This window comes from Rhodococcus sp. BE178 (assembly GCF_050433545.1).
Classification (GTDB): Bacteria; Actinomycetota; Actinomycetes; order Mycobacteriales; family Mycobacteriaceae; genus Prescottella.
The window spans coordinates 1-55505 of sequence record NZ_JBNPXA010000011.1 but is presented as its reverse complement, the minus strand read 5'-3'; the positions used below and the strand labels follow the sequence as shown (position 1 = coordinate 55505).

The following is a 55505-nucleotide window of genomic DNA, read 5'->3' as shown; positions in this document are numbered from 1 at the left end:
GCGAGATGAACTACGTCGTCCAGGTCGTCAGCCCGGAGGACGAGGACCGCGAGCTGCTCGAGTCGTTCGACCTCACCTACGGCGAGGATGCCGGTAACGAGGACGACCTCGAGTCGCGTCCGCCGGTGGTCACCGTCATGGGTCACGTCGACCACGGCAAGACCCGCCTGCTCGACACGATCCGCAAGGCCAACGTCCGCGAGGGCGAGGCCGGTGGCATCACCCAGCACATCGGCGCCTACCAGGTGCTGACCGAGCTGGACGGCAATGAGCGTCTGGTGACGTTCATCGATACCCCGGGTCACGAGGCGTTCACCGCCATGCGTGCCCGCGGTGCCAAGGCCACCGACCTCGCGATTCTCGTGGTCGCGGCCGACGACGGCGTCATGCCGCAGACGGTGGAGGCGATCAACCACGCCCAGGCGGCCGACGTGCCGATCGTGGTCGCGGTGAACAAGATCGACAAGGAGGGGGCGAACCCGGACAAGATCCGCCAGCAGCTCACCGAGTACGGCCTCGTCACCGAGGAGTACGGCGGCGACACCATGTTCGTCGACATCTCGGCCAAGCAGGGCACCAACATCGATGCCCTCCTGGAAGCGGTGCTGCTGACCGCGGATGCCTCCCTGGATCTGCGCGCCAACCCGGACATGGATGCCCAGGGTGTCGCGATCGAGGCGCACCTCGACCGTGGCCGTGGTCCCGTGGCGACCGTGCTCATCCAGCGCGGCACCCTGCGGGTCGGCGACTCGATCGTCGCGGGCGACGCCTACGGCCGCGTCCGTCGCATGATCGACGAGCACGGAGACGACGTCGAGGAGGCACTGCCTTCGCGTCCCGTCCAGGTCGTCGGCTTCACGTCGGTCCCCGGCGCAGGCGACAACCTGCTCGTGGTCGACGAGGACCGGATCGCCCGCCAGATCGCGGACCGGCGTAATGCACGCAAGCGCAACGCGCTCGCTGCCCGCAGCCGCAAGCGCATCAGCCTGGAAGATCTGGATGCCGCGCTCAAGGAGCACAACGAGCTCAACCTCATCCTCAAGGGCGACAACTCCGGCACCGTCGAGGCGCTGGAAGAGGCCCTCATGGGGATCGAGATCGACGACGAGGTGCAGCTGCGCGTGATCGACCGCGGTGTCGGTGGCATCACCGAGACCAACGTCAACCTGGCGTCCGCGTCCAACGCGATCATCATCGGCTTCAACGTCCGTGCCGAAGGCAAGGCGACGGAGCTGGCGAACCGCGAGGGCGTCGACATCCGGTACTACTCGGTGATCTACCAGGCCATCGACGAGGTTGAGAAGGCCCTCAAGGGCATGCTCAAGCCGGTCTACGAGGAGGTGTCGCTGGGCAAGGCCGAGATCCGTGCCATGTTCCGCTCCTCGAAGATCGGCAACATCGCGGGCTGCCTCGTCACCTCGGGCATCGTGCGCCGCAACGCGAAGGCACGCCTGATCCGTGACAACGCGGTGATCGCCGAGACCATGACGATCTCGTCGCTCAAGCGGGAGAAGGACGACGCGACCGAGGTCCGCGAGGGCTACGAGTGCGGTCTGACCGTCACGTACTCCGACATCAAGGTCGGCGACGTGATCGAGGCCTACGAGCTTCGCGAGAAGCCGCGGGACTAGTCGCACCGCACGTGTCCCTCCCCGGTGGCCTGGTGCCACCGGGGAGGGACACTCCGGCTGTGCCGGTAGTCGACATCTCACACCGGAGGGAGGACTGGTGTATCTCGGTGCGCTCGAGATGGACATCCTGTTCGGCGATGTGCGGTCATTGAAGGAGAAGCGGTCGCTGGTCCGACCGGTTCTGACCGAATTGCGCCGATATGGGGTGTCAGCTGCCGAGACCGGCGAGCAGGACCGCTACAGGCGGGCCCTGCTCGGTGTCGCGGTGGCCAGTTCGGGGGTCGATCATGTCCACGAGGTGCTGGATCAGTGCGAGCGGCACGTCGCTGGACGACCGGAACTGCAGTTACTGGCAGTTCGACGAAGAATTTTCGGCCCCGAGGATTAACGGGCTGACGGCGGAGATATCCCAGAGAGGAGACTGATTGCCATGGCAGATCCTGCACGCGCACGCAGGCTCGCTAAGCGAATCAGCACGATCGTCGCGACGGCGATCGACCACGAGATCAAGGACCCGCGTCTGGCCTTCGTGACCATCACCGACGCGAAGGTCACGGCCGACCTGCACGACGCCACCGTGTACTACACGGTGATGGGGGCGGACCTCGAGTCCGAACCCGACGTCGCGGGTGCCGCCGCCGGTCTCGAGAAGGCCAAGGGTGTGCTCCGCTCCAAGGTGGGCGCCGGGACCGGGGTGCGGTTCACGCCGACCCTGACGTTCGTCGCGGACACCGTGCCGGACACCGCTCGGCACATGGAAGAGCTGCTCGCTCGTGCGCGCGCCGCGGACGATGCCGTGGCACGTGCCCGGGAGAACGCGCAGCCGGCGGGCGACACCGACCCCTACAAGGAGTCGCGCGCGGCCGACGGCGACGAGTCTGCCGCCGGGGACGTGTCCTCGTCCGAGGACAACTGACCCGCGGCGCCCATGACCCACTGCCCGGAAACCTCGCCCCCGGCCCTCGGCCCGCAGAACCTGCATGCGCAGGATGCGGTCGAGGTGCTGGCGGGTGCGACGTCGGTGACGATCCTCTGTCACCTCCAACCCGATGCCGACACGATCGGTAGCGGTCTTGCTCTCGGAATGGTCTTCGAGCGCAAGGGAATTCCGGTCCAGGTGTCGTTCGCGGCGCCCGCTGACCTGCCGGTGTCGATGTCGGGTCTGCCCGGCACGCACCTGCTGGTTCCGGCGGACGCCGTCGACGAGGACGTCGATCTACTCGTCACCGTCGACTGCGGCAGCACGGGACGGCTCGGCAAGCTGGCGTCCCGTCTGGGCGGGGCGCGGCGGTCGCTGGTGATCGACCATCACCGGTCCAACACCCGTTTCGGGATGTTCAACCTGGTCGACGAGTCCGCCGAGGCGACCACGGCCGTGCTGGCGGAAATATTCGACCTGTGGGGTGTGGAGATCGACGCCGACCTCGCGCACTGCCTGTACGCCGGACTCGTGACCGACAGCGGATGCTTCCGCTGGGTGCAGCCGGGCACACACACCCTCGCCGAGCGACTGCTCGGCACCGGCATCGACGGCGCCGCCATTGCGCGCCGACTGCTCGACACCCACCCGTTCGGCTGGCTGCCGATGCTCGGCTCTGTGCTGTCGTCGGCGGCCCTGGTGCCGGACGCCGCGGACGGCCGCGGACTGGTGCACGCGGTGATCCGCTGCGCCGACTCCGCCGGACTCGGGTCCGAGGAAGTCGAGAGCGTCATCGACATCGTGCGCACCACCTCTGAGGCGGAGGTCGCGGCGGTGTTCAAGGAGTCCGCGCCGGACGTGTGGTCGGTGTCGCTGCGCTCGAAGGAGTCGGTGGACGTCTCGGCGGTCGCGGAACGGCTCGGGGGCGGCGGGCACCGGTTCGCGGCCGGCTACACCGCGACGGGCACCAGCGAATCGGTCGTCGCCGCGTTGCAGGAAACCCTCGGCTGACTTGACCGGCACGACAGACCGCACCACCGAGATCGCCGAGGGCGCCGACGTCGGGGCCCGCCGGATCCTCGGGCTCGCGCTGCCCGCGCTCGGCGTTCTCGCCGCGGAGCCGCTCTACCTCCTGCTCGACATCGCCGTCGTCGGGCATCTCGGTGCCCTCGCGCTCGCGGGCCTCGCCGTCGGCGGGCTCGTCCTCGCCCAGGTCAGCACCCAGCTCACGTTCCTCTCGTACGGGACCACCGCGCGGGCGTCGCGCATGCACGGCGCCGGCCGGGAACGGGACGCGGTCGGGGAGGGTGTGCAGGCCACGTGGCTGGCCCTCGGCATCGGCGCGGCGCTCGTCGCCGTCGTCCAACTGCTGGCCGGGCCCATCACGTCGCTGATCGCGGGGTCCGGCGACATTGCCTCCGAGGCGGAGCAATGGCTGCGTGTCGCGGTGTTCGGGGCGCCCCTGATTCTGGTCGCGATGGCCGGCAACGGCTGGATGCGCGGTGTGCAGAACACCATGCGGCCCTTGCGGTTCGTACTGGTGGGGCAGGCGATCTCGGCGGTGCTGTGTGTGCTGCTGGTGCACGGCGTGGCCGGGGCGCCCCGGCTCGAGTTGGTCGGGTCGGCGATCGCGAACGTCGCGGGTCAAGCGACGTCGGCGGTGCTGTTCGGGGTGGCGTTGCTGCGCTCTGGTGTGCCGCTGCGGCCGCGCGCCGGGATCATGCGGGCGCAGATGGTCCTCGGCCGCGATCTGATCCTGCGCAGCCTGGCCTTCCAGGCGTGCTTCCTGTCGGCGGCGGCTGTCGCGTCGCGGTTCGGTGCCGCGTCCGTCGCCGCCCACCAGGTGGTGCTGCAGCTGTGGAACCTGGTGTCGCTGACGCTCGATTCGCTCGCGATCGCCGCGCAGACCCTGGTGGGGGCCGCACTGGGCCGCAGCGACGTGCGCGGAGCGAAGCGGCTCGCGTGGCGTCTGACGCGTTGGTCGGCGGTGTTCGCGATCGTGCTGGCCCTGGTGTTCGCGGCCGGGCACACGGTGATCCCGGCGCTGTTCACCGAGGATCCCGCCGTGCTCGACCAGGCGGCGGTGGCGTGGTGGTTCTTCGTCGGCATCACGCCGGTCGCGGGCGTGGTGTTCGCGCTCGACGGCGTGTTGCTGGGTGCGGGCGATGCCGCGTTCCTGCGGACCGCGACGCTGGCCTGCGCACTTGTCGGATTCCTCCCGCTCATCTGGGCGTCGCTGGCCTGGGACTGGGGACTGGCCGGAATCTGGACGGGGCTTACTGTGTTCCTCATGCTGCGGATGTTCGCTGTGTTGTGGCGCACAGCGTCGGGCCGCTGGGCCGTCGGGGGTTCCGATCTCCAGTTCCGGGAGACGAAAGGGTAGTGGTGTGGCAGGGAAGTTGATGGCGGTGAGCGACACACACGTCGGACACCGGGGGAATCGTCCGATCACCGAGGAGATCTTCCCGGACTCGCCCGACGACTGGCTGATCGTCGCGGGCGACGTCTCGGAGAAGACCGACGACATCCGCTGGGCGCTGACGTTGCTGAAGAGTCGTTTCGCGAAGGTGATCTGGGTGCCCGGCAACCACGAGTTGTGGACCACCGCCAAGGATCCGGTGCAGATGCACGGGAAAGCCCGCTACGACTACCTCGTCGACATGTGCCGCGAGATCGGTGTGCTGACGCCGGAGGATCCGTACCCGGTGTGGGAGGGCGAGGGCGGTCCCGCCACGATCGTGCCGATGTTCCTGCTGTACGACTACTCGTTCCTGCCGGCCGGGGCGATCGACAAGGCCGACGGCCTGCGCATCGCGCGGGACAAGAACGTCGTGGCCACCGACGAGTTCTTGCTGTCGTCGGAGCCCTACGCGACCCGGGACGCCTGGTGCCGGGCCCGGATCGAGGAGACTCGACAGCGACTCGACGCCCTGGACCCGTCGGTCCCGACCGTCCTGATCAACCACTTCCCGCTGGTCCGCGAGCCCACCGCGGTCCTGTACTACCCGGAGTTCGCGCTGTGGTGCGGCACCGAGGCGACCAAGGACTGGCATACCCGCTACAACGCCGTGTGCTGTGTGTACGGCCACCTCCACATTCCCCGCACGACGTACTACGACGGGGTGCGGTTCGAGGAGGTGTCCGTCGGTTACCCGCGCGAGTGGCAGCGCCGCGGCCTGCCCGACAAGCTGCTGCGCCAGATCCTGCCGGTGCCGGACTACGCGCCCGGCACCCTGAACAAGTTCGGCGGACACTTTCGGATCACCGCGGAGCAGGAAGCGGAGTACGAGCGGATGAGAGCGCAGCGTTGAGAGGAACTGGGTTGATCGAGCGCATTCTGCCCACCGGTGTCGCCTCGGCGGAGCTGTTCGAGGACCCGCCCGGCCTGCAGCCGCATCCGCAGGAGGAGTCGCTGATCGCGAAGGCGGTCGAGAAGCGCCGCCGCGAGTTCATCGGCGCCCGCCACTGCGCCCGGCTCGCTATGGCGGACCTGGGGATGGAACCGGCCCCGATCCTGCGGGGCGACAACGGTTCTCCCGTGTGGCCGCGGGGCGTCGTGGGGAGCCTGACGCACTGCGACGGCTACCGCGCCGCGGTCCTCGGCTACGCGATGCAGGTCCGCAGCGTCGGCATCGACGCCGAGCCGAACGGGCCACTGCCCGACGGCGTTCTCGACGCCGTGAGCCTGCCCGAGGAACGCGAGTGGCTCACCGGCGTCGACCCGGCCGTCGTGCACTGGGATCGGCTGCTGTTCTGCGCCAAGGAGGCCACCTACAAGGCGTGGTTCCCACTGACGCGGCGCTGGCTCGGTTTCGAGGACGCACACATCACGTTCACCGGCGGGACCGAAAGCGCCGACGGTGGGGCGATGGGCTCTTTCCATTCGAGGCTTCTGGTGCCGGGCGGAACGACCGACGGATCAGCGCCGCTGGTCAGCTTCGACGGCCGCTGGCTGGTGTCGGACGGGCTGATCGTCACGGCCATCTCGGTGAGCTGAGTAGGAGCCGAGTCGGTGATCCGACCGGCGGCTGGCAGAATCGGACCACGTGTCCAAGTCTCAAAAACCGTCCTCCGGCCTCGTCGGCGCCGGCCTGCTGATCGTCGACAAGGATGCGGGGATGACCAGCCACGACGTGGTCGCCCGGTGCCGGAAGCTGCTCAACACCCGCAAGGTGGGCCACGCCGGAACCCTCGACCCGATGGCGACCGGTGTGCTGATCCTCGGTGTGGAACGGGCGACCAAGCTGCTAGGACTGCTGGCATTGACCACCAAGTCGTACAGCGCGACGATCCGGCTGGGCCAGGCCACCACGACCGACGACGCGGAGGGGGAGGTCCTCTCGACCTCGGACGCGTCGGCCGTCACCGACGAGCAGATCGCGGCCGAGGTTGCCAAGCTCACCGGCGACATCCAGCAGGTGCCGGCGAGTGTGAGCGCCATCAAGGTCGACGGTCAGCGCGCTCACGCCCGGATCCGTGCGGGTGAGGAGGTCACGCTCGCGGCCCGTCCCGTGACGGTCTCGCGCTTCGAGGTGCTGGCGCGGCGCGACGTGCCGTCCGAGGACGGGGGATTCGTCGACCTCGACGTGGACGTCGACTGCTCGTCCGGCACTTACATCCGCGCACTCGCCCGGGATCTGGGTGCGACGCTCGGAGTCGGTGGCCATCTGACGGCGCTGCGACGCACCAGCGTCGGGCCGTTCACACTCGAGCATGCCCGCACCCTGGACCAGCTCGCGGACGATCCGGGCGTCAGCCTCGACATCGACCAGGCCGCACAGACAGCGTTCCCGCACCGGCAGATCACCGCCGAGGAGGCCGAATCGATCAGCCAGGGCCGGTGGCTCGAGCCGATCGGGTTGAAGGGCGTGTACGCGGCGATCGACCCGAACGGGCACACCATCGCCCTGCTGCAGGAGCGCGGCAAGCGGGCCAGTTCGGTGATGGTGGTGCGGCCGGCGACCCTCCAGTAGCGCAGGTGTTCAGCTGCCCGGAATGAACCCCGGGTAGACGAAATGCACCGGCCCGCCACCGGGCTCGTTCGACCCCATCGATCCGGGGTAGTCCATCGGCAGGTGGACCAGCTTGTGCGGATTTCCCTCGCGGTCGGCCTGCCAGCACTCGGACAGGACGCCGTGGAAGCCGGTGCACACGATGCGGGTGCTGGTGCCGAAGGGTGACGTCAGCCGGTTGCGGCTGACGAACGGATTCCAGTAGTCCGGGTCGGTGGGCGTCAGGAAGCCGTAGTACTCGGCGGGACCGGTGGCGCTGGGGTAGGGCGGGACCGGCGGCCATTCGTCCGCGGAGGCGATTCCGGCACCGGCGACGGCGACGGCACCGATGGCGGACACGGTCGCGGCCGATCGTGCGATCCGACGGACGACTGAGTTCATCACGGACCTCGTTCCGGTCGTGTGCCGCCCGACGTGGTGCGGTGAGCCGAGCCTAGACCAGCCAGATGGCCTGTGCGGCAGGGTTGCCGAGGTCGACGGTGTCCGGCCGCGCGTCGAGCCGGATCGACACGGTGCCGGCGAAGTCTCGACGTTCGACGACGGCGATCTCGGTGTCGAGTGCGATCCCGACCGAGTCGAAGTAGCGCAGCATCGCCGGATCGGCGTCGGAGATGCGGGCGACGCGCCCGGAATCGCCGTCCTGGAAGTCGCTGAGCTGGCGGGCCGGCGGCGTGGGCACCGAGCCGTCGGCGGCCGGAATGGGATCGCCGTGCGGATCGCGCTCGGGGAATCCGAGCTTGGCGTCCATCCGGTCGATCATGCGGTCCGAGACGGCGTGCTCGAGAACCTCCGCCTCGTCGTGCACCTCGTCCCAGCCGTACCCGAGTTCGTTGACGAGGAACGTCTCGATGAGCCGGTGCCGGCGCACCATCGACACGGCCGCGGACCGGCCGGCGTCGGTCAGCGCGATCGAACCGTACCGGGCATGGTCGACCAGACCCTGGTCGGACAGCTTGCGGATGGCCTCCGAGACGGTGGATGCCGAGACGCCGATCCGCTCGGCCAGCAGCTTGGTCGACACCCGCTCGCGCGACCATTCCTGGACCGTCCAGATCACCTTGAGGTAGTCCTGCGCCACCGACGACAAGGTCTCCGGGCGGGTCACCTCGCTCGGAGGGGTTACGTCTGACTTCTGCGTGGCCACGGTTACGAGCTTAGGCAACAGTCACCCGGGACACACATCAACATCCCGTCGGACACACCGCTGCCGTGCGCACAGCGGACACCGGAGTCGCCGACCGGTTCGTTGATCGCGCAACATGATCAGCGGATTCGCACCGCAGAGTCGGTCCGAACGTGACCGGCGTCCGCAGTGGCCGTAGGCTGCCACCTGTGCAGAGATGGCGAGGTCTGGACGATGTGCCGGCGGACTGGGGGCGTTGTGTCCTGACGATCGGCGTTTTCGACGGCGTGCACCGTGGGCACGCGCAACTGATTTCCCGCGCGGTCGGCGCGGCTCGTGAGCGTGGAATTCCCAGTGTCCTCATGACATTCGATCCGCATCCGGCGGAGGTCGTGCGCCCGGGTAGTCACCCGGCGCAGCTGACGACGCTGCCGCGGCGGGCCGAGTTGGCCGAGGAGTTGGGAATCGACGTCTTCTGCGTCATGCCCTTCACGACGGAGTTCATGAAGCTCTCTCCCGAGCGGTACGTCCACGAGATCCTGGTCGAGCGTCTGCATGTCGCAGAGGTCGTCGTCGGCGAGAACTTCACGTTCGGTCGCAAGGCGGCCGGCAATGTCGACCTGCTCCGTGAGACGGGCGCGCGGTTCGGATTCGCCGTCGACGGTGTGAACCTGCTCGCCGAGCACGCCGTCACCTTCTCCTCGACCTACATCCGCTCGTGCGTCGACGCGGGAGACGTCGCGGCGGCCACGGAGGCGCTCGGACGCCCGCACCGCGTCGAAGGCGTCGTCGTGCACGGCGACGGTCGTGGGCGTGGGCTCGGCTTCCCGACCGCGAACATCGCACCGCCGATGTACTCGGCGATTCCCGCGGACGGCGTGTACGCGGCGTGGTTCACCGTCCTGGGCGCCGGCCCGGTCGAGGGCACGGTGGAGCCGGGACAGCGCTACCAGGCGGCTGTCTCGGTGGGTACCAACCCGACCTTCTCCGGCCGTACCCGCACCGTCGAGGCATTCGTGCTCGACCGGGAGGCCGACCTGTACGGCCAGCACGTCGCGGTCGACTTCGTCGAGCGCGTTCGAGGCATGGAGAAGTTCGACTCGGTGGACGCGCTGATCGAGGAGATGGGCCGCGACGCCGAGAAGGCCCGCAAGATCCTCACCGAGGCTGCCGAGCACTGACCGAGGCGCCGTACCTGGTAGGATTTCCCGCTGGTGTGTGCTGCGGTTCGCGGCGGCCGCACCCGTCGGGGGTCCGGTGCGAGCCGGAATCTCCGATTTCCATTCACGCGGACGTCAGTTACAGGAGTGCACCAAGTGGCATTGACCACCGAGCAGAAGAAGCAGATCCTCGGCGAGTACGGACTGCACGAGACCGACACCGGTTCGCCGGAGGCGCAGGTGGCCATGCTCACCAAGCGCATCGTCGATCTCACCGAGCACCTGAAGATGCACAAGCACGACCACCACTCCCGCCGCGGCCTGCTGCTGCTGGTCGGACGCCGTCGTCGTCTGCTCAAGTACGTCCAGAAGGTCGACATCGCCCGCTACCGTTCGCTCATCGAGCGTCTCGGCCTGCGCCGATAAGACGGTCACACGGCGAGTTGGCTCGCCGACCTCACCGATAGCCAGCGAGGCTTGCATAGTCGATGCTTAGACTGAGCCTCGTTGGCTATCGGTGTTTGCACCACCCCCGCCGCCCGCGCCTGCAGCCGTGGCGTCGGTCTTCGGTAGTGGCCCTCCGGATGCAATCCGGCAGGCTTCGATCGATGGCCGCCTCCGCACTGTGAGGGGTGCGCAGCCGCGACCAGGAGGGTCGCGGCGCCCATGCGGATACGGCAAAAGACGAGAGGGAAGAGAAGAAAAGAAATGACAGAGAATTCCGCGAATTCCGCAAATTCCGCAATCGAGGTCGAAGAGGGCGTGTTCGAGTCCTCCGCCGTCATCGACAACGGGAGCTACGGCACCCGCACCATTCGTTTCGAGACCGGTCGCCTTGCTCAGCAGGCCGCCGGCGCCGTCGTCGCCTACCTCGACGACGAGACCATGCTGCTGTCGGCCACCTCGGCCAGCAAGCAGCCCAAGGAGCACTTCGACTTCTTCCCCCTGACGGTGGACGTCGAGGAGCGCATGTACGCCGCGGGCCGCATCCCCGGCTCGTTCTTCCGTCGTGAGGGCCGTCCCTCCACCGACGCGATCCTGACCTGCCGTCTGATCGACCGGCCGCTGCGCCCGTCGTTCGTCGACGGCCTGCGCAACGAGATCCAGGTCGTCGTGACGGTCCTGAGCCTCGATCCCAAGGATCTGTACGACGTCGTCGCGATCAACGCCGCTTCCGCGTCCACTCAGATCGCCGGTCTGCCGTTCTCCGGTCCCGTCGGTGGCGTGCGTGTCGCGCTCATCACGTCCGAGGACAACAAGAAGGGCCAGTGGGTCGCGTTCCCGACGGTCGAGCAGCTCGAGACCGCGGTGTTCGACATGGTCGTCGCGGGCCGCGTCGTCTCCGGCTCCGGTGACGACGCCGACGTCGCGATCATGATGGTCGAGGCCGAGGCCACCGAGAACGTCATCGAGCTCATCGACGGCGGCGCGCAGGCGCCCACCGAGGCGATCGTGGCCGAGGGCCTCGAGGCCGCCAAGCCGTTCATCGCTCGCCTGTGCCAGGCCCAGCAGCAGCTGGCCGAGAAGGCTGCCAAGCCGACCGGTGAGTTCCCGCTGTTCCCGGCGTACCAGGACGACGTCTTCGCCGCCGTCGAGGCCGCCGCGACCGAGAAGCTCACGGCCGCGCTGTCCATCGCCGGCAAGCAGGAGCGCGACGACAAGACCGACGAGGTCAAGGTCGACGTGCTCGAGCAGGTCGCTCCGCAGTTCGAGGGCCGCGAGAAGGAGATCGGCGCTGCGTTCCGCTCGCTGACCAAGAAGCTTGTGCGCCAGCGCATCCTGCGCGACCAGTTCCGCATCGACGGCCGTGGCATCACCGACATCCGGTCGCTGTCCGCCGAGGTCGCCGTGATCCCGCGTGCGCACGGTTCCGCGCTGTTCGAGCGTGGCGAGACCCAGATCATGGGCGTCACCACCCTGGACATGGTCAAGATGGCGCAGCAGATCGACTCGCTGGGCCCCGAGACCAGCAAGCGCTACATGCACCACTACAACTTCCCGCCGTACTCCACCGGTGAGACGGGTCGCGTGGGCTCGCCGAAGCGTCGCGAGATCGGGCACGGCGCCCTCGCCGAGCGCGCGCTCATGCCGGTGCTGCCCAGCCAGGAAGAGTTCCCGTACGCCATCCGTCAGGTCTCGGAGGCACTGAGCTCCAACGGTTCCACCTCGATGGGCTCGGTCTGCGCCTCGACGCTGTCGCTGCTCAACGCCGGTGTGCCGCTGAAGGCTCCGGTCGCCGGCATCGCGATGGGCCTGGTCTCCGACGAGGTCGACGGCGAGACCCGCTACGTCGCGCTCACCGACATCCTCGGCGCCGAGGATGCCTTCGGCGACATGGACTTCAAGGTCGCGGGCACGAAGAACTTCGTCACCGCCCTGCAGCTCGACACGAAGCTCGACGGCATCCCCTCGAAGGTGCTGGCCGGCGCGCTGTCGCAGGCGCACGACGCCCGCACCACGATCCTCGAGGTCATGGCCGAGGCCATCGACACCCCGGACGAGATGAGCCCGTTCGCGCCGCGCATCACGACCATCAAGGTCCCCGTGGACAAGATCGGTGAGGTCATCGGCCCCAAGGGCAAGATGATCAACTCGATCACCGAGGAGACCGGCGCCAACATCTCGATCGAGGATGACGGCACGGTGTACGTCGGTGCCGCGGACGGCCCGTCTGCGCAGGCTGCGATCGACAAGATCAACGCCATCGCCAACCCGCAGCTGCCCAAGGTGGGCGAGCGTTTCCTCGGCACGGTCGTCAAGACCACCGCCTTCGGTGCGTTCGTCTCGCTGCTCCCGGGCCGCGACGGACTGGTGCACATCTCCAAGCTGGGCAACGGCAAGCGGATCGCCAAGGTCGAGGACGTCGTCAACGTGGGCTCCAAGCTCCGCGTCGAGATCGCCGACATCGACAACCGCGGCAAGATCTCGCTGATCCCCGTCGAAGACGATGCAGCGGGCGCGCCTGCTGATTCCGCCGAGGGTGACGCCGCCGCCGAGTAGGTCGGCCACAGCAGTACCGGGTCCGGCCCCGCACGGTTCGTCCGTGCGGGGCCGGACCTTTACCCGGGTGTATCGTGGATCGACGTTCACCGCACCTTCCGAGGTTTTCGGGACATCGTCCGGACTTAAGGAAACACGAACCGCCACATGGCTCAATCCCTTCGCGCGAAGCCCCTGAAGGCCCGACCCGGCTCCGCTCTCGATCCGCATCCCCGCACCGGCGTGCAGCGCACGGAGCTTCCCGGTGGCCTCCGGGTGGTCACCGAACACGTCCCGGGTGTGCGTTCGGCGTCCATCGGCGTCTGGGTCGGCGTCGGATCACGCGACGAGCAGCCCACCGTGGCCGGCGCCGCGCACTTCCTCGAACACCTGCTGTTCAAGTCCACCCCCACCCGCTCGGCGCTCGACATCGCTCAGATGATGGACGGGGTCGGCGGCGAACTCAATGCGTTCACGTCCAAGGAGCACACCTGCTTCTACGCGCACGTCCTCGACGACGACCTGCCGCTCGCGGTGGATCTCGTGAGCGACGTCGTGCTGCGCGGACGGTGCCGGTCGGTCGACGTCGACGTCGAGCGTCAAGTGGTGCTCGAGGAGATCTCGATGCGCGACGACGACCCGGAGGATCTTCTCGGTGACGCGTTCCTGACCGCGCTGTTCGGTGACCACCCCGTGGGCCGGCCGGTGATCGGCAGCATCGAGTCGATCGAGTCGATGACCCGCACCCAGCTGCATTCGTTCCACGTCCGCCGCTACACGCCGGATCGCATGGTGGTCGCGGTCGCGGGCAACGTCGAACACGAGCATGTCGTGGAATTGGTGCGCCGGGCCTTCGCGGGGCACCTGGACCGGTCCGCATCACCCGCACCACGGCGCGAGGGTGCGATCCGGCTGCGGACCGCGCCGACGCTGAGCCTGACGAAACGCGACAGCGAGCAGGCACACCTGGCGCTGGGCGTGCGGGCGTTCGGTCGCCACGAGGGTCATCGCTGGCCCTTGTCGGTGCTCAACGCCGCGGTGGGCGGAGGTCTGAGTTCTCGCCTGTTCCAAGAGATCCGGGAGGAACGCGGGCTCGCCTACTCGGTGTACTCGGGGGTGGACACCTTCGCCGACACCGGCGCCTTCTCGGTGTACGCCGGCTGCCAGCCGGAGAACCTCGGCGAGGTGGCGACCCTGATCCGCGAGGTGCTCGCGAACGTCGCGTCCGACGGCATCACCGACGCCGAGTGCGCCCGCGCGAAGGGCTCGCTGCGGGGCTCGCTGGTGCTGGGGCTGGAGGATTCGGGTTCTCGGATGACCCGGATCGGCCGCAGCGAACTGAACTACGGCAACCACCAGTCGGTGTCGGAGACCCTCGCGCGCATCGACGAGGTCACCACCGACGAGGTGCGCGACGTCGCCCGGGTCCTGCTCCAGCGGCCGTTCGCGGCCGCGGTGGTGGGGCCGTACCGGCGCAAGCGGGACCTGCCCGCATCGGTTCGGGGGATCGTCCAGTAGTGGTCTGACATCCCGGTGACCGCCGGGGAAGGGGAGCGGCATGCGGATTCGTGGAGCGGTGCTCGAGGAGATCGGGCGGCCGCGGCCGTATGCCGTATCGGCCCCCATCGTGGTCACCGATCTCGACCTGGATCCGCCCGGACCGGGCGAGGTCCTGGTCCGCATCGAGGCCGCGGGACTGTGCCATTCCGACCTGTCCGTCGTCGACGGCAGTCGCGTGCGGCCCGTGCCGATGCTGCTCGGTCACGAGGCGGCCGGTCGGGTCGAGGCACTGGGCCGGGGCGTCGACGACCTGGTCGAAGGACAGCGGGTCGTCATGACCTTCCTGCCGCGGTGCGGCGAGTGCGCCGGATGTGCGACCGACGGCCGGATGCCGTGCACGGTGGGCGGTGCGGCGAACAACGCGGGCACGCTGCTCGGTGGTGAACGCCGCCTGCATCGCGGCGGCTCGATCGTGCACCATCACCTCGGCGTATCCGGGTTCGCCACCCATGCGGTGGTGAATCGCCACTCGGTGGTGCCCGTCGACGACGACGTCCCGCCGGAGATCGCCGCCGTCCTGGGCTGCGCGGTGCTCACCGGTGGCGGCGCGGTGCTCAACGCGGGACGTCCGCGCGAAGGAGAGTCCGTCCTGGTGGTCGGCCTCGGGGGCGTCGGCATGGCCGCGATCCTCACGGCCGTCGCCTCCGGCGTCGGCGAGGTCATCGGGGTCGATGCGGTCGCGGAGAAGCTCTCTACCGCAGTCGAACTCGGTGCAACCCGGGTGCTCACCCCGCGAGAGCTGGCGGAGCAGGGGGTGGTTGCGGACGTCGTCGTCGAGGCTGCCGGCAACGCGCGGGCCTTCGAGGCCGCAGTGTCGGCGACGGCGCCCGGCGGCACGACGGTGACCGTGGGTCTGCCGGCGCCGGACGCGCGGGCGTCGATCTCGCCGCTGTCCCTCGTGGCGGGGGCACGCACGATCGTCGGCAGCTACCTCGGTTCGGCCGTGCCGGCCCGCGATATCCCCGTCTACGCCGATCTGTGGCGTCGGGGTCGTCTCCCGGTGGAGAGGCTCATCTCGTCGCGGATCGCCCTCGACGACATCAACGCGGGCATGGATGCGCTGGCCGACGGCACGGCGTTGCGTCAGGTGATCATGTTCGAGTGAGGCAGATCGTCGGGTTCGGCGCCCGGTCCGGCGCGTAGCATGGCGGCACGGGGGAACGATGTCGGCGGTGGTCGGGAATGGTTGTACTCGCCGGGATGGCGACCGCATTCGTGGTGGTGGGCCCGGGGCACCTGCCTGTGGAGATCGAGTCGGTCCGGGCGGTCGGATTCATCCTGCCGTCGACGGCCGGCGGCATGGGCGGTGCCGGAAGGTGTTGCGCGGCAACCGTTCTTCCCGATTGTTCGCGGCCGCGATGAGGTGCCGTGGGGCCGGATGCGGCAGGCTTGCGACGATTCGGGCGGGAGGCCCCCCTCGCCCTCGATGCCGAGGTCGACGGCGATGGACGGGGCTGACGGAATATGAACGAACTGGCGGAATGGGACATCGTCACCGGCGTGGGGATCACGGCGCTCGGTGTCGCGGCGGGACGCGCGATGGAGACGCACCGCGAGGGCGGTCTGGTCTCGGACCCGTATGCGGAGGCGTTCGTGGAGGCGGCAGTGCCCCCGGTGCCGATGCCGACGCGACTGGATGCGGCCGAGGACCTCGGGATCCCGTGGGAATCGATGGCGAACTACATGGGTGTGCGATCGCGGTACTTCGACGAGTACTTCGCCGCCGCCGGTGAGGCCGGAATCGACCAGGTGGTGCTGCTGGCGGCCGGTCTCGACGTGCGGGCCTACCGCCTCGACTGGCGGCCGGGGACAGTTGTCTACGAGTTGGACGCGCCGAAGGTGCTCTCGTTCAAGGGTGAGGTTCTGACCGAGCAGGGCGCGACACCGCGGTCCGATCGGCGGGTCGTCGCGGTCGATCTTCGGGAGCCATGGGTGGTTCCCTTGCGGGACAAGGGTTTCGATCGCACCCGCCCGTCGGCGTGGCTCGCGGAGGGACTGATGCCGTTCCTGCCGAATTTGGCGAAGGAGCAGTTGCTCGGATCGGTCACCGAGTTGTCGACGCCGGGTAGCCGGATCTGTATCGAGCACGTCGACGACGTCCGGGGCATGCTGCAGGAACCGCAGTTCCACGACATGAACAAGCGTTTCGGGATCGACATGGAGGCGCTGTGGCCGGACGAGCCGGACTTCGGCCCCGCCGAGTGGCTTTCGGGGCACGGGTGGGACGTCGAGGTGATCCGATCGGCCGACGTCGCGGAGCAGTGGGGCCGGACCCTGGAGAATCCCGATCAGGACCCCATGCGGTCCAGCCAGTTCATCACCGCTGTTCGCCGGTGACTGTTCCCGTCCCGCTGTCCGGCACCGGTCGACGCACCGTAGGCTTTCCCCCAAGGAATCGACGGGATCGGACGGAGCGTGGAAGTGACTTCAGCAGCACCCATCAGGGTCGGTGTTCTCGGTGCGAAGGGCAAGGTGGGCCGCGCGATGTGCGAGGCCGTCGAGCAGGCCGACGACCTCGAACTGGTGGCCGGTGTCGATCAGGGGGAGCGGATCGAGCAGCTCGTCGACGAGCGCGCACAGGTCGTCATCGACTTCACCCACCCCGACGTCGTCATGGACAACCTGCAGTTCCTGATCGCCAACGGCATTCACGCCGTGGTCGGCACCACCGGGTTCGACGACGCCCGCCTCGCGCAGGTGCGGTCATGGCTGGCCGAGAAGCCGGGCGTCGGTGTGCTGATCGCCCCGAACTTCGCGATCGGCGCGGTGCTGTCGATGCGGTTCGCGGCCGCCGCGGCACGCTTCTTCGACTCGGTCGAGGTCATCGAGCTGCACCACCCGAACAAGGCCGACGCGCCGTCGGGCACCGCGTACCGCACCGCCGCACTCATCGCCGAGGCGCGGGAGAAGGCCGGTCGCGGACCCAGCCCCGACGCCACCACCACCGAACTCGAGGGTGCCCGCGGTGCCGACGTGAACGGCGTGCGCGTCCACTCGGTACGCCTGGCCGGTCTGGTCGCGCACCAGGAGGTGCTGCTCGGCACGCAGGGCGAGACCCTGACGATCCGGCACGACTCGATCGACCGGAACTCGTTCGCCCCCGGCGTGCTGCTCGGCGTCCGCGAGATCGGGCAGCGTCCCGGCCTCACCGTCGGTATCGACCCCCTGCTCGACCTGTGAAGAACCAGTCCACCCGTGTGGTCGCCGCGATCGCGGCGATCGTCGTCGCCCTCGCGTTCTACTTCGTGCTGCTCGGGCAGCGTGGCATCGCGCTGATCCAGGACGGTCGTGCCGTCCCGGTCGTCCTCGGCATCGCCGTGCTCGTCCTGCCACTGCTCGGCGTGTGGATGGTCGTCGCGACCATCCGGTCCGGGCTCGCACACCAGCACCTGGCCCGTCGGATGCACGACGAGGGCCTCGAGCTCGACGTCGACGATCTGCCGCGCCGCCCGTCCGGCCGGATCGAACGTGACGCCGCCGACGCGTTGTTCGCACAGGTCAAGCAGGAGTGGGAAGCCGATCCCGACAACTGGCGCAACTCGTACCGCCTCGCGCGGGCCTACGACTACGCCGGCGACCGCGGCCGCGCGCGCGACACGATGCGACGCGCCGTGTCGCTCGAGAAGCTCGAGCGCGAAGGCTGACCGCGATGGCTGACGCGTCGCCGGGGCAGGCGGAGAAGACCCTACTGGTGGTGCACCACACGTCTTCCCCGGCGACGCGCGAGTTGCTCGAGGCGGTGCTCGCCGGTGCTCGCGACCCCGAGATCACCGGCGTCACGGTGCGCTCGGTGCCGGCGCTGCACGCGACCGCCGTCGACGTCCTCGGCGCCGACGGCTACGTGTTCGGGACGTCCGCGAACTTCGGTTACATGTCCGGGGCACTCAAGCACTTCTTCGACACCGTCTACTACCCGTGCCTCGATGCCGTGGCCGGGCGTCCGTACGGGCTGTGGGTGCACGGCAACAACGACACCGCCGGCGCGGTGAAGTCGGTGCAGAAGATCGTCACCGGGCTGGAACTGACGCAGGCCGCGCAGATCCTGGAGATCACGGGGCCGATCGACGCGCACGTCCGCGAGCGCTGCTACGAGCTGGGCGCGACCGTCGCGGTCACCGTCGCCGGGGACCTCTGACCGCCTCAGTTCATCGGAATCGTGTCGGGCGACGACCGATCCGGCGGCCCGGCCTGGAACGGCGGAGGGTTGTCGACGTCGAACACGTCCGGCAGGGTTGAGCACGTCGCGCCCGGTTCCGGAAACGTGTTGCGGTTCAAGCGAAGTGCCTCGACGAAGTGATCGATCCGCGAGTCCGACGGGCCGTCGGCCACCAGTTGGTGGCCCCACGACTGCAGCGAGATCGGGACCGACAGGTCCGGGTACGGCGACATCATGAGATACGGCTGCCCCTCGACGCGACCGACGAGCCGGTCGAGGTCCGTGCCGGTGACGAGTTTCGGGTCGTACGTGATCCACACCGCGCCGTGCTCGAGTGAGTGGACCGCGTTTTCGCTGCGGATCGGTGCGTCGTAGACGGTTCCGTTGCAGTCCGCCCACACCGCGTCGTGCGGTCCGCCGAACGGGGGAGTCCGGTCGTACGCGACACGCTGCTGCGGCCGGACGTGGAGACCCACCGGGTACTCGATGACCGTGATCCCCTCGATCCCCAGTGAGGGGTCGGGGTTGTCGGTGGTCGGCGCGAACGGCTCGGCGACCGCGGTACCGCGGACCGTGCTGCCGCAGCCGGCGGTCACCGCGATCACGATCAGTGCCGTCGCCGCTGCCGCGACCCGGACGAGGGGACCCACGTCGGTGCCCGGCCTACTTGCCGTCGACGAACTTGGTGAGGCCCTTGCTGGCGGTGTCGAGTGCCATGTTCCGTGCCTTCTTCAGCATGAAGCCCGGCAGCGGGATCTTCGGGTCGACGGTGAGCTCGAACTTCACCAGCGTGCCGTCGCCCTTGGGGGTGAGGGTGTACGCGCCGTCCTGGCTGTTCTGCTGAGTGCTCTCGACCAGCGTCCAGGACATTCCGGTGTCGCCGTCCCACGAGTAGTCGACGACCTGTTCGTCGTTGATGCCCATGATCGACACGGTCATCCGCACACGGTGCGCGCGGCCGTCCGGATGGGTGCTCTCGACGATGACCTTCTTGTGAGCGGACGACCATTCGGGAAGCCGGTCCACGGCCGCGATCGCCGCCATGACGTCGGCCGGTGCGGCCTTGACCTCGAACTCCTTGGCCCCGGAAACAGCCATGCTCTGCACTCCCTCTACCCCGTGAACGATGAGACGCAATTAGACCATTCTCGGGGCCGGGATCGCCGCAGGTCGGCGCGCGTGGAGGGGAAACGACTCAGGCGTCGTCGGGGCGACTGCGGCGCATCTGATCCCGGAGGGCGCCCTGAACCGCCTGGGAGACCCACGAATTGAGCGACATCCCGTCCTGCAGGGCGGCTTCCTCGGCCCGCGACTTGATCTGGTCGACCAATCGCAGTGTCACGCGGCTGATGTCGCCCGTGACGTCCTCGATGGTGCGGTAGGTGTCGGAGGCGTCGCTCGGCGGTGTGTCGCCCGGTTCGGGGCGGCGCCGGGTCGCCGCGACCGCGACGTCCGTCCCGTCGAAACGAACGTGGAGGGTGCGGTCGCCGAGCTCGTCGGAAGCCTCGCGGGCGAGATCGGACAGCGCCGACACCAGCATCAGCTGTGCCGAGCGCTCCACCGCGCCTGCAAGGGCCTGGGCGATCCGCTGGGTGTCCTCGTCTCCGAGGGTCGCCGCCGCGGCGAGGTCGTCACGCAATCGGGCTGTGTACTCGGTGAGATCCATGAAGTCAGTGTGACGCCATTGTTGACGTCAGTCAATCGTCGAAATGGCGTCACACTGACGGTTGGTGATGTCAGACGAGGAGTTTGGCCTTCAACGCCGCAATGTCGTTGTCGGTCAGGCCGAGACCCTGGCGCACGTAGTTGTCGAAGCTGCCGTACCTCTGCTCGGCGGTGGCGAACGCGGTGTCGAGCCACTCCTGCTTCACTCCGCCGCCGCCGAGCGAGGCGGTGATGCTCGAGCCGCTGTCGTCGACGTACTGGTTCGTCAGCATGTAGTCCGCGTTCACGGTTGCCCGGTCCACGCCGAGGATCGTCAGCAGCACCGCGGTGGTCCAGCCGGTCCGGTCCTTGCCGGCGCTGCAGTGGTACAGCACGGCGCCGTCGGTGTCGCGGATGTCGCGCAGCACGGCCGCGAACGCCTCGTCGGCGCCGGGGGCGTCGATGAATGCGACGTACGCCGACCGGAGGTCGACCATCGTCTCGATCGGCGCCTGGCCGAGCACGTCGTACCAGTTCGCCGTCGCGCCGGCGGGTAACCGGTCGGGCTGCAGAATCCGCTCGTACACCGTGCGCAGGTCGTCGACCACCTTGACGTCCAGGCCTTCGAGCGCGGCGAGGTCCGCCGGGGTCAGTTTGTCGAGCGCGTCCGTGCGGAACACCATGCCGGTCCGGACGGTCCTGCCGTCGACGGTGGTGTACCCGCCCACGTCGCGCGCGTTCGGCGCGCCTTCGAGGTGGAGCGAGTGGTCGATGTCGGCCGCGGCGACCGTCGTCGGTGCGGCCAGCGCGGCGCCGACCGGTCCGCCGACGAACAGTGCAGCACCGGCGGTGAGAGCGGCTGCCGCGCGAATCACGCGGACGCGGGTTGGGGCATGGACCACAGGACGCTCCTTCTCGAGATCGGATGCCGAGCCGCGACCGCGGCTGACACGGTGCACACCCAGTTGATACACCGTCCAGGCACCTGCGGGGTGGCGTTTGAGCAGACTCACTCGACCCGCCGACGCGGCGGGGGCTAGGGTGCGGTTCTGTGGTTCCCGGTGGGGTCAGGACCGAGGAAGGGTGTGCGGTGCGGCAAGCGGTGTCCTTGAAGGTGCAGCTCATTGCGAAGACGGACTTCCTCCCGCCCGACGACATCCCCTGGGAGACCGACGCCGACGGCGGCGAGGCCCTCGCCGAGTTCGCCGGGCGAGCCTGCTACCAGAGTTGGTCCAAGCCCAACCCCCGCACCGCCACCAACGCCGGGTATTTGCGGCACCTGCTCGAGGTGGGCCACCTGTCGGTCCTCGAACACGGCAGCGTCAGCTTCTACATCACCGGGATCTCCCGGTCCTGCACGCACGAGTTGATCCGGCACCGGCACTTCTCCTACTCGCAACTGTCGCAGCGATTCGTGCGGGAGAACGACGCCAACGTGGTCGTCCCGCCCGCCATCGCCGGTGACGAGCGGCTCGAGGCGTTGTTCGCGAAGGCGACCGAGGCCAGCCGTGAGGCGTACACGGAACTGCTGGCGGCGCTCGAGGAGAAGCTCGCCGATGTGCCCAATGCGCCGGTACGCGGCAAGCAGGCGCGTCAGGCAGCGCGGTCGGTGTTGCCCAACGCCACCGAGACGCGCGTCGTGGTCACCGGGAACTACCGGGCGTGGCGACATTTCGTCGAGATGCGGGCCACCGAACACGCCGATGTCGAGATCCGCCGAGTCGCCGTCGAGTGTCTGCGTCAGCTCCGGAGCGCCGCGCCGAATGTGTTCGGAGACTTCGAAATCGTCACGCTGCCCGACGGTTCGGAGGTCGCGACGAGCGAGTTCGGTACGGTCGGCTGACGGACTCACCCCTCGAGGGTGCCGTGGTGTTCAAGTCTGTAACGCAGACCGGGTAGCCTTCTGACCATGACCTACGGTGATTCAGCTGCTTCCGTCGAGCGTCCGTTCGGCACCGTCCTCACGGCGATGGTGACCCCGTTCACCAAGGACGGCAAGCTGGACGTGGACGCCGGCGTACGGCTGGCCACCCACCTTGTCGACAACGGCTGCGACGGACTGGTACTGGCCGGAACCACCGGCGAATCGCCCACCACCACCGAGGACGAGAAGCTCGAGCTGCTGCGGGCCGTCATCGACGCCGTCGGCGACCGCGCCAAGATCGTCGCCGGTGCCGGCAGCAACGACACCGCGCACAGCGTCGAACTGGCTCGTGACGCCGCCCGCGCGGGCGCACACGGACTGCTCGTCGTCACGCCGTACTACTCGCGCCCGCCGCAGGCCGGCCTGTACGCCCACTTCACGGCCGTCGCCGATGCCACGGATCTGCCGGTGATGCTCTACGACATTCCACCCCGCTCCGTGGTGCCGATCGAGACGGAGACGATTCGCCGTCTCGCCGACCATCCGCGCATCCTCGCGGTGAAGGACGCCAAGGGTGATCTCAACGCCGGCGCCGAACTGATCGGCACCACCGACCTCGACTTCTTCTCGGGTGACGACCCGCTCAACCTGCCGTGGCTGTCCGTCGGCGCCGTCGGATTCGTGAGCGTCATCGGCCACCTGGTGCCCGAGCGCCTGCGCGCGCTGCACACCGCGTTCGGGGAGGGCGACATCGCCAAGGCCCAGGAGATCAATCTGAGCCTCGTCCCGGTGAACCGTTCCGTCGCGCGTCTCGGCGGCGTGAGCGCGTCGAAGGCGGGCCTGCGACTGATGGGTATCGACGTCGGCGAGCCGCGCCTGCCCCAGGTCGCGCCCACCACCGAGCAGATCGACATCCTGGCTGCCGACCTGCACGCTGCGGGGGTGCTCGCATGACCCGTCCCACACGTCGTCGTAGCGCCTCCCGTCAGGCCGGCCCGCCGACCCCGGCGGCCGAACAGACCGCCCCGGCTTCCGCGGCCGAGAAGCCCGCGCAGTCGGTGAAGTCCGGGAGCGAGGCCGCCCCGAAGCGGTCCGCCCCCGAGCAGCCAGCTCCGAAGAAGGCTGCCGCCCGGAAGTCGCCGGCCAAGAAGGCTCAGCGGTCGAAGGCCCCCGCGCCCGTGGCGGCCGACCCGACCGATCGGCTCGGCCTCCCGCCGAAGGCGCCGAAGAACGGCCTGCGGGTCGTCGCCCTCGGTGGCATCGGCGAGATCGGTCGCAACATGACCGTCTTCGAGCACCAGGGCAAGCTGCTGATCGTGGATTGCGGCGTGCTGTTCCCCGAGGACCAGCAGCCCGGCGTCGACCTGATCCTCCCGGACTTCCGGTACATCGAGGATCGGATGGGTGACGTCGAGGCCGTCGTCCTCACGCACGGTCACGAGGACCACATCGGCGCGATTCCGTTCCTGCTGCGCCTGCGCCCCGACATCAAGATCGTCGGCTCCAAGTTCACCCTCGCGCTGGTGGCGGCCAAGTGCCGCGAGCACCGGCAGCGCCCCAACCTCATCGAGGTCACCGAGGGCGAGCGGACCACCCACGGCCCGTTCGAGTGCGAGTACTTCGCGGTCAACCACTCGATCCCGGACGCGATCGCGGTCGCGATCCGCACGTCGGCCGGTGTCGTGCTGCACACCGGTGACATCAAGCTCGATCAGTTGCCGCTCGACGGCCGCCTCACCGACCTGGCCGGTTTCTCCCGCCTCGGCGACGAGGGCGTCGACCTGTTCCTCGTCGACTCCACCAACGCCGAGGTGCCCGGCTTCGTCACGCCCGAACGCGAAATCGGCGGCGTGCTCGACAACGTCATCGGCAAGGCCACGCAGCGCGTGATCGTCGCGTCGTTCGCGAGTCACGTGCACCGCATCCAGCAGGTCGTCGACGTCGCCAAGCGGTACAACCGCCGCGTCGCGTTCGTCGGCCGCTCGATGGTCCGCAACATGCAGATCGCGCAGGACCTCGGCTACCTCTCGGTGCCGGACGGCCTGGTCGTCGACATCGACACCGCCGCGAACCTGCCCGACGACAAGCTCGTGCTCGTGTCCACGGGTTCGCAGGGCGAGCCGCTGTCGGCGCTGTCGCGGATGGCCCGCGGCGAGCACCGTCAGATCAACATCCGCGCCAACGACCTCGTCGTGCTCGCGTCGTCGCTGATCCCCGGCAACGAGAACTCGGTGTTCGCGGTCGTCAACGGCCTCGCCAAGCGCGGCGCGACCGTCGTGACGCAGCAGAGCGCCAAGGTGCACGTCTCGGGTCACGCGTCCGCCGGCGAGCTGCTGTACCTGTACAACGCGGTGCGCCCCACCAACGCCATGCCGGTGCACGGCGAGTGGCGCCACCTGCGCGCCAACGCCGCGCTGGCCAAGGCGACCGGTGTCCCGGAGGAGCGCATCGTGCTCGCCGAGGACGGCGTGGTGGTCGACATGGTCGACGGCCTCGCGGAGATCGTCGGACGAGTTCCCGTCGGTCACGTGTACGTCGACGGCAACTCGGTCGGCGACGTCGGTGACTCGACGCTGTCGGACCGACTGATCCTCGGCGAGGGCGGATTCATCTCCATCTCGCTCGCGGTGGACTCGGCGACGGGCCGCGCGGTCAGCACGCCCGAGGTGTCCGGTCGCGGTTTCTCCGACGATCCCGCGGCCCTCAAGGAAGCCGCCAAGCTGGTCGAGTCGGAGCTCGTGCGACTCGCGGGCGAGGGCATCACGGACACCCACCGGATCGCCCAGGCCGTGCGCCGGGTGGTGGGACGCTGGGTGGCGGACAAGTACCGCCGTCGTCCGATGATCGTGCCCACCGTCATCGGCGTGCCGTAGCCCGACGGCCGGGCTCGGCTGTACGCGACGAACGAGGAGGTTGTCGCGACCGTGACCGAGCGCAAGCCCCCGCGCACCACGTTCGAATCCTGGGTCGAGACGCAGATTCGGAACGCATACGAACGTGGCGACTTCGAGAACCTCGCGGGGGCGGGGAAACCCATTCCGTCGGGCGACGCCGACGACTGGGTTCGCGGATACCTTCGACGGCAAGGCCTTTCGGCGGACGACCTGCTGCCGGAGCCGTTGCGGCTACGCAAGGACATCGAGCGGTTGCCCGACACGGTGCGGGGCGCGCGCACCGAACACGAGGTGCGCGCCGAGGTCGCCCGACTCAACCGACGGATCGCGGAGTGGCTCCGCAACCCGTCCGGCCCGCAGGTGCCGATCCGGCGCGTCGACGTGGACGAGGTGCTCGCGCGGTGGCGGGCGGGACGCGGGACGAGAACCGGCCCCGCCGGCGGGCCCGACCACGGGCGGCTCGACGAGGAGACGCGCCGGGCACGGCGCGCCCTCGCGGCGGCCGCGCTCACCGAGGCCGGTTACGGCGAGATCCGACGCGCCGAGGTGCGCTTCGAACGCGCCCGGCGTCGCCGGTTCGGTCGCTTCTTCAGAAGGCTGCGCGCTGCGCGCTGACTCCCGTCACGACTCGAGCTTGCCGTAGTCGACGCTGAACCAGCGGTCCGGGCGCATCCGGATCAGGACCGCGCTGTCGTTGAACGATTCGCCGATGAACACCTCCGCCTCCGCCTCCGGCAGGTACCGCTGCACGAGGGGCCGGACGTCGTCGGGGGTGACGGTGTCCTGGAAGGTGGCCGGGCCTTCCACACTGACGTAGCGGTACGGCGGCTGCTCGACCTGCGCGCACAGACTGAATCGTCCGCTGGCTCGGATCAGGCGCTCCTTGACGGTGCCGCGTTCGGTCCACACCATGACGTCTCCGCCGGGGGAGTAGTCGTACCAGATCGGTACCGCGAGCGGTGCCCGGCCGTCGCGTTCGGCCGCAATCACCCCGATATGCAGATCGGCGAGGAACTGCTCGCGTTCGTTCTCGGACATCGTGGTCTTCGACATGTGTCGCTCCTCTCGCACCGGGATCGGACACCTACCACGCTAGGGGTGCCCGCCGACGAGTTCGGGCGGTTCGGCAGATCTGCGGTTACCGTGTGGTGTGCCTTACGCCCGTGACGAACGCCACGCCCTGGTCGACACGATGCGCGCCGTCGGACCGGATGCGCCGACACTGTGCGGCGACTGGACCGCCCGCGACTTGGCCGCGCACCTGGTGCTGCGCGAACGCCGACTCGATGCCGCACCGGGCATCATGATCGGCCCACTGTCCGGCTACACCGAGCGCGTCCAGCACGGCATCGCCGGCCGCGACTGGAACACACTGCTCGACGACGTCCGGTCCGGGCCGCCGGTGTGGTCTCCGTTCCGCCTCGTCGACGAGAAGGCCAATCTCGGGGAGATGTTCGTCCACCACGAAGACGTCCGGCGTGCTCAGCCCGACTGGCAGCCGCGCACGTTGCCGTCCGGGTTGCGGGACAAGCTGTGGGCGCTCGCGACCCGGATCGGACGAGTCGGTTACCGCCGGTCTCCGGTGAGCGTGGTCCTCGAACGCCCCGACGGCGGCAGGGAGACCGTCCGCTCGGCAGGCGCGGCGACAGTCACCCTGCGTGCAGAGCCCGCCGAACTGCTGCTGCACGCGTTCGGGCGCAACGAGGTCCGCATCGAGTTCGACGGGACGCCCGGCGACGTCGCCGCTCTCGCGGCGCTGGATCGTAGTTTCTGAGTCGACCGGCGGCCGGCGTCCGCGGGTGGTGTGACGCATCTTCCCGCCTGGTGAACCGGTGTGGCGGGTGTTGCGGATGGTCCGGATGGGGCCGTAGCGACTAACCTGGCCGGTATGGCAGGGAAGACGAGCGCCCGCGGATCGAGTTCGACAGCGTCCACGACGCGGACGGGCGCGCGCTCATCGTCGTCCACCCGAGCCTCGTCCTCTCGAACCTCGTCCACGGGAACCCGCGCCTCCGGGCGCGCAACCGGTGCGTCGTCGTCGGCACGCAAGTCGTCCGCGCCTCGTAAGTCCGCGCCTCGCAAGTCGGCGCCGCGGAAGACCGCGGCCCCACGCGGTGGCGCGGGCACCCGTCGGCCCGCGGCGAAGTCGTCGGGCAGTGGCAGCGCTCTGTCCTCGGTCGGTCGCGGCATCGGTGCCGGCTGGTCGATGGTGGCCAAGGGCGTCGGAGCGACGACGCGCACGATGAGCAAGGCGACCGAGATCGAGCACGGCCACCGGCGTGACGGCATTGCGCTCGCGCTGATCGCGGTCAGCGTCGTGATCGCTGGTGGCATGTGGTTCTCCGCGGGCGGTCCGGTGGGGGAGTGGATCGAATCCGGCGTCCGAGCCGTGGTCGGCGCGGTCGCGGCGATTCTGCCGATCCTCGGTGTCGCGATCGCGGTCGTGCTCATGCGGACCGAACCCAAACCGGACATCCGGCCGCGACTGATCCTCGGATCGCTTCTCGTCGGGTTGCCGGCCGTGGGTCTGTGGCACATCGCTTCGGGTTCCCCGACCGCGTCGGACGGTTGGTCGGCAGGCGCCGGCGTGGTCGGCTACGTCGTCGCCGGACCGCTCACCAGTGGTGTGACCGCGTGGCTCTCCGTGCCGCTGCTCCTGCTGGCGATGTTCTTCGGTGTCCTGTTGCTCACCGGCACCACCGTCCGTGAGGTTCCGGAACGGTTCCGGGCGTACTTCGGCACGTCCTACCACGACGACTACGACGACGCCTACGACCACGCCGACGACCCGGATTTCCACGACGACTACGACGCCGGTTACGACGACGATGCGTCTCGTTTCGATGCTGACGGGTACCCCGTAGACGAGGCTGCCGAGGCTGCCGATGCTGCCCGCGCCGCGGAAGCTGCGCGCCCGGCGCGCAGGACCCCGCGTCGTCGACCGACCACGCCGGAACAGAACTACCCGACCGACGAGGTCCACCCCGACGTGGAGACCGAGGTCCTCGGGCTGTGGGATCCGGGCGACCCGACGCCCGAGCCGCCGGCGCCCGAACCGGAGCCCGAGCCGGCGGCAGCGCCGCGCCCGAAGCCGCGCGCCAAGGTGACGCCCGCCCCCAAGCCGGAACCGGCGAAGGAGGAGATGGAGGCCCTCGTCCCGGATCGGGTCGTCGAGGGCGACTACGCGCTGCCGCCCACGTCCCTGCTGATCGAAGGCGATCCGCCCAAGCTCGGCAGCAAGGCCAACGATGCGATGATCGAGGCCATCACCGAGGTCCTCCAGCAGTTCAAGATCGATGCCGCGGTCACCGGCTACACGCGGGGGCCGACGGTCACCCGCTACGAGGTGGAACTCGGTCCGGGCGTCAAGGTCGAGAAGATCACCGCGCTCGCCCGCAACATCGCGTACGCGGTGGCTACCGACAACGTCCGACTGCTCGCGCCCATCCCCGGCAAGTCGGCCGTCGGCATCGAGGTGCCGAACTCGGACCGCGAGATGGTGCGCCTGGCCGACGTCCTGACCGCGCCGGCCACCCGCAAGGATCATCACCCGCTCGTCATCGGCCTCGGCAAGGACATCGAGGGCGACTTCGTGAGCGCGAACCTCGCGAAGATGCCGCACCTGCTGGTGGCGGGCTCCACCGGCTCCGGTAAGTCCAGCTTCGTCAACTCGATGCTGGTGTCGCTGCTCACCCGAGCCACCCCGGACGAGGTCCGGATGATCCTCATCGACCCCAAGATGGTGGAGCTGACGCCGTACGAGGGCATCCCGCACCTGATCACCCCGATCATCACCCAGCCGAAGAAGGCGGCGGCCGCGCTCGCGTGGCTGGTCGAGGAGATGGAGCAGCGCTACCAGGACATGCAGGCCAGCCGGGTGCGGCACATCGACGACTTCAACTCCAAGGTCAAGTCCGGTGAGATCACGGCGCCGCTGGGCAGCGAGCGGGTCTACCGCCCGTACCCGTACATCCTCGCGATCGTCGACGAGCTCGCCGACCTCATGATGACGGCGCCCCGCGACGTGGAGGAGGCGATCGTGCGCATCACGCAGAAGGCGCGCGCCGCCGGTATCCACCTGGTCCTCGCGACGCAGCGGCCGTCGGTTGACGTCGTGACCGGTCTGATCAAGACGAACGTGCCGTCCCGCCTGGCGTTCGCGACGTCGTCGCTCACCGACTCGCGGGTCATCCTCGACCAGCCGGGTGCCGAGAAGCTCATCGGCATGGGCGACGGGCTGTTCCTCCCGATGGGAGCGGGCAAGCCGATCCGCATGCAGGGCGCGTTCATCACCGACGAGGAGATCTCGGCGGTCGTCGACTTCGCCAAGAACCAGGCCGAACCCGAGTACACCGAGGGTGTCACCGCGGCAAAGGCGGGGGAGAAGAAGGACGTCGACCCCGACATCGGCGACGACATGGACGTGCTGCTGCAGGCCGTGGAGTTGGTCGTGTCGAGTCAGTTCGGTTCCACGTCGATGCTGCAGCGCAAGCTGCGCGTCGGGTTCGCGAAGGCCGGCCGCCTGATGGACCTGATGGAGACCCGTGGTGTCGTCGGCCCCAGCGAGGGGTCGAAGGCGCGTGAGGTGCTGATCAAGCCCGACGAACTGGAGGGGCTGCTGTGGTCGATCCGCGGCGGCGATCCGGAATCCTCGGACGACGGGAACTGACCGTTATGTCCGAGTTCGGCCGTGGCCGGGCCTGTGTGGTTCAATAGAAAGCACTTTGGAGGGGAGTATCCCCAATCCTGCGACAGACTCGTCAACACGATCGGCACCGTTGCCGGTCCGGTTCTGTCGGCGGATCCGCCCCGGTCGCCCGACCGGTGGGTTCGCGGGAGAGACCTCCGGTGGTGAAACGTACCTACCGGAGGGCTATCGCTGATGCACGTCTCCCCGCTCGTCTGGGTTATCACCTGCGTGGTGATCCTCGGACTCTTCGTCTTCGACTTCTTTGCGCACGTGCGCACCCCGCACGCCCCGAGTTTCCGCGAATCCGCGTTCTGGTCCGCGGTCTACATCGGCATCGCGATCATCTTCGGACTCGTCGTGATGTCGATATGGGGCACCACGTTCGGTGGCGAGTACTTCGCCGGCTACGTCACCGAGAAGGCGTTGTCCGTGGACAACCTCTTCGTGTTCGTGATCATCATGTCGACGTTCGCGGTGCCGCGGCAGTACCAGCAGAAGGTCCTGCTCATCGGCATCGTCATGGCGCTCGTGATGCGCGGCATCTTCATCGCCGTGGGTGCAGCGGCGATCAACACCTACAGCTGGGTGTTCTACCTGTTCGGCGCGTTCCTGATCTACACCGCGGCCAAACTCGTCAAGGATTCCGGTCACGAGGCCGAGTCCGAGCAGGAGCGGGAGAGCAAGGTCGTCTCCCTCGCGAAGCGGTTCCTGCCGACCACCGAGGAGTACGACGGCGACAAGCTCGTCACCAAGATCGACGGTAAGCGTGTCGCAACCCCGCTGCTGCTCGCGCTGGTCGTCATCGGCTTCACCGACGTCCTGTTCGCGCTCGACTCGATCCCCGCGATCTACGGCCTCACGCAGGAGCCGTATCTGGTGTTCACTGCCAACGCGTTCGCGCTGATGGGTCTACGTCAGCTGTTCTTCCTCATCGGCGGTCTGCTCGAGCGCCTGGTCTACCTGTCGTACGGCCTCTCGATCGTCCTCGCGTTCATCGGCGTCAAGCTGGTCCTGCACGCGCTGCACGAGAACACGCTGCCGTTCATCAACGGTGGTGAGCACGTGGCGGTGCCGGAGATCTCCACGGTGATGTCGCTGGGCGTCATCCTCGGTGTGCTCGCGGTGACCGCGGTGGCGAGCCTGATCAAGACCCGCAACCAGTCCGACGACACGCCGGTCCACAACTAGGCGGAACGCCGGCCGGGGAGACCCGGCCGGCACCGTCTCGGACTGCTCGACGGACTACTTGACGAAGACGCCGAAGACCGGGATCCATTCGCGTGCGACCCGTCGTTCCACCAGGTCGGCCTTCGCGAACGGATCCTGGTCGAAGAGGGACTCCACCTCGTCGGTGGACGACGCCTCGACCATCATCAGGGCGCCGCTGCCGTCCGCGAACGGGCCCGACGAGTGCACGATGCCGCGGCGGACCAGATCGGCCAGCCACGCCCGGTGATCGGTGCGGTGATCGTCGCGCTCCGCGGACTTCTCGTGCGCGTAGGTGTACTCGACGGCGAACAGTGGCATGATTCCTCGTTCCCGGGATCTGGAAGTGCGGGGTCCGGAGTGCTCAGAGCGTCAGCAGCATACGGGTATTACCCAGCGTATTCGGCTTGACGTAGCTCAGGTCCAGGAACTCCGCGACGCCGGTGTCGTACGACCGGCACATCTCCGCGTACACCTCCGCGGTAACCGGGGTGCCCTCGATCTCGGCGAACCCGTGCTTGGCGAAGAAGTTCACCTCGAACGTCAGCACGAACAGCCGCTCCAATTCGAGTTCGCGCGCCACCTCGATCAACTTCGCGACCACCAGATGGCCCGCGCCCCGGCCCTTCACCTGGGGGTCGACCGCGACAGTCCGGACCTCGCCCAGGTCGGACCACAGCACATGCATCGCACCGCACCCGACGACCGCGCCGGCCTGCTCGACGACCCAGAACTCCTGAACCGCCTCGAACAGCGTCACGAGATTCTTCTCGAGCAGGATCTTTCCTGCGTAGATGTCGATCAGCCTCTTGATCTCCGGTACGTCCGAGGTGCGCGCGCGGCGCACCAGCATCTCTTCAGCCTCGTTCGTTCCAGCCGTCGGAGTCCCAGATGTCATGTGGTGCACAGTAGTGGTAGCCGCAACAGATATTGTGAGCAGTGTGCCGCCCCGATCCATCGCCCCACACCACGTCCCGTTCGTCTCGGGTGTGCCTGGGCTGACCGTCGGATCGGCGCGGCCGTGAGTGCGCCGAAGAGCTCGCCGCGTCGAGACGTTGCCGCCGCCCCGGACGCGTTGCCCGCCGACGGCGTCGCCCCGCACGCCCCGGTTCCCCTGGTCAACATCGCCAATATCCTGACGGTGCTGCGTATCGTCCTGGTGCCGGTGTTCCTTGCCGCGCTGTTCGCCGACGGTGGTCATTCCACGGGTTGGCGAATCGCGGCGGCATCGATCTTCGCGGTGGCCGCCATCACGGATCGGATCGACGGGCAGTTGGCCCGCAAGCACGGTCTGGTCACCGATTTCGGCAAGATGGCCGACCCGATCGCCGACAAGGCTCTGATCGGCGCCGCGCTCGTCGGACTGTCGATGCTCGGGGACCTCTCGTGGTGGGTGACGGGCATCATCGCGGCACGCGAACTCGGGATCACGCTGATGCGCTTCGCGGTCCTGCGCCACGGCGTGATCCCCGCCGGGCGCGGCGGGAAACTGAAGACGCTGGTCCAAGCAGCGGCGATCGGCTTCTATCTCGTTCCTCTGCCGGACGGCTTCGCGCCGTTCAGCGCGGCGCTGATGGGCCTTGCAGTGGTGCTCACGGTCGCGACCGGCCTCGACTACGTGGTCCAGGCGGTGCGACTTCGCGCCGGCGCCGGGCGCGCATGACCGACCCGCTGACGGGTGCGGTGCCCGCCCGCGAACTGGTGGAGGCGCTGACCCGCCGCGGGCAGACCATCGCGACGGCGGAGTCGCTGACCGCGGGCCTGCTCGCGGCGACCCTGGCCGGTGTGCCGGGGGCGAGCAATGTGCTCCGGGGCGGGCTGATCGTGTACGCGACCGAGCTCAAGGGCGCGCTCGCCGGTGTCGACGCCGACGTCCTCAATCGTGACGGTCCGGTGGCACCGACCACCGCGGCGCAGCTCGCGGACGGCGCACGCGCGCGATGCGGCGCAGACTGGGGCGTCGGACTGACCGGGGTGGCCGGCCCGGACCCGCAGGACGGGCTCGGCCCGGGAACCGTCTTCCTCGCTGTGGCCGGACCCGACGGAACCGAGGTCACAGCCCTGGACCTGGACGGTGATCGGTGGGAAATTCGTCTCGGCAGCGTCCGCTCGGCGGTGTCGAGTTTGCTCGAACGTTTGTCGCGATAGGGTTTTGGGAACCAATCGCTTGCGCTCGTGCGTTTGTATTCACGAGTGGGGTGTCGGATGAAGGAGGAGCGAGATGGCGCTGCTATTGCGTGAGGCAATCGGTGACAGTCTTCGGCGCACACGCGTTTCGCAGAGCCGGACCCTGCGCGAGGTGTCGAACAGCGCTCGGGTCAGTCTCGGCTACCTGTCCGAGATCGAGCGGGGCCGGAAGGAGGCGTCGAGCGAGTTGCTCGCGGCCATCTGCGACGCCCTCGAGGTTCCACTCTCCGAGGTATTGGTCGACGTGAGCGAGACGCTTGCCGTCGCGCCGCGTGAGAACGTGGACCGCGGTGCCGTGGCGACCGACCCGCGGAAGGTCAGCGGTCGCATCGCACAGGACACGCGCGTCGTGATCCCGGCGCCCAGCGCGCGTGCGCTGGCGGCGGCGTAAGCGGTGCCGTCGAACCACGGAAACGGCTAGATTCACAAACAGAAGATCGAGGAATCACCGAGCGACTCCGGTCGGTGGCCTCCGATCGGACGAGCAGGTAGGGGCAGAGCCCGAGTTCGATGCGTGACGGTCGCGCATCGGGTCGCGCATCGCGCGGCGCAGCAGATGGAGGCAGGATCACACCCATGGCTAATCCTTTCGTCAAGGGATGGAAGTACCTGATGGCGCTCTTCAATTCCAAAATTGATGAGAAGGCCGACCCCAAGGTTCAGATTCAGCAGGCGATCGAGGACGCCCAGCGTCAGCACCAGGCACTGTCCCAGCAGGCTGCATCGGTGATCGGCAACCAGCGCCAGCTCGAGATGAAGCTCAGCCGCCAGCTCGACGAGGTGGAGAAGCTCAACGCCAACGCGCGTCAGGCCGTCACCCTCGCCGATCAGGCCGCCGCCGCCGGCGACATGGAGAAGGCCACGCAGTACACCAACGCTGCCGAGGCCTTCGCCGCCCAGTTGGTCACAGCGGAACAGGGCGTCGAGGACCTCAAGGCCCTGCACGACCAGTCGCTGCAGGCGGCCACCCAGGCCAAGAAGGCCGTCGAGCAGAACGCGATGACGCTGCAGGCGAAGGTCGCCGAGCGGACCAAGCTGCTCAGCCAGCTCGAACAGGCGAAGATGCAGGAGCGGGTCAGCGAGTCGCTGCGTTCGATGGACAGCACGCTGTCCGCCCCCGGCAACACCCCCAGCCTCGACGCTGTCCGGGACAAGATCGAGCGCCGCTACGCGGACGCCCTCGGCTCGGCCGAGCTGGCCCAGAACTCGGTGCAGGGTCGCATGATGGAGGTGCAGCAGGCCAGCGTGCAGATGGCCGGTCACAGCCGCCTCGAGCAGATCCGCGCATCGATGAAGGGCGACGCCCTGCCGTCCGGCGGCACCGCCGCCGCGCCGGCCAAGCCTGCCATCGCCCCCGAGCCGCCCACGGCATCCGCCAACGGCGAGACCCCCGCGCAGTAGAAGCCTGCGCGACGACAACGACATCGGTTCGATGAGCAACACACGAGGTGGCCGGTCCGGGCGCAAGTCCCGGCCGGCCACCTCTGCATTCGAAGAGAGCGCGGGTCTCGCGGCCAGTGCCGCCTCCGCCGTCACCAGTGCGGGGAGCGTGCTGCGCGAGGTCGGCGGAACCGTCGCCGACACGATGCGGCGTTGGTCGGACCCCAGGGAACGCATGCTGCGCAAGCGTCGACGTGCCCGCAAGCGGGCAACCAGGTTCGGAATCGCCTCGGGTGCGGGCATCGTGGGTTCGGCATCGCTCGCCGCCGCGTCGGCCCCCGACTGGACGATCGTCGCGACCGGCGGCGCCGCAGCGCTGTTCGCCATTCCCGCAGTGGTCGCTGTCAGCACGTATCGGCACCTCACGTCGGTGCCGCTGCCACCCGCCACCGTCACGCGGCAACCGCTGCCACCCGTCGGATCGGCCGCCCGTGCCCCGATGGAACGACTCGCGAGCGCTGAGAGCGGCCTGCACCAACTGCTCGGCGTGCTGAGCCGATCTGCGATCGTCGACGCCGAGGAAATCGATCACACGGGAGAGACCGCGCGGTCGGCGTCGTCAGCGCTGCGGGCCGTCGCCGCGGATGTCGTCGCGATGGAGAGCGCCGGGCGCGGCACGGCCGCGGCCGCCGCACACCTCCAGCAGTCTGTCCGGGCCGCCGGAGAGCAACTCGACATCGGTGTCGCGCAGTACGAGGGGCTCGTCACCGCTGCCGCGAAGATGACCGCGCCCGCGCAGTCGCCGTCGTACACCTTGCTCGATCGGCAACGGGAAGAGCTGCTGTCGGCGTCGGATCGGCTCGAGGGCTGGGCCGAGGCCCTCGGCGAGGTCGACGAGATCGACCGCCGTTTCCGTCGCTGACCAGCCGACTGTCACATCAGTTGTCCACGACAATCACATCAGTCGTCCACTCCGCGCGCGGCGAGGGCATCGCCCATGGCCTCGGCGGTCATCAGCGCCGACACGACGGCCGGCACCGCCAGGGCGCGCAGCGAGAAGCCGAGCCCGCGGGCCTTCCGGGCGTCCGAGACCTGCTGCACGATGCCGGTGAGCAGCGGGATGCACCGCAGCGTCATCGCGAGCACCAGCCCGGCACGGTCGGGATTCACCCCGACCCGGCGCAGCGGCCGCAGGGCGCGGCTGACCGTCTCCAGCATGTCGGACACCCGCGTGGTCAGCGTGACCAGTGCCGCCAGCGCCACGGCCAGCACGATCGTTCCGCACACGACGACCGCGCGCTCCCAGCCGGTGAAGATCACCTGGAATGCGCCGATGAACAGCAGCGCCCACAGCAGCGGACGCAGCTGCGCGAGCGCGACCCGCAGCGGAACACGCGCCGCCGCGTACAGGGCCGCGACGACGGCGACCGCGGGGAGCAGGTGCCACGGCTGGCGCACCAGGACCGTCACGGCGACGATCAGGACCACCATCGCGATGAGTTTCGGACCGGGCGAGAGGCGGTGCAGCAGCGAGGTGCCGGGGGAGTAGAGGCCGAGCGTCGTCATCCGATCAGCTCGCGGTAGTGCGCGATGGCCTCTCCGGGTGTGCCGTCGGCTGCAACGCCGCCGCGGTCGATGACGATCACCCGGTCGAAGTCGTCGAGCAGGTCCAGATGGTGGGTCACGACGATCAACTGCTGGCGGAGACCCGCCAGCGTCGACCGCATCAGTCGCGCGTTGCGCAGGTCCAGCAGCGTCGTGGGTTCATCGGCGACCAGTACGTCGGGGTCGGTCACCATCACCGCCGCGAGCGCGAGCAGCTGTTTCTGCCCGCCCGACAACAGGTGCGTCGGATGGTCCGCGTGCCCGGACAGCCCGAAGTCGGCGAGGACCTGTGCCACCCGGTCGGCCCGCTCGGACTTGCTCAGCGAACTGCGGCGCAGCGAGAAGGCGATGTCCTCCGACACCGTCGGCATGATGATCTGATGGTCGGGGTCGGTGAAGACGAACCCCACCTTGCGGCGGACCTGACGCCCCTTGCGGGCGGTATCGAGCCCGTCGACGGACACCGTCCCGGATGCCGGCGACACCAGACCGTTGATCATCCGCGCCAGCGTGGACTTGCCGCTGCCGTTGGCGCCGATGATCCCGATCCGTGACTCGGTGAGCGCCAGATCGATTCCGTCGAGCACGGTGCGCTCACCGTAAGAGTGGTGAACGCCGTCGAATCGGATCTCGCTCATCGTGCAGCAGTCGATCTATGCGGCGTCGGCCCGCACCGGTGCTGCGGGGAAGGGGCGCGCGGCGAGCGCGGGGTACGCCCGGTGGACCTGCGCGGCGACGACCGCGGCGACGACCGCCTTGATCACGTCGCCCGGCAGGTAGGTGAGGTTCGCGGCGAACGCGCCGGAGACCGTGAGATCCGTCTTCAGGAGCATGCCGGGGATGCCGAATGCGTACAGCACCACGATGCCGCCGATCACGTTGACGGCGATGCCGCCGAAGACGTTGTACTTGGGCAGCATCTTGTAGCTGAGCCATCCGATGACGGCCGCCGCGGGCAGCCAGCCGATCAGGAAGCCCGCCGTGGGGCTGGCCAGGGAGACGAGCGTGGTCCGCCCACCGGCGAGGACCGGCAGCGCCAGACCGAGGACGATCACCGTGAGCACCGACAACGTGCCCTTGCGGGGGCCGAGGAGGGCGCCGGCGAGCATGACGCCGAGGGTTTGCAGTGTGATCGGTACCGCCGAGCCGCCGACGTTGATCGTGCCGGGCAGACCCAGCGCCACGATGAGGGCTGCGAAGACGGCGATCTGCGCCAGATCGCGGGCGGTGTTGCGGGGAGTGCCCGTGGGGGATGACGGCGACACGGCTATCGACTGCTCCTCGTGGTGTTCGCGAACGGGACGGATCGGGTCCAACCCGCCGAGCTTATGTCAACCCGCCGGTCACGACGTATCCCAGTCCGGTCGGCGGCCTCAGGGTGATCACCCATCTTTCCCTGAACTTGCCGCTGAGCTGCTGATTTCCGATTCGGCACGTGCAACCATCGAGGTGCCGCGCTCGTAGGATCGTAGGTAGAGAACCAAGCAGGAGGCACATCGTGTTCTGGAAGATTGTCGGCATCGTGGCGCTGGTGTGGATCGCGTTCATGTTGGTCGGTGCGCTGGTGAAGGGGCTGTTCTGGATCTTGGCGGTGAGCGCGATCGTGTTCGGGCTCTACATGCTGTTCAAGGCGGTGTCGGGAACCTCCGGCAGCGATCGCAGCACCGACAAGACCCGGTTCTAGCGTCCGGCCAGGTGACGATCGACGAGGTCGGCGAATGCGCGGCCGGTCGGCGTCACCAGCGTCGGTTTCGAGATCATGTGCACCGTGCGGATCGGGGCGTCGGCGATCCGCAGCAGATGCAGTCCGGGGCGGGTGATCGCGTCGGACTCCGGTAGGAAGCCCACTCCGACGCCGGCCGCGGTGAGTGCGGCCACCAACGTCGCCGAACCGGCCTGCGCCACGACGGTGCGCGGCAGGCCCGCCATGGTGAACGCGTCGTCGCTCTGACGACGCGCCCCCGTTCCCTCCGGGAAGTCGATGGTCGGCACCCCGGCGAGGTCGAGCAGGGTGACCGCGGTGCGGGACGTCCACGGATGTTCCGGTCCGACGACGGCGACGAGCTGTTCGGTGCCGAGCACGCGGGCGGTCAGCCCGGCGCGGGGCCGGGTGTGCCACAGCCCGATGAATCCGAGGTCGAGGTCGCCGGCGTCGACCTGCTCGACGATCGATTCACTCATCGACGACACGACGTGCACGTCCACCCCGGGGTTCGCATCCAGGAACGTTCGGACGAGTGCGGCGAGGTCGACCTGGGTGAGGGTCGTGATGGTGCCGATCCGAAGGGTGCCGCTGACGGTGCGTCCGGTGGCGGACACTTCGCCCCGGAGCCGTTCGGCCGCCGCGAGCACCTCCCGGGCGTGGAGCACGAAGGATTCACCGGCTTCGGTCAGTTCCACGCGGCGGCTCGTGCGGATGAAGAGCGGGGTCCCGAGTTCGTGCTCGAGCTGTTGCACCTGGTGGCTGAGGGCGGACTGGGCGACGTGGAGGCGCCCGGCGGCACGGGTGAAGTGCCTCTCCTCGGCGACCGCGATCGCGTATCGCAGCTGGCGCAGTTCCATCGCACTACCTCGATCTGGTTTGACGATCAATCCGATCTGATTCAGATGTTAGACAGATGATTGCTCGGGGTAAAGAATTGCTCGCGTGAGTGTCACCGAATCCCGAACCCCGACCCGTCCGGTGCTGTCGCCGGGACTGCTCCTCGTCATGGCCGTCGCCACCGGTCTGTGCGTGGGCGGCAACTACTTCAACCAGCCGCTGCTGGACTCGATCGCGTCGGCCCTGGACGTGGATCAGTCGACTGCCGCGGTGACCGTCACCGTGTCGCAGGTGTTCTACGGGCTCGGGCTGATGTTCCTGGTGCCGCTGGGGGACCTGTGGGACCGACGGGTGCTGAGCGTCGGGCTGATGCTGCTCGCCGCCGTCGGCCAGGCCGTCTGCGGGTTCGCGCCGTCGATCGGGTGGCTCATGGTGGGCACCGCGATGGCGGGCCTGTTCTCGGTGGCGGCGCAGGTGCTCGTGCCGTTTGCCGCCCAACTCGCCGAACCGGGGCGCTCCGCGACCGCGGTCGGCACCGTGATGAGCGGCCTCATGGTCGGGATCCTGCTGGCCCGCAGTGTCGCCGGACTGCTCACGCCCCTGGGGGGATGGCAGACCGTGTACCGCGTGAGTGCGGTCGCGATGCTGCTGATCGCCGCAGTGCTGTGGCGGGCGCTGCCGAGTTCGCGGGATCGGCACGGTCTGGGCTACGGCGCGATCCTCGCGTCCATGGGTGCGCTCCTGCGCGATCAGCCCCGCCTGCGCACGGCGACGGCCATGAGCGCGCTCAGCTTCGCGGCCGCGAGCACGGTCTTCGCGGCGATGGCGTTCGTGCTCGCGGCCGAACCGTTCGGCCTCGACGACGTCGCGATCGGACTCGTGGGGCTGGCTGGTGTCGCGGGTGCGGTGATGGCGAACGTGGCCGGACGTCTCGCTGATCGGGGGCTCGCGCAGGCGACCGCCGGCGTGGGGGCGGTGGTGCTGCTCGCGTCGTGGGTGCTGTTCGGACTCGGCGGCACCAGCCTGCTCGCGTTCGTACTCGCGGTCCTGATCTCGGATGTCGCGCTCAAGTGTGTGCACGTGAGCAATCAGGGTGTCATCTACGCGCTTGCGCCGCAGGCGCGCTCGCGCGTGACGGCGGTCTACATGACCGGGTACTTCGTAGGCGGCGCTGCCGGATCCGCGCTGGGGTCGCTGGTGTGGGCGACGCACGGGTGGGCCGGGGTGTGCTGGGCGGGCGCGGGCCTGTCGCTCGCCGTTCTCGCGGTGTGGTGGCTCGATCTGCGCGTTTCCGCGCGCGCGGTCGTCGCCGCGGAGGCATCCTGAGGACATGGAACCCATTCCCGAGGACTGGCAGCGCGGGTTGGTGATCGTCGCCCATCCCGACGACATCGAATACGGGGCCGCGGCGGCTGTCGCCCGATGGACGGACCAGGGCAAGGACATTCGGTACGTCCTGGTCACGAGTGGTGAGGCGGGGATCGCGGGCCTGCACCCCCAGCAGTCCGGGCCGCTGCGCGAGGACGAGGAGCGACGTTCGGCCGCGATCGTGGGTGTGTCGCAGGTGGAATTCCTCGGCTATCCCGATGGCCGGATCGAATACGGGCTGGATCTGCGCAGGGACCTGGCCCGGGTGATCCGGACGCACTGCCCCGAGATGGTCGTCACGATGAACCACCGCGAGACGTGGGGGCCGGGGTTCCTGAACAGCGCCGACCACCGGACCGTCGGGCTCGGTGTCCTCGACGCCGTCGCCGACGCCGCGAACGAGTGGATCTTCCCCGAACTCACCGAACCGCCATGGGCGGGCGTGCGGTGGGCCGCCGTGAACACGATGGTCGGGACCACGCACGCGGTGGACGTCGCCGCGACGGTCGAGCGCGCCGTCGAATCGCTGTGCGAGCACCACGCGTACCTCGAGGCGCTCAGCGACGAACCGGTGTTGGACCAGGCGGCCCGGCAGATCGAGATGTCCACCGGGCCCAAGCCTGGATTCGACGCCGAACGGGCCGTCGGCTTCGAGTTGTACGTCTTCGGCGGCTGACCGCCTAGGAGAGCGGGGCGCCGACGATGACGCGTCCCGCACCCGGGACGGCCTCGACGTCGATCGGCAACTGCCCGACGAACTCGCCGTCGGCGTACGACGTGACGGGGATGCCGGTCTCCAGCCGCAGCTTTCGGGTCCGGAACGTCTGCACCTCGTCGAGGTCGACGTGCGTGCCCTTGTAGACGGTGGGGAACAGGCGCACCAGCTTGAACCGGCCACCCGATGCGACCACGGTGACGTCGAGGAGGCCGTCGTCGAGTTTCGCATTCGGTGTGATGAGCATGCCGCCGCCGTAGGAGGTGCCGTTGCCGACCGACACCATCGTCGCGTCGAGTTCGATGGTGCGGTCGTCGAGCACGATCCGGTAGGGGATCGGCTTCAGCCGCGCCAGTTCGACCACCATCGCGAGGTTGTAGCGCATCGGGCCCTTGGGCCACCGCATCCGGTTGGCGCGGTCGGTGACGAGGGCGTCGAATCCGCTCGACAGCACGGTGCCGAACCAGCGGTCGCCGGTCCGCGCCAGGTCGACGGTCGCGACGTCGCCCGCGGCGATGATGTCGGCGGCCGCCGCCGGGTCGTCGACCGGGATGTGGAACAGGCGCGCGTGGTCGTTGCCGGTGCCGCCGGGGACGATGCCCAGCGGAGTCCCGGTCTGCGCCAGCGCCTGCCACGCGATGCTGACCAGGCCGTCGCCGCCGGCGGCGACCAGTGCGTCGGTGCCGTCGGCGACGGCCTTGCGTGCCAGTTCCAATGCCTCGTCCGCGGACCGGCCCTCGATCTCGGTGACCGTGACGCCGCGTTCCCGCAGACGGGCCACGGCGGCGGCGGACGCCCACGGGGCGTGGCCGCTGCCCGCGGCCGGATTCGTCAGGACCGTGACCGATTTCGTCATGGGATGAGCTTGCCAGGGTTGAGGATTCCGGCGGGGTCGATTGCGTCCTTGACCGCCCGCAGGACGCGCGCACCCAGCGGACCGACCTCGGTCTCCATCCACGGCCGATGGTCGCGGCCCACCGCGTGGTGGTGGGTGATGGTGCCGCCCGCGGCCATGATCGCATCGCCCGCGGCGCGCTTGGCGGTGGCCCACTGCGACAGTGGATCGTCGGCCTGTGCGCACACCACGGTGAAGTACAGCGACGCACCGGTGGGGTAGGTGTGTGAGATGTGGCACATCACGAGGGCCGGCGTGCCCTGTGCCGCAAGCGATTCGGTGAGAGCAGTGGTGACTGCGGTGCGCAGGTTCGCGAGGTTGGACCAGCGCGTGGCGGTTTCGAGGGTCTCGGCGATCGCGCCGGCGTTCAGCAGCGCGTCACGCAGGTAGGGGGCGTCGAAGCGGCCGTGCTCCCACGACTGTGCGGGCCCCTCACCCAGCGCGGTGCCACCGGTCGCGGCGAGCAGTGCGGTCGCCTCGGCGTAGCGGGCCTCGACGTGGGCGTCGGTGCCCTCGAAGGTGGTGATGGCGAGGCAGCCCGCGGTGGGGCTGTCGCCGCCGATGTCGCCGGCCAGCGCCAGGTTGATGCCGGTCTCGGCCTCGTCGGACAGACGCATCACGGTGGGCGCGGACCCGGACTGGACGACGGCGCGCAGCGCGGCGGCGCCGGTCTCGAAGTCGGGGAACGACCAGGCCTGGTACCCGGTGCGTTCGGGGACCGGGTGCACGCGCAGGCCCACCTCGGTGATGATGCCGAGAGTGCCCTCGGAGCCGACGAACAACTCGCGCAGGTCGGGGCCGGCCGCCGAGGCGGGACCGCGTCCGAGGTCGAGGGTGCCGGACGGGGTGGCGACGCGCAGCCACTCGACCATGTCGTCGAAGCGGCCGTACCCGGCGGACGCCTGTCCCGACGACCGGGTCGCGGCGAACCCGCCGATCGTGGCGAACTGGAAGCTCTGCGGGAAGTGGCCGAGGGAGAACCCGTGCTCGCCGAGGACCTGCTCCGCCTGCGGGCCGGTCAGGCCGGCCTGCAGCGTCGCGACGCCGGACACCGGATCCAGATCGGTGAGCGCGTTCAGTCGCTGCAGGTCGAGGGCGACTACTGAGTGGAACCGGCCGCGGGCGGGGTCGACACCGCCGACGACGCTGGTGCCGCCGCCGAACGGGACCACCGCGACACCCTCGGCCGCGCAGAACCGCAGCAGTGCCAGCACCTCGTCGTGCGAGCCGGGCAGTAGGACCGCGTCAGGAGCGTCCTGTGGGTCGGTGGCCTTGCGGCGCAGCAGGTCCGGGGTGCTCTTGCCGCCGGCGTGCCGCAGGCGGGACGCGTCGTCGGTGCGGACGTGGTCGGCGCCGAGGAGTTCGCGGAGGGCGGCGATGAGGGCGTGGCCGAGGGTGCTCTCGCGCAGCGTCACGTCGGACTCGGTGGGCGGCGCTGCCTGTTCGACGGAGACCCCGAGTGCCTGCTGGAGCAGGGTCGTGATCTGCGGCGACAGGTGTCGGCGGGACTCGGCGACACCCCAGGCGTCCCACTCCATGGTGGGGGCCGTGGTGGCGGGGACTTCGGGCACGAAGGCATCGGACATGCGTTACAGTGTTACACACGATGTCTATCTGTAACGAAGTTTCTGGATCTGCCGGGGAGTCTCCGAGTGTCGACGACCAGATCCTCGACGCGGCACGCTCGTGCGTGCTCGACTTCGGGCTGCGTCGCACGACGCTCGCCGAGGTCGCCCGCCGCGCCGGCGTGAGTCGGCCCACCGTGTACCGGCGTTGGCCGGACACCCGGGCGGTCGTCGCCGACCTGCTGACCCGCGAGATCCGTACGGCGATCCCGGACATGATCGGTGACGCTCCCGCGCGGCTCCAGCTCGTGCAGGCCGTCGTCGACGTCGCGACGGAGATGCGCGATCACCCCCTGTTCGAGAAGATCCTGCGATCCGACCCGGACATGCTCATGACGTATGTCGTCGATCGACTCGGAACGAGTCAGCGGGCCATCGTCGAGGTGGTCGCGGCCGCCATCGCCGCCGGACAGCACGACGGCTCGATCCGCACCGCAGACCCGGTGCACATGGCGACGATGGTGCTGCTCACCGTCCAGTCGGCGGTCCAGTCGGCGCGGATGGTGGCCGAGCTGCTGCCGGCGGCCGCGCTCGTCGAGGAACTGCGTGTCGCCGTCGACTCCTATCTAGCGCCACGCTCGGTGCTCTGACCACCGACCACCACCGACCCACTTCCAGGAGGAACAGTGCAGGACAATGCGCAGTCCGCGCTCAACGCCCAGCGTCGCAGTCGGGAACTGTCCGATCTCGGGGACGGCGGTGTCGTCGACGTCCTGGTGATCGGTGGCGGCATCACCGGCGTCGGAACGGCACTGGACGCCGCGTCGCGCGGCCTGCGCACGGTGCTGGTCGACAAGCACGACCTCGCCTTCGGGACCAGCCGGTGGAGTTCGAAGCTGGCACACGGCGGACTGCGGTACCTGGCGTCCGGCAATGTCGGGATCGCGCGGGAGAGTGCCGTCGAGCGCGGAATCCTCATGACGCGGACGGCGCCGCACCTCGTGCGGGCGCTGCCGCAGTTGGTGCCGCTGCTGCCGTCGGTCAGCTTCTTCGAGAAGTCCCTGGTCCGGACCGGATTCCTCGCCGGTGACGCGTTGCGGATCACCGCTCGGACGCCCGCGTCGGTGCTGCCGCGGTCCCGTCGGGTCGGGGCGGCGCGGGCCGCGCAGCTCGCGCCCGCCGTCCGCCGCGACGGCCTGCGTGGCGGTCTCCTGGCGTTCGACGGACAGCTGGTCGACGACGCCCGTCTCGTCGTGGCCCTCGCCCGGACCGCGGCCGCCCACAGTGCGACGATCCTGACCCGCGTCGGCGCGTACGACGTGACCGGCGAGTCGGCCCGCCTGCGGGACGAGATCACCGGCGAGGAGATGACGATCCGTGCCCGAGCCGTTGTCAATGCCGCGGGTGTCTGGGCCGGGCAGGTGGACCCGGACATCCGGCTCAAGCCCAGTCGCGGCACGCACCTGGTGCTGCCCGCGGAGTTGTTGGGGAACCCCACCGCGGCGCTCACCGTGCCCATCCCGGGCGAGACCAACCGTTTCGTGTTCGCGCTGCCGGCGCAGCTGGGGCGCGTGTACCTGGGCCTGACCGACGAGGCCGTCGACGGTCCGCTGCCCGACGTCCCCGCCGCATCCGACGGCGAGATCGATTTTCTGCTCGACACCGTCAACACCGCGCTGGCCACTCCGATCACGCGCGCCGACGTCGTCGGCACGTACGCGGGTCTGCGCCCGCTCCTCGACAGCGGCGAGGGGAAGACCGCGGATCTGTCCCGCAACCATGCGGTGCTGCGTTCGTCGAACGGTGTCGTCAGTGTGGTCGGCGGCAAGCTCACGACGTACCGGAAGATGGCGCAGGATGCGGTCGATGCGGCCGTCGCTGCAGGCGGTCTGACGGCGCGATCGTGCGTGACGACGGACCTGCCCGCAGTCGGGGCCACGCGCACCGCGCCTCGCAACCTGCCGCCGTCGCTGGTCGCGCGGTACGGCAGCGAAGCGGGCCTGGTGGCCGAGGCGGGGGCGCTCACGCCGATCGCCGAGGGTATCGACGTCACGCATGCCGAACTGGCGTTCGCGGTGAGCCACGAGGGCGCGCTCGACGTCGACGATCTGCTCGACCGCCGCACCCGGATCGGATTGGTCGCGGCCGATCGGGAGCGGGCGATGCCAGCCGCGGAGGACGCGTTGACCCGCGACTGATCGCGGCAGTGTCAGGGGCCGGTGATCGCGACAGCGTCACGGCCGAGTGAACCGCGAGTAGGAAGGGGCGCGCGAATACCGTTGCGGGCGTAGCGTCGAATGTCATGAGTATTCGACTCGGGTACCAGATTCCGAACTTCAGCTACTCGACTCCCGTCCGCGACCTGTTTCCGACTGTCATCGCCCAGGCTCGGGAGGCGGAGGCGGCCGGATTCGACGCCGTGTTCGTGATGGACCACTTCTACCAACTGCCGGGGATCGGCGAGCCCGACGAGCCGATGCTAGAGGCCTACACGGCACTGGCCGGAATCGCGACGGCCACCGACTCGATCCAATTGTCCGCACTGGTCACCGGCAACACCTACCGGAACCCGGCGATGCTCGCCAAGACGGTGTCCACGCTCGACGTCGTCAGCGGCGGCCGGGCGGTCCTCGGCATCGGCGCCGGCTGGTTCGAGCTCGAACACCAGCAGTTGGGATTCGAGTTCGGCACGTTCACCGACCGGTTCGAGCGGCTCACGGAGGCGCTCGCGATCATCTCGCCGATGCTCCACGGCGACCGGCCGACGTTCGAGGGCAAGTGGTACCACGTCGAGAACGCGATCAACGAGCCCCGCATCCGCGACGACCTGCCGATCATGCTCGGTGGCGGCGGCGAGAAGAAGACGTTCGGACTCGCGGCCCGCTACGCCGACCACCTCAACATCATCGCGAACGCGACCGAGCTGCCGCGCAAACTCGAGGCCCTCGCACAGCGCTGCGAGGAGGTCGACCGTGACCCGAAGACGCTCGAGACGAGCTTTCTCGCGTTCGTGATGCTCGACGAGGACGGGGACAGGGCCCGCGAGATGCAGCGCGAGTTCCTGCTGTCGCGTGGCGTGGACCTGTCGGCACTGTCGGTGGCCGAGCGGGCCGTCGCGACGGATCGGCAGTTCGTCGGCAGCCCGGACGAGGTGGCCGAGCAGATCAAGACCCGGGTACTCGACGTGGGCGTCGACGGCGTGATCGTCAATCTGGTGGCCAACGGACACCAGCCGGGCATCGTCGAACTGGTCGGACGCACCCTCGGGCCGCTCGTTCGCGGCTGACCGCAGGCGCGCGACCGAAACCCGCGCAGCGCGGAATCGCTGACCGCGCTGCAGCGGGCCGCCGGTGTGGCACCCTGAGCGGATGCGAGTAGCTGTTGTCGCCGGACCAGAGGCCGGTCATGCCGTCCCGGCCCTGGCGCTGTGTCGGAAATTCGTTGCCGCGGGCGACGATCCGGTGTTCTTCTCCGCGGGACGGTGGCTCGACGTCGCACGTGGCATCGGGATCGAGGCGCGCAAGCTCGGTGGTCTCGCGCCGCGCGAGTTCGACGACGACTCCGACTCCGGATCGAAGATCCACGGTCGGGCGGCGCACGTCTCGACGGCGCTGCTGCCCGACATGCGTGACGTCGCGCCCGATCTCGTGGTGTCCGACATCATCACCGTCGGCGGCGGCATGGCTGCCGAACGGCTCGGGGTGCCGTGGGTGGAGTTGTCGCCGCACCCGCTGTACCTGCCGTCGAAGGGCCTGCCGCCCATCGGGTCGGGTATGGCGCCCGGCACCGGTGTCGGCGGCCGCCTCCGGGACGCGCTGCTGCGGGCCGCGACCGCGCCGTCGATCCGGAAGGGGCGGGTCCAGCGCAGCGAGGCGCGGGTGAGCGTCGGCCTGTCCGCCCGGGACCCGGGCCCGGCGGCGCGGCTGATCGCGACCCTGCCAGCGCTCGAGGTGCCGCGCCCGGACTGGCCGTCGAACGCGCATGTCGTCGGGCCGCTCGTGTGGGAGCCTGCCGACAACGTGCTCGACCCGCCGCCGGGGGACGGGCCGCTGGTGGTCTTGGCGCCGTCCACCGCGTCGACGGGGGCCGGCGGCATGCTCGACACGGCGATCCGGGCGCTCGACGGGCTGGGTGTGCGGATGCTCGTGACCCTGTTCGACAAGCCCGAGATCGATCTGCCGGACTGGGTGCGTGCCGGGTACGGGCGGCAGGACGAGATGCTGCGGAATGCGTCGGCGCTGATCTGCGGCGCCGGCCACGGTGTGCTCGCGAAGGGACTCCTGGCAGGTGTGCCGGCGGTGACGGTCCCCGGTGGCGGGGACCAGTGGGAGGTCGCGAACCGGGTCGCCCGTGGCGGTCTGGGGGTGATGATCCGCCCGCTGGAGGTCGCGACGCTGCGGGACGCGGTGCGGAAGGTCCTCGACGACCCGGCCTACGCTGCCGCCGCGCGGCGGGCGGCCGACGGGATCGCGGACGTCGCCGACCCGGTCGCGGTGTGCCGGGCGGCGGCATGAGCGGCGTGGCGGTCCGGCCGATTCCGCTACGGTGGCACATGTGCGACTGACCGAATTCCATGATCTCGTCCGGGAAGAGTTCGGACAGGTACGCGGCGACTCCCTGCTGGTCGACCACGTCATCCTCAGCCTGGGCGGGAAGACCGCCGTCGACGCCATCGAGGACGGCGAGGATCCCCGCGCGGTGTGGCGCGCGCTGTGCGACGAGTTCGACGTTCCGCCGCAGCGTAGATAGCGCGGCGCCGGCGGTGCGGCACCCCCGCCGGTGATTGACTCGAACAGATGTTCGCTTATGCTGGGATCATCCGTTGTCGTCCACACGTTGCGGCTGAGTGCGGCGGTTCGGACCGTTCGAGCCGGCGAAGTTGTCGGTACCGGGCTCTAACCTGATCCCAGATCGCTGGACGAGACTTCGAAAAGGGGACCACGATGGCACCACAGGCACACGACCGCGACAAGGCGCTCGAGCTGGCTCTGGCACAGATCGACAAGAGCTTCGGCAAGGGCTCGGTGATGCGTCTGGGTGAGGAGGCTCATCAGCCCATCGCCGTGATCCCCACCGGATCGATCGCGCTGGACGTGGCGCTGGGTATCGGCGGTCTGCCCCGCGGACGCGTCGTCGAGATCTACGGTCCGGAGTCCTCGGGTAAGACGACGGTCGCGCTGCACGCGGTGGCGAACGCGCAGGCCGCCGGCGGCATCGCGGCGTTCATCGACGCCGAGCACGCGCTCGATCCGGAGTACGCCCGCAAGCTCGGTGTCGACACCGACGCCCTCCTGGTCTCGCAGCCCGACACCGGTGAGCAGGCGCTCGAGATCGCGGACATGCTGATCCGTTCCGGCGCCCTCGACATCATCGTCGTCGACTCGGTGGCCGCGCTGGTGCCGCGCGCCGAGATCGAGGGCGAGATGGGCGACAGCCACGTCGGTCTGCAGGCGCGACTGATGAGCCAGGCGCTGCGCAAGATGACCGGTGCCCTCAACAACTCGGGCACCACGGCGATCTTCATCAACCAGCTGCGCGAGAAGATCGGTGTGATGTTCGGCTCGCCCGAGACCACGACCGGTGGTAAGGCGCTCAAGTTCTACTCCTCGGTCCGCCTCGACGTCCGCCGCATCGAGACGCTCAAGGACGGCACCGACGCGGTCGGTAACCGCACCCGCGTCAAGGTCGTCAAGAACAAGGTGTCGCCGCCGTTCAAGCAGGCCGAGTTCGACATCCTCTACGGCCAGGGCATCAGCAAGGAGGGCTCGCTGATCGACATGGGCGTCGAGCACGGGTTCATCCGCAAGTCCGGATCCTGGTACACGTACGAGGGCGATCAGCTGGGCCAGGGCAAGGAGAATGCCCGCAAGTTCCTGCTCGAGAACACCGACATCCGCGACGAGATCGAGAAGAAGATCAAGGAGAAGCTCGGTATCGGTGCGGTCGTGACCGACGACAGTGCCGAGTCGGCCGACTTCTAGGCCGGTGAGTGTCGTACCCCGCCCGGCCGGCGATGCCGATCGGGCGGGGGAGAACCACCCAACGATGACCGACGGCGAAACGGATCACGGCCCCGAACGGCGCACGAGCCGCTCGGGCAGGGGGCGTTCACGGGGTCGCCAGGTCGGCCCGGACGGGGAACCGTTCGAACTCCAGGGCTCCCCGGAGACGCTCGCGGCGCGGGCCAAGGACGTGTGTCTGCGGCTGCTCACCGATCGTGCGCGCAGCCGCGCGGAACTCGAGCAGAAGCTGGCGCAGAAGGGCTACCCGCAGGCCGTCGTGGAGCGAGTCCTCGACCGCCTCGCCGAGGTCGGCCTCGTCGACGATGCCGCGTTCGCGGAGCAGTGGGTCCACTCTCGGCACACCTACTCCGGTCGCGGCCGGCGGGCACTCGCAACGGAACTGCGCCGCAAGGGCATCGACCAGCAGACGTCCACCGAGGCGCTGTCGCAGATCAGTTCCGACGACGAACACGAGAAGGCCGCCGAACTGGTCCGCAAGAAGCTCGTACGTATCACCGCTGAGGACATCGCAGACCGCGACGACAGAGAAAAATTGATGCGCCGACTCGTCGGCATGCTCGCGCGCCGCGGCTACCCGGCATCCATGTCGTTCGCCGTCGTCAAGGCGGAACTGGACGACCTCGGCTCGGAAACGTGAAGGGCTCGCGGAGGATTGATTCCTCCGCGAGCCCTTCACGGTGCTCGTACCGTCAGAGTCGCGGCTGCGACTTCACGGTGTCGCTGAAATCGTCGATGCCGGGGGCGCCGTCGAGTTCGTTGGTGTCGATCGGCACGACGACCGGGCGGGTGCCCTTCTTGCCGCCGCTGCGGAGCCGCTTCTCGAGCCACGTCGCGAAGGACGTGAGCGCGAAGTTGATGATCACCATGATCACGCCGACCACGACCAGTGCTGCGAAGAAGTTGCGGTAGTACGACGCCGCCTGCTGGCCGCTGCGGATCAGCTCGATGTAGCCGATCTGGTAGCCGAGCGCCGAGTCCTTCAGCGCAACCACCATCTGCGACACCAGGGCCGGCAGCATCGTGGTGATCGCCTGCGGCAGCAGGATCAGCCGCATCATCTGGCCCTTGCGCATACCGAGCGCTGACGCGGCCTCGGTCTGACCCTTCGGCAGCGACAGGATGCCGGCCCGCAGGATCTCGGCGATGACCGAGCCGTTGTACAGGGTCAGGCCCACGACGACCGCGGCCAGCGCCAGCTGGTTCGACGGGAACACGCCGTACTGGGCGAACGCCTGGTAGGCGAAGATCATCAGGATCAGCACCGGAATCGCCCGGAAGAACTCCACGAACGCGCCGCAGATCCAGCGGACCCACCGGTGATCGGAGAGTCGACCGATGCCGAGGACCGCGCCGAGGATCAGCGCGAACACGATCGACAGGGACGCCGCGAGCAGCGTGCCCTTCAGGCCCGGCAGTAGGTAGGTGGTCCACGTGAAGTGGTCCAGGAACGGCGACCACTTGTCGGCCTCGAGCTGGCCGTTGTCGGCCAGCACGTTGAGCACGTACAGCGCGACCGCGACGAGGACGATGCCGAAGACGATCGCGATCAGCCGGTTCCGTACCCGGGCCCGGGGGCCGGGGATGTCGAAGAGAACGCTCGACTGCTGGGTCATCGCTTCACCGCCAGACGCTTGCCGAGGTAACCGAACAGAAAGCCGACCGGCAGCGTCAGGATCATGAATCCGATCGCGAAGATCGCGAAGACGAGGAACAGCTTGTCGGCCTCGTTCTCGATCATCGTCTTCATGAGCAGTGACGCCTCGGCCACACCGATGGCCGAAGCGATCGTGGTGTTCTTCGTCAACGCGATCAGCACGCTGCCCAGGGGCGCGATGACCGCGCGGAACGCCTGCGGCAGCACGATCATCCGGACACTCTGGGTGAACGTCAGGCCCAGCGAGCGGGCCGCCTCGGCCTGGCCGAGCGGAACGGTGTTGATGCCCGACCGCAGCGACTCGCACACGAAAGCGGCGGTGTAGACGACGAACCCGAGCACCGCGAGCCGGAAGTTGTTCTGATCGATGAACTTCGGGGAGTCCTCGGGGGCGAAGTACACGCCCAGGTTCTGGTAGAGGCCCACCGAGCAGAACACGATGATGAGCGTCAGCGGTGTGTTGCGGAAGATGTTGACGTACCAGGTCGCGAAGATCCGGAGGATCGGCACGGGGGAGACCCGCATCGCGGCGAGGAGCGTGCCCCAGATCAGGGCGCCGAGCGCCGACCAGAAGGTGAGCTGCACCGTTGTCCAGAACGCGCTGACCAGCTGATCACCGTAAGTATCAAGTAGTCCCATTTCACCTCCTCCGCATCAGTACCGGTCGACGGCCGGCGGCGCGGGAAGCGCATAGCCGGACTCGCCCATGGTGTCCTCGAGTGCCCGCTGCCAGGCCCCGGTCGCGATCATGTCCTCGATCGCATCGTTGATCTTCATCCGTGCTTCCGTATCGCCCTTCGGTAGACCGACTCCGTAGGGCTCGGTGGTGAACGGTTCACCGGCAAGCTTGAACTCACCGGGGTACTGGGCGGAGTATCCGGCCAGGATGATGTCGTCCGTGGTCAGGGCGTCGACCTTGCCGCGGTGCAGAGCCTCGACGCACGACGAGTAGCTGTCGAACTGCTGCAGCTGCACGCCGGGGTACGATTTCTTGATCTTCTGCGCCGGGGTGGAGCCCGACACCGAACACAGCTTCTTCCCACCTTGGAGGGACTCGGGTCCGGTGATCGTGTCGTCATCGGCGCGGACCAGAAGCGACTGCCCCGCGATGTAGTACGGGCCGGCGAAGTCGACGACCTTCTTGCGGTTGTCGGTGATCGAGTACGTGCCGACGACGAAGTCGACCTCGCCGTTCTTGATCAAGTTCTCGCGCTGCGCCGACGGGGCCTCGCGCCACGTGATGCCGCTCTCGGGAACACCCAGGTAGTTCGCGATGTACTTGGCGACCTCGACGTCGAAGCCGGTCATCGTCTTGTCCGGCTCGCGCAGCGCCAGTCCGGGCTGGTCGTACTTGGTGCCGATGGTGAGGTGCCCGTCGGCGGCGTCGGCGAGCACGTCCCGTGGCTCGCTGCTGCCGCACGCCGAGGCCGTCAGCACGACCGCGGTGAGGGCTGCGACGACGGACAGGATGCGGGGGGATCTGATTCGTCTCATGGTGTTTTCCTCCGCCCCGGTGTCAGTGGCCGAGGATCTTGCCGAGGAAGTCCTTGGCGCGATCGGACTCGGGTGCGGTGAAGAACGTGTCGGGGTCGGAGTCCTCGATGATCGAACCGTCGGCCATGAAGATGATCCGGTCGGCGGCCTTGCGCGCGAATCCCATCTCGTGGGTGACGACGATCATGGTCATGCCTTCCTTGGCGAGGTTGACCATGACGTCGAGGACCTCGTTGACCATCTCGGGGTCCAGCGCGGAGGTGGGCTCGTCGAAGAGCATCACCTTGGGATCCATCGCGAGTGACCGGGCGATCGCCACGCGCTGCTGCTGTCCGCCGGACAGCTGCGCGGGGTACTTGTCGGCCTGCGACTCGATGCCGACCCTCTCGAGGAGCGCCAGGGCGCGCTCCTTCGCCTCGGCCTTGTCGATCTTGCGGACCTTGACCGGCGCCAGCATCACGTTCTCGAGCACCGTCTTGTGGGCGAACAGGTTGAAGCTCTGGAACACCATCCCGACGTCCGAGCGCAGCCGCGCGAGGGCACGGCCCTCGGCGGGGACTGCGACGCCGTCGATCGTGATGGAGCCGTTGTCGATCGGCTCGAGTCGATTGATCGTGCGGCACAGCGTCGACTTGCCGGACCCCGAGGGGCCGAGCATCACGACGACCTGGCCGGCCGGAATCTCGAGTTCGATGTTCCGTAGAACGTGCAGGTCGCCGTAGTGCTTGTCGACACCCTTCATCAAGATCATCGACGGGGTCCCGGGAGCCGTTCCGGTTGTCTCAGGCTGCGTCATAACGCGTAACCCTATATGGACTGTTTGCGTACCCGCTGGTCTAGAGCCGATCGATCTTGAACGATACAGTCGCGGCGGTCGCCGTCGGTGGACCAATGTGGCCCCGACAGGCGGTTTTGTGCGGGGCCGTACCCTGGACGCGTGGAGACGATCGACCAGAACGCCGGGCGCAGCTACGAGGTCCGCACGTACGGCTGTCAGATGAACGTGCACGACTCCGAGCGGCTCTCGGGTCTACTCGAGGACGCCGGTTACACCAGGGCTGTGCCGGGGGATCAGGCCGACCTCGTGGTCTTCAATACCTGTGCGGTGCGTGAGAACGCCGACAACAAGCTGTACGGGAATCTGAGCCATCTCGCTCCGGTCAAGGAGGAGCGCCCCGGGATGCAGATCGCCGTCGGCGGCTGTCTCGCGCAGAAGGACCGCGACACCGTGGTGAAGAAGGCCCCGTGGGTCGACGTCGTGTTCGGCACTCACAACATCGGTTCACTGCCGGCGCTGCTCGAGCGGGCCCGTCACAATCAGAAGGCCGAGGTCGAGATCCTCGAATCGCTCGAGGCGTTCCCGTCGACGCTGCCGGCCAAGCGCGAGTCCGCCTACGCCGGATGGGTGTCGATCTCCGTCGGCTGCAACAACACCTGCACGTTCTGCATCGTGCCCGCGCTGCGTGGCAAGGAGGTCGACCGGCGCCCCGGCGACATCCTCGCCGAGGTCCAGGCGCTCGTGAACGAGGGTGTCCTCGAGGTGACACTGCTCGGGCAGAACGTAAACTCGTACGGCGTCTCGTTCGCCGACCCCGAGATCCCGCGGGACCGCGGCGCCTTCGCGAAGCTGCTGAGCGCGTGCGGGCAGATCGAGGGGCTCGAGCGGGTGCGGTTCACGTCCCCGCATCCGGCCGAGTTCACCGACGACGTCATCGAGGCGATGGCGACCACCCCCAACGTGTGTCCGCAGCTGCACATGCCGCTGCAGTCCGGCTCGGATCGGGTCCTCAAGGCGATGCGCCGGTCGTACCGCAGCGCGAAGTTCCTCGGAATCATCGAGAAGGTTCGTGCCGCGATGCCGCATGCCGCGATCACGACCGACATCATCGTCGGCTTCCCGGGGGAGACCGAGGAGGATTTCCAGGCGACCCTCGACGTGGTGCGGCAGGCGCGGTTCACGAGCGCCTTCACGTTCCAGTACTCCAAGCGTCCGGGCACCCCGGCCGCCGAGATGGACGGCCAGCTGCCGAAAGCCGTTGTGCAGGAACGCTACGACCGGCTGATCGCGCTGCAGGAGGAGATCACCCTCGACGAGAATCGCAAGCTCGTCGGCACCGAGGTGGAACTGCTGGTGACCGCGGGCGACGGCCGCAAGAACGCCGAGACCGCGCGCATGAGCGGACGCGCACGAGACGGTCGCCTGGTGCACTTCCGTCCCGAGGGCAACCTCGACGGCGACCTGCGCCCCGGCGACGTGATCACCGTCGTCGTGACCGGTGCTGCCCCGCACCACCTGGTCGCGGACAATCTCGTCCTCACCCACCGGCGCACCCGCGCCGGCGACTCGTTCGAACGAGGGGTCACGCCGAAGACCCCGCCGATCGGTGTCGGGCTGGGGCTGCCGCAGGTCGGCGCCCCCGCACCGCTGCCAGCACAGATGGGATGCAACGCATGAGCACCTCGGACAGCGGCGACGCTTCCGGTAGCGAGAACCGGCCGGACCGAGACGGCCCGGGTGTCCCGGGCGTTCCGGATCCGATGGACGAGTACCAGAAGGACTTCGAGGCCGCCGAGAAGAAGGTCGCGGGGGAGATCGACCCCGGCATGCGCGCAGTCGTCGTGGCCGTGTGCGTGCTGGTGCTCCTGCTGTCGTTCACGCTGCCGCACACCGGATCCGTGAACGGCTGGGACGTACTCGTCGGCAATCAGGACGCGATCGACGAGAACATCAAGCTGCCGTCGCGCATCTTCGTGTGGATGGCACTCGTGTTCGGCGGAGTCTTCTCGATTCTCGCGCTCGTGACCCGGCGGTGGGTGCTGGCGTGGATCGCGTTGGCCGGTACCGCGGTGTCGGCGGTGTTCGGCATGCTCGCGATCTGGTCGCGGCAGACCCTCCCGGCGACTGAGGCCTCGAGTTCGGGTCCGGGATTCGGTCTCGTGCTGGGCTGGATCACGGTCATCGTCCTGACCTTCCACTGGATCAAGGTGGTGTGGAGCCGGACCGCGGTGCAGCTCGCTGCCGAGGAGGCGCGCCGCAACGCCGCGAGCGAGGACTCGGCGCGCGAGGACTGGCAGAACTGAGTTCCGGCGACCCAGGTCGCCCGAAACACGAGTGAGGGGTGGGGGGGGGGGCGGGGGGGGGCCCCCCCACCCGGAAGCGGGACGGGAAGGGTCGGCAGGGCGCGGCGGGGGCGGCGCGGCCCGCAGCACACAGGGCGGAGTGGGCGGGGGTGGGGCCC

At 68.9% G+C, this 55505-nt stretch carries 60 protein-coding genes (1 of these 60 running past the window's edge); 41 read left to right on the top strand and 19 right to left on the bottom strand.

Annotation, left to right across the window (positions count from 1 at the left end):
- The 8 genes from infB to truB all read left to right on the top strand — a co-directional run.
- Positions 1 to 1631, top strand: partial view of a translation initiation factor IF-2 gene (gene infB, locus J2X34_RS18940; RefSeq protein WP_114719736.1) — the 3' portion only. 1273 nt of this gene lie to the left of the window's left edge; only the last 1631 of its 2904 coding nucleotides appear in the window; its start codon lies beyond the left edge, outside the window; it ends in the stop codon at positions 1629 to 1631.
- 97 nt (positions 1632 to 1728) lie between these two features.
- On the top strand, positions 1729 to 2019 hold the full coding sequence (locus tag J2X34_RS18935) for a DUF503 domain-containing protein (RefSeq protein ID WP_114719738.1): 291 nt from the start codon (positions 1729 to 1731) through the stop codon (positions 2017 to 2019).
- A gap of 42 nt (positions 2020 to 2061) precedes the next feature.
- Positions 2062 to 2547, top strand: a complete 486-nt coding sequence (gene rbfA, locus J2X34_RS18930; RefSeq protein ID WP_429519131.1) for a 30S ribosome-binding factor RbfA — start codon at positions 2062 to 2064, stop codon at positions 2545 to 2547.
- 12 nt (positions 2548 to 2559) lie between these two features.
- The gene (locus J2X34_RS18925) at positions 2560 to 3561 is read left to right on the top strand and encodes a DHH family phosphoesterase (RefSeq protein ID WP_114719742.1); all 1002 of its coding nucleotides are present in this window, start codon (positions 2560 to 2562) and stop codon (positions 3559 to 3561) included.
- 1 nt (position 3562) lies between these two features.
- Complete coding sequence (locus J2X34_RS18920; protein WP_429519128.1) at positions 3563 to 4933, top strand: MATE family efflux transporter; 1371 nt, start codon at positions 3563 to 3565, stop codon at positions 4931 to 4933.
- Between the two features lie 4 nt (positions 4934 to 4937).
- The gene (locus J2X34_RS18915) at positions 4938 to 5861 is read left to right on the top strand and encodes a metallophosphoesterase family protein (protein ID WP_114719744.1); all 924 of its coding nucleotides are present in this window, start codon (positions 4938 to 4940) and stop codon (positions 5859 to 5861) included.
- Positions 5862 to 5872: 11 nt separating this feature from the next.
- The gene (gene npt, locus J2X34_RS18910; RefSeq protein WP_429519126.1) at positions 5873 to 6547 is read left to right on the top strand and encodes a 4'-phosphopantetheinyl transferase Npt; all 675 of its coding nucleotides are present in this window, start codon (positions 5873 to 5875) and stop codon (positions 6545 to 6547) included.
- Between the two features lie 49 nt (positions 6548 to 6596).
- Complete coding sequence (truB, locus tag J2X34_RS18905; protein WP_114719748.1) at positions 6597 to 7523, top strand: tRNA pseudouridine(55) synthase TruB; 927 nt, start codon at positions 6597 to 6599, stop codon at positions 7521 to 7523.
- 9 nt (positions 7524 to 7532) lie between these two features.
- On the opposite strand, the gene J2X34_RS18900 is transcribed toward truB, so the two are convergent.
- Complete coding sequence (locus J2X34_RS18900; RefSeq protein ID WP_114719750.1) at positions 7533 to 7943, bottom strand: hypothetical protein; 411 nt, start codon at positions 7941 to 7943, stop codon at positions 7533 to 7535.
- A 52-nt stretch (positions 7944 to 7995) separates the two neighbouring features.
- Positions 7996 to 8667, bottom strand: a complete 672-nt coding sequence (locus J2X34_RS18895; protein ID WP_147283479.1) for a metal-dependent transcriptional regulator — start codon at positions 8665 to 8667, stop codon at positions 7996 to 7998.
- A 227-nt stretch (positions 8668 to 8894) separates the two neighbouring features.
- On the opposite strand from J2X34_RS18895, the gene J2X34_RS18890 reads away from it, so the two are divergent.
- The 9 genes from J2X34_RS18890 to J2X34_RS18850 all read left to right on the top strand — a co-directional run bounded on the left by J2X34_RS18890 (position 8895) and on the right by J2X34_RS18850 (position 18519).
- Positions 8895 to 9866 (top strand): bifunctional riboflavin kinase/FAD synthetase, encoded by a 972-nt coding sequence (locus tag J2X34_RS18890; protein ID WP_174909699.1) that lies wholly within the window; start codon positions 8895 to 8897, stop codon positions 9864 to 9866.
- A 135-nt stretch (positions 9867 to 10001) separates the two neighbouring features.
- On the top strand, positions 10002 to 10271 hold the full coding sequence (gene rpsO / locus J2X34_RS18885) for a 30S ribosomal protein S15 (protein WP_031939812.1): 270 nt from the start codon (positions 10002 to 10004) through the stop codon (positions 10269 to 10271).
- A gap of 282 nt (positions 10272 to 10553) precedes the next feature.
- Positions 10554 to 12845, top strand: a complete 2292-nt coding sequence (locus tag J2X34_RS18880; RefSeq protein WP_114719756.1) for a polyribonucleotide nucleotidyltransferase — start codon at positions 10554 to 10556, stop codon at positions 12843 to 12845.
- Positions 12846 to 12992: 147 nt separating this feature from the next.
- A complete protein-coding gene (locus J2X34_RS18875; protein WP_429519123.1) occupies positions 12993 to 14342 on the top strand; it encodes a M16 family metallopeptidase in 1350 nt (449 codons plus the stop codon).
- Between the two features lie 40 nt (positions 14343 to 14382).
- Entirely contained in the window at positions 14383 to 15489 is a 1107-nt protein-coding gene (locus J2X34_RS18870) for an alcohol dehydrogenase catalytic domain-containing protein (RefSeq protein WP_429519120.1), read from the top strand.
- Between the two features lie 359 nt (positions 15490 to 15848).
- Entirely contained in the window at positions 15849 to 16721 is an 873-nt protein-coding gene (locus J2X34_RS18865; RefSeq protein ID WP_429519118.1) for a class I SAM-dependent methyltransferase, read from the top strand.
- A gap of 84 nt (positions 16722 to 16805) precedes the next feature.
- Entirely contained in the window at positions 16806 to 17564 is a 759-nt protein-coding gene (gene dapB, locus J2X34_RS18860) for a 4-hydroxy-tetrahydrodipicolinate reductase (RefSeq protein WP_429519113.1), read from the top strand.
- On the top strand, positions 17561 to 18028 hold the full coding sequence (locus tag J2X34_RS18855) for a hypothetical protein (RefSeq protein ID WP_114719768.1): 468 nt from the start codon (positions 17561 to 17563) through the stop codon (positions 18026 to 18028). The genes dapB and J2X34_RS18855 overlap by 4 nt, the downstream gene beginning before the upstream one ends.
- Before the next feature lie 5 nt (positions 18029 to 18033).
- Positions 18034 to 18519 carry a flavodoxin family protein gene (locus tag J2X34_RS18850; RefSeq protein ID WP_114719770.1) on the top strand — a complete coding sequence of 162 codons (486 nt, stop codon included), beginning with the start codon at positions 18034 to 18036 and terminating at the stop codon, positions 18517 to 18519.
- Between the two features lie 5 nt (positions 18520 to 18524).
- Here the strand turns inward: J2X34_RS18850 and J2X34_RS18845 are convergent, their stop codons facing one another.
- The 4 genes from J2X34_RS18845 to J2X34_RS18830 all read right to left on the bottom strand — a co-directional run bounded on the left by J2X34_RS18845 (position 18525) and on the right by J2X34_RS18830 (position 21086).
- The gene (locus tag J2X34_RS18845; RefSeq protein ID WP_429519111.1) at positions 18525 to 19190 is read right to left on the bottom strand and encodes a DUF3105 domain-containing protein; all 666 of its coding nucleotides are present in this window, start codon (positions 19188 to 19190) and stop codon (positions 18525 to 18527) included.
- A 13-nt stretch (positions 19191 to 19203) separates the two neighbouring features.
- Entirely contained in the window at positions 19204 to 19638 is a 435-nt protein-coding gene (locus J2X34_RS18840) for an SRPBCC family protein (protein WP_114719774.1), read from the bottom strand.
- 97 nt (positions 19639 to 19735) lie between these two features.
- Entirely contained in the window at positions 19736 to 20206 is a 471-nt protein-coding gene (locus J2X34_RS18835; protein ID WP_429519104.1) for a hypothetical protein, read from the bottom strand.
- A gap of 70 nt (positions 20207 to 20276) precedes the next feature.
- Positions 20277 to 21086 (bottom strand): tyrosine-protein phosphatase, encoded by an 810-nt coding sequence (locus J2X34_RS18830; protein ID WP_429519100.1) that lies wholly within the window; start codon positions 21084 to 21086, stop codon positions 20277 to 20279.
- Positions 21087 to 21274: 188 nt separating this feature from the next.
- Here J2X34_RS18830 and thyX point away from each other — a divergent pair, with 188 nt between their 5' ends.
- The 4 genes from thyX to J2X34_RS18810 all read left to right on the top strand — a co-directional run bounded on the left by thyX (position 21275) and on the right by J2X34_RS18810 (position 25557).
- Entirely contained in the window at positions 21275 to 22027 is a 753-nt protein-coding gene (thyX, locus tag J2X34_RS18825) for an FAD-dependent thymidylate synthase (RefSeq protein WP_114719780.1), read from the top strand.
- Between the two features lie 66 nt (positions 22028 to 22093).
- Positions 22094 to 23002: a 4-hydroxy-tetrahydrodipicolinate synthase gene (gene dapA, locus J2X34_RS18820; protein ID WP_114719782.1), complete on the top strand. Its 909-nt coding sequence runs from the start codon at positions 22094 to 22096 to the stop codon at positions 23000 to 23002.
- Complete coding sequence (locus J2X34_RS18815; protein WP_114719784.1) at positions 22999 to 24921, top strand: ribonuclease J; 1923 nt, start codon at positions 22999 to 23001, stop codon at positions 24919 to 24921. The genes dapA and J2X34_RS18815 overlap by 4 nt, the downstream gene beginning before the upstream one ends.
- A gap of 51 nt (positions 24922 to 24972) precedes the next feature.
- On the top strand, positions 24973 to 25557 hold the full coding sequence (locus J2X34_RS18810) for a DUF1992 domain-containing protein (RefSeq protein WP_429519092.1): 585 nt from the start codon (positions 24973 to 24975) through the stop codon (positions 25555 to 25557).
- 6 nt (positions 25558 to 25563) lie between these two features.
- Here the strand turns inward: J2X34_RS18810 and J2X34_RS18805 are convergent, their stop codons facing one another.
- Positions 25564 to 25995 (bottom strand): pyridoxamine 5'-phosphate oxidase family protein, encoded by a 432-nt coding sequence (locus J2X34_RS18805; protein WP_429519088.1) that lies wholly within the window; start codon positions 25993 to 25995, stop codon positions 25564 to 25566.
- Between the two features lie 97 nt (positions 25996 to 26092).
- Between J2X34_RS18805 and J2X34_RS18800 the strand changes: the two genes are divergently transcribed.
- From J2X34_RS18800 to J2X34_RS18790, 3 genes are all read left to right on the top strand, one after another.
- Positions 26093 to 26716: a TIGR03085 family metal-binding protein gene (locus J2X34_RS18800; RefSeq protein WP_114719790.1), complete on the top strand. Its 624-nt coding sequence runs from the start codon at positions 26093 to 26095 to the stop codon at positions 26714 to 26716.
- Between the two features lie 114 nt (positions 26717 to 26830).
- Positions 26831 to 29611 carry a DNA translocase FtsK gene (locus J2X34_RS18795; RefSeq protein WP_429519083.1) on the top strand — a complete coding sequence of 927 codons (2781 nt, stop codon included), beginning with the start codon at positions 26831 to 26833 and terminating at the stop codon, positions 29609 to 29611.
- A gap of 213 nt (positions 29612 to 29824) precedes the next feature.
- Positions 29825 to 30820, top strand: a complete 996-nt coding sequence (locus J2X34_RS18790) for a TerC family protein (RefSeq protein WP_174909717.1) — start codon at positions 29825 to 29827, stop codon at positions 30818 to 30820.
- Positions 30821 to 30874: 54 nt separating this feature from the next.
- Here J2X34_RS18790 and J2X34_RS18785 read toward each other — a convergent pair whose 3' ends face one another.
- Together J2X34_RS18785 and J2X34_RS18780 are read right to left on the bottom strand one after the other, a co-directional pair.
- On the bottom strand, positions 30875 to 31159 hold the full coding sequence (locus J2X34_RS18785) for a YciI family protein (RefSeq protein ID WP_174909719.1): 285 nt from the start codon (positions 31157 to 31159) through the stop codon (positions 30875 to 30877).
- 43 nt (positions 31160 to 31202) lie between these two features.
- Positions 31203 to 31691 carry an amino-acid N-acetyltransferase gene (locus tag J2X34_RS18780; protein WP_114719798.1) on the bottom strand — a complete coding sequence of 163 codons (489 nt, stop codon included), beginning with the start codon at positions 31689 to 31691 and terminating at the stop codon, positions 31203 to 31205.
- Between the two features lie 168 nt (positions 31692 to 31859).
- Here J2X34_RS18780 and pgsA point away from each other — a divergent pair, with 168 nt between their 5' ends.
- The 5 genes from pgsA to pspM all read left to right on the top strand — a co-directional run bounded on the left by pgsA (position 31860) and on the right by pspM (position 35327).
- Positions 31860 to 32501 carry a CDP-diacylglycerol--glycerol-3-phosphate 3-phosphatidyltransferase gene (gene pgsA, locus J2X34_RS18775; RefSeq protein WP_114719800.1) on the top strand — a complete coding sequence of 214 codons (642 nt, stop codon included), beginning with the start codon at positions 31860 to 31862 and terminating at the stop codon, positions 32499 to 32501.
- The gene (locus tag J2X34_RS18770; protein WP_174909721.1) at positions 32498 to 32986 is read left to right on the top strand and encodes a CinA family protein; all 489 of its coding nucleotides are present in this window, start codon (positions 32498 to 32500) and stop codon (positions 32984 to 32986) included. The genes pgsA and J2X34_RS18770 overlap by 4 nt, the downstream gene beginning before the upstream one ends.
- 73 nt (positions 32987 to 33059) lie before the next feature.
- Positions 33060 to 33416: a helix-turn-helix domain-containing protein gene (locus tag J2X34_RS18765; RefSeq protein WP_114719804.1), complete on the top strand. Its 357-nt coding sequence runs from the start codon at positions 33060 to 33062 to the stop codon at positions 33414 to 33416.
- A 185-nt stretch (positions 33417 to 33601) separates the two neighbouring features.
- Positions 33602 to 34426: a phage shock protein PspA gene (gene pspA / locus J2X34_RS18760; RefSeq protein ID WP_114719806.1), complete on the top strand. Its 825-nt coding sequence runs from the start codon at positions 33602 to 33604 to the stop codon at positions 34424 to 34426.
- Between the two features lie 184 nt (positions 34427 to 34610).
- Positions 34611 to 35327: a phage shock envelope stress response protein PspM gene (gene pspM, locus J2X34_RS18755; RefSeq protein WP_429519257.1), complete on the top strand. Its 717-nt coding sequence runs from the start codon at positions 34611 to 34613 to the stop codon at positions 35325 to 35327.
- 38 nt (positions 35328 to 35365) lie between these two features.
- Here pspM and J2X34_RS18750 read toward each other — a convergent pair whose 3' ends face one another.
- Genes J2X34_RS18750 through J2X34_RS18740 form a run of 3 tightly spaced genes read right to left on the bottom strand, consistent with a single transcriptional unit; the run spans position 35366 to position 37275 of the window.
- Complete coding sequence (locus tag J2X34_RS18750) at positions 35366 to 35971, bottom strand: energy-coupling factor transporter transmembrane component T family protein (RefSeq protein ID WP_114719808.1); 606 nt, start codon at positions 35969 to 35971, stop codon at positions 35366 to 35368.
- Positions 35968 to 36648 (bottom strand): energy-coupling factor ABC transporter ATP-binding protein, encoded by a 681-nt coding sequence (locus J2X34_RS18745; RefSeq protein ID WP_174909723.1) that lies wholly within the window; start codon positions 36646 to 36648, stop codon positions 35968 to 35970. Before J2X34_RS18745 ends, J2X34_RS18750 begins: the two co-directional genes overlap by 4 nt.
- A gap of 15 nt (positions 36649 to 36663) precedes the next feature.
- Positions 36664 to 37275, bottom strand: a complete 612-nt coding sequence (locus tag J2X34_RS18740) for a biotin transporter BioY (RefSeq protein WP_114720030.1) — start codon at positions 37273 to 37275, stop codon at positions 36664 to 36666.
- Between the two features lie 233 nt (positions 37276 to 37508).
- On the opposite strand from J2X34_RS18740, the gene J2X34_RS18735 reads away from it, so the two are divergent.
- Positions 37509 to 37694, top strand: coding sequence for a hypothetical protein (locus tag J2X34_RS18735; protein WP_429519055.1), 186 nt, complete (start codon positions 37509 to 37511; stop codon positions 37692 to 37694).
- Here J2X34_RS18735 and J2X34_RS18730 read toward each other — a convergent pair.
- A complete protein-coding gene (locus J2X34_RS18730) occupies positions 37691 to 38572 on the bottom strand; it encodes a LysR family transcriptional regulator (protein ID WP_114719814.1) in 882 nt (293 codons plus the stop codon). The two genes, J2X34_RS18735 and J2X34_RS18730, sit on opposite strands and share 4 nt — an antisense overlap.
- An 85-nt stretch (positions 38573 to 38657) precedes the next feature.
- On the opposite strand from J2X34_RS18730, the gene J2X34_RS18725 reads away from it, so the two are divergent.
- Entirely contained in the window at positions 38658 to 39878 is a 1221-nt protein-coding gene (locus J2X34_RS18725; protein ID WP_174909727.1) for an MFS transporter, read from the top strand.
- A gap of 4 nt (positions 39879 to 39882) precedes the next feature.
- Complete coding sequence (locus J2X34_RS18720) at positions 39883 to 40596, top strand: PIG-L deacetylase family protein (RefSeq protein WP_429519045.1); 714 nt, start codon at positions 39883 to 39885, stop codon at positions 40594 to 40596.
- Positions 40597 to 40600: 4 nt separating this feature from the next.
- Here the strand turns inward: J2X34_RS18720 and J2X34_RS18715 are convergent, their stop codons facing one another.
- Complete coding sequence (locus tag J2X34_RS18715; RefSeq protein WP_174909731.1) at positions 40601 to 41491, bottom strand: diacylglycerol kinase; 891 nt, start codon at positions 41489 to 41491, stop codon at positions 40601 to 40603.
- A complete protein-coding gene (locus tag J2X34_RS18710) occupies positions 41488 to 43116 on the bottom strand; it encodes an FAD-binding oxidoreductase (RefSeq protein WP_114719822.1) in 1629 nt (542 codons plus the stop codon). The genes J2X34_RS18715 and J2X34_RS18710 overlap by 4 nt, the downstream gene beginning before the upstream one ends.
- A gap of 20 nt (positions 43117 to 43136) precedes the next feature.
- Here J2X34_RS18710 and J2X34_RS18705 point away from each other — a divergent pair, with 20 nt between their 5' ends.
- The 7 genes from J2X34_RS18705 (at position 43137) to recX (ending at position 49755) form a co-directional block, all read left to right on the top strand.
- Positions 43137 to 43745 carry a TetR/AcrR family transcriptional regulator gene (locus J2X34_RS18705; RefSeq protein WP_114719824.1) on the top strand — a complete coding sequence of 203 codons (609 nt, stop codon included), beginning with the start codon at positions 43137 to 43139 and terminating at the stop codon, positions 43743 to 43745.
- 36 nt (positions 43746 to 43781) lie between these two features.
- Positions 43782 to 45293 (top strand): glycerol-3-phosphate dehydrogenase/oxidase, encoded by a 1512-nt coding sequence (locus J2X34_RS18700; RefSeq protein WP_429519038.1) that lies wholly within the window; start codon positions 43782 to 43784, stop codon positions 45291 to 45293.
- A gap of 104 nt (positions 45294 to 45397) precedes the next feature.
- Positions 45398 to 46381, top strand: coding sequence for an LLM class F420-dependent oxidoreductase (locus J2X34_RS18695; protein ID WP_114719827.1), 984 nt, complete (start codon positions 45398 to 45400; stop codon positions 46379 to 46381).
- 82 nt (positions 46382 to 46463) lie between these two features.
- Positions 46464 to 47609, top strand: coding sequence for a glycosyltransferase (locus J2X34_RS18690; protein ID WP_429519036.1), 1146 nt, complete (start codon positions 46464 to 46466; stop codon positions 47607 to 47609).
- Positions 47610 to 47649: 40 nt separating this feature from the next.
- Positions 47650 to 47844, top strand: coding sequence for a DUF3046 domain-containing protein (locus J2X34_RS18685; protein WP_114719831.1), 195 nt, complete (start codon positions 47650 to 47652; stop codon positions 47842 to 47844).
- Between the two features lie 194 nt (positions 47845 to 48038).
- Positions 48039 to 49076, top strand: a complete 1038-nt coding sequence (recA, locus tag J2X34_RS18680) for a recombinase RecA (protein WP_114719833.1) — start codon at positions 48039 to 48041, stop codon at positions 49074 to 49076.
- 64 nt (positions 49077 to 49140) lie between these two features.
- Positions 49141 to 49755: a recombination regulator RecX gene (recX, locus tag J2X34_RS18675; RefSeq protein WP_114719835.1), complete on the top strand. Its 615-nt coding sequence runs from the start codon at positions 49141 to 49143 to the stop codon at positions 49753 to 49755.
- 52 nt (positions 49756 to 49807) lie between these two features.
- Here recX and J2X34_RS18670 read toward each other — a convergent pair whose 3' ends face one another.
- From J2X34_RS18670 to J2X34_RS18655, 4 genes are read right to left on the bottom strand one after another with little or no spacing between them, the layout of a single operon-like run.
- The gene (locus tag J2X34_RS18670; protein WP_174909742.1) at positions 49808 to 50731 is read right to left on the bottom strand and encodes an amino acid ABC transporter permease; all 924 of its coding nucleotides are present in this window, start codon (positions 50729 to 50731) and stop codon (positions 49808 to 49810) included.
- Positions 50728 to 51411 carry an amino acid ABC transporter permease gene (locus J2X34_RS18665; RefSeq protein ID WP_114719839.1) on the bottom strand — a complete coding sequence of 228 codons (684 nt, stop codon included), beginning with the start codon at positions 51409 to 51411 and terminating at the stop codon, positions 50728 to 50730. The genes J2X34_RS18670 and J2X34_RS18665 overlap by 4 nt, the downstream gene beginning before the upstream one ends.
- 15 nt (positions 51412 to 51426) lie before the next feature.
- The gene (locus tag J2X34_RS18660) at positions 51427 to 52266 is read right to left on the bottom strand and encodes a glutamate ABC transporter substrate-binding protein (RefSeq protein ID WP_114719841.1); all 840 of its coding nucleotides are present in this window, start codon (positions 52264 to 52266) and stop codon (positions 51427 to 51429) included.
- A gap of 22 nt (positions 52267 to 52288) precedes the next feature.
- Complete coding sequence (locus J2X34_RS18655; protein WP_174909744.1) at positions 52289 to 53017, bottom strand: amino acid ABC transporter ATP-binding protein; 729 nt, start codon at positions 53015 to 53017, stop codon at positions 52289 to 52291.
- Positions 53018 to 53203: 186 nt separating this feature from the next.
- Here J2X34_RS18655 and miaB point away from each other — a divergent pair, with 186 nt between their 5' ends.
- Positions 53204 to 54721 (top strand): tRNA (N6-isopentenyl adenosine(37)-C2)-methylthiotransferase MiaB, encoded by a 1518-nt coding sequence (gene miaB / locus J2X34_RS18650; RefSeq protein WP_429519032.1) that lies wholly within the window; start codon positions 53204 to 53206, stop codon positions 54719 to 54721.
- Positions 54709 to 55347: an Rv2732c family membrane protein gene (locus J2X34_RS18645; protein WP_114719847.1), complete on the top strand. Its 639-nt coding sequence runs from the start codon at positions 54709 to 54711 to the stop codon at positions 55345 to 55347. The genes miaB and J2X34_RS18645 overlap by 13 nt, the downstream gene beginning before the upstream one ends.
- Positions 55348 to 55505: the final 158 nt, after the last annotated feature.

What these genes read in the sequence shown, in the direction of transcription:
- rbfA (WP_429519131.1), top strand. Translation starts at nt 2,062, where the DNA reads ATGGCAGATCCTGCACGCGCACGCAGGCTCGCTAAGCGAATCAGCACG.
- J2X34_RS18925 (WP_114719742.1), top strand. Translation starts at nt 2,560, where the DNA reads ATGACCCACTGCCCGGAAACCTCGCCCCCGGCCCTCGGCCCGCAGAAC.
- J2X34_RS18900 (WP_114719750.1), bottom strand. Translation starts at nt 7,943, where the DNA reads ATGAACTCAGTCGTCCGTCGGATCGCACGATCGGCCGCGACCGTGTCC.
- J2X34_RS18880 (WP_114719756.1), top strand. Translation starts at nt 10,554, where the DNA reads ATGACAGAGAATTCCGCGAATTCCGCAAATTCCGCAATCGAGGTCGAA.
- J2X34_RS18875 (WP_429519123.1), top strand. Translation starts at nt 12,993, where the DNA reads ATGGCTCAATCCCTTCGCGCGAAGCCCCTGAAGGCCCGACCCGGCTCC.
- J2X34_RS18870 (WP_429519120.1), top strand. Translation starts at nt 14,383, where the DNA reads ATGCGGATTCGTGGAGCGGTGCTCGAGGAGATCGGGCGGCCGCGGCCG.
- J2X34_RS18865 (WP_429519118.1), top strand. Translation starts at nt 15,849, where the DNA reads ATGAACGAACTGGCGGAATGGGACATCGTCACCGGCGTGGGGATCACG.
- J2X34_RS18850 (WP_114719770.1), top strand. Translation starts at nt 18,034, where the DNA reads ATGGCTGACGCGTCGCCGGGGCAGGCGGAGAAGACCCTACTGGTGGTG.
- J2X34_RS18840 (WP_114719774.1), bottom strand. Translation starts at nt 19,638, where the DNA reads ATGGCTGTTTCCGGGGCCAAGGAGTTCGAGGTCAAGGCCGCACCGGCC.
- J2X34_RS18835 (WP_429519104.1), bottom strand. Translation starts at nt 20,206, where the DNA reads ATGGATCTCACCGAGTACACAGCCCGATTGCGTGACGACCTCGCCGCG.
- dapA (WP_114719782.1), top strand. Translation starts at nt 22,094, where the DNA reads ATGACCTACGGTGATTCAGCTGCTTCCGTCGAGCGTCCGTTCGGCACC.
- J2X34_RS18815 (WP_114719784.1), top strand. Translation starts at nt 22,999, where the DNA reads ATGACCCGTCCCACACGTCGTCGTAGCGCCTCCCGTCAGGCCGGCCCG.
- J2X34_RS18805 (WP_429519088.1), bottom strand. Translation starts at nt 25,995, where the DNA reads ATGTCGAAGACCACGATGTCCGAGAACGAACGCGAGCAGTTCCTCGCC.
- J2X34_RS18795 (WP_429519083.1), top strand. Translation starts at nt 26,831, where the DNA reads ATGGCAGGGAAGACGAGCGCCCGCGGATCGAGTTCGACAGCGTCCACG.
- J2X34_RS18790 (WP_174909717.1), top strand. Translation starts at nt 29,825, where the DNA reads ATGCACGTCTCCCCGCTCGTCTGGGTTATCACCTGCGTGGTGATCCTC.
- J2X34_RS18785 (WP_174909719.1), bottom strand. Translation starts at nt 31,159, where the DNA reads ATGCCACTGTTCGCCGTCGAGTACACCTACGCGCACGAGAAGTCCGCG.
- J2X34_RS18780 (WP_114719798.1), bottom strand. Translation starts at nt 31,691, where the DNA reads ATGCTGGTGCGCCGCGCGCGCACCTCGGACGTACCGGAGATCAAGAGG.
- J2X34_RS18770 (WP_174909721.1), top strand. Translation starts at nt 32,498, where the DNA reads ATGACCGACCCGCTGACGGGTGCGGTGCCCGCCCGCGAACTGGTGGAG.
- J2X34_RS18765 (WP_114719804.1), top strand. Translation starts at nt 33,060, where the DNA reads ATGGCGCTGCTATTGCGTGAGGCAATCGGTGACAGTCTTCGGCGCACA.
- pspA (WP_114719806.1), top strand. Translation starts at nt 33,602, where the DNA reads ATGGCTAATCCTTTCGTCAAGGGATGGAAGTACCTGATGGCGCTCTTC.
- pspM (WP_429519257.1), top strand. Translation starts at nt 34,611, where the DNA reads ATGCGGCGTTGGTCGGACCCCAGGGAACGCATGCTGCGCAAGCGTCGA.
- J2X34_RS18750 (WP_114719808.1), bottom strand. Translation starts at nt 35,971, where the DNA reads ATGACGACGCTCGGCCTCTACTCCCCCGGCACCTCGCTGCTGCACCGC.
- J2X34_RS18745 (WP_174909723.1), bottom strand. Translation starts at nt 36,648, where the DNA reads ATGAGCGAGATCCGATTCGACGGCGTTCACCACTCTTACGGTGAGCGC.
- J2X34_RS18730 (WP_114719814.1), bottom strand. Translation starts at nt 38,572, where the DNA reads ATGGAACTGCGCCAGCTGCGATACGCGATCGCGGTCGCCGAGGAGAGG.
- J2X34_RS18720 (WP_429519045.1), top strand. Translation starts at nt 39,883, where the DNA reads ATGGAACCCATTCCCGAGGACTGGCAGCGCGGGTTGGTGATCGTCGCC.
- J2X34_RS18715 (WP_174909731.1), bottom strand. Translation starts at nt 41,491, where the DNA reads ATGACGAAATCGGTCACGGTCCTGACGAATCCGGCCGCGGGCAGCGGC.
- J2X34_RS18710 (WP_114719822.1), bottom strand. Translation starts at nt 43,116, where the DNA reads ATGTCCGATGCCTTCGTGCCCGAAGTCCCCGCCACCACGGCCCCCACC.
- J2X34_RS18705 (WP_114719824.1), top strand. Translation starts at nt 43,137, where the DNA reads ATGTCTATCTGTAACGAAGTTTCTGGATCTGCCGGGGAGTCTCCGAGT.
- J2X34_RS18695 (WP_114719827.1), top strand. Translation starts at nt 45,398, where the DNA reads ATGAGTATTCGACTCGGGTACCAGATTCCGAACTTCAGCTACTCGACT.
- J2X34_RS18690 (WP_429519036.1), top strand. Translation starts at nt 46,464, where the DNA reads ATGCGAGTAGCTGTTGTCGCCGGACCAGAGGCCGGTCATGCCGTCCCG.
- recA (WP_114719833.1), top strand. Translation starts at nt 48,039, where the DNA reads ATGGCACCACAGGCACACGACCGCGACAAGGCGCTCGAGCTGGCTCTG.
- recX (WP_114719835.1), top strand. Translation starts at nt 49,141, where the DNA reads ATGACCGACGGCGAAACGGATCACGGCCCCGAACGGCGCACGAGCCGC.
- J2X34_RS18670 (WP_174909742.1), bottom strand. Translation starts at nt 50,731, where the DNA reads ATGACCCAGCAGTCGAGCGTTCTCTTCGACATCCCCGGCCCCCGGGCC.
- J2X34_RS18665 (WP_114719839.1), bottom strand. Translation starts at nt 51,411, where the DNA reads ATGGGACTACTTGATACTTACGGTGATCAGCTGGTCAGCGCGTTCTGG.
- J2X34_RS18660 (WP_114719841.1), bottom strand. Translation starts at nt 52,266, where the DNA reads ATGAGACGAATCAGATCCCCCCGCATCCTGTCCGTCGTCGCAGCCCTC.
- J2X34_RS18655 (WP_174909744.1), bottom strand. Translation starts at nt 53,017, where the DNA reads ATGATCTTGATGAAGGGTGTCGACAAGCACTACGGCGACCTGCACGTT.
- J2X34_RS18645 (WP_114719847.1), top strand. Translation starts at nt 54,709, where the DNA reads ATGCAACGCATGAGCACCTCGGACAGCGGCGACGCTTCCGGTAGCGAG.